The following is a 55,807-nucleotide window of genomic DNA, read 5'->3' as shown; positions in this document are numbered from 1 at the left end:
GACACTCCTGCTGTGCCTGCCCGGATCGCTCGTCATGGGGATGGGCGTGGTCGCGGCCGTCACCGGGAAGGGCACTGGCGGAGGCACGGCGCTGAGCATCGCGCTGATCATCATCGGCGCCATCGTGCTGGGCCTGGGCGCGTTGGCGGCGGTGCTCTGGTACTTCCTGCGCTTCATGCTCCTGCCCCCCGTGCTGGCCATGGAGGACGTGGGCGCGTGGGCGGCCTTCAAGCGCTCCGGGGCCCTGCTGAAGGGCCGCGTCGAGCCGGGCTTCATGGGCCGGGGCACGGTGCGGGCCATGGTGCTGTCCACGGTGGTGGGCGGCATCCTCATCGCGGTGAGCCTGGTGTCGGGGCTGCCCGCGTGGATCGTCCGGCTCGCCTACGGTGGCAACCTGTTGGATCCGGCGTCCCAGGCGGCCATTCCGCAGGCGCTGCTCGTCCCCGCGGAGCTGCTGCAGGTGGTGGGGCAGTCCTTCTTCACGCCGCTGAGCTTCGTGGTGTCCGCGTTCTTCTACGTGGACATGCGCGTGCGCCGCGAGGGCCTGGACCTGGAGCGGCGCATCGCGACCGCGGAGCCGGCGACGCCGTCCCCCTGACAACCCGTGCCCGCCCTCCCTCTGCTCCTCCTGCTGGCTGCCCTGCCCCCGTGCGCTGACCGGGAGGCCGTGTCGCGCCGGCTCGAGGACACGGCGCGTTCGCGGCCCGCTGCGTTCAACGCGGAGGTGAACCGGCTGATGGAGGCGCTGGACGGCGTGCCCCTGCCGCCCGGGACCTCCGGCCAGACGGAGCCCGACCGTGCCCGGCAGCTCACCGTGTACCTGGAGGCCGTGTGCGGCCTGGACGTGGAGCCGGCCGTGTCGCCCGGAGTGACGAGCGAACCGGAGCGGCTGCGCGCCATCCTCGACCGGCCGGAGTTCGCGAGAGCCCGGCAGCGCAACAGCGACCTGCTGACGCGACTCCTGCGCGAGCTGCAGACCTGGCTGGAGGGCCTCTTCGAATCCAAGGGCGCGCAGGGCTTCGCGGTCGCCACGCGCGCGGTGATGCTGGGCCTGGCGCTGGCGGTGGTGTTGTTCGGCGTGCTTCGGGTGCGCTGGCGCCGAAGCAGGAAGACCGTCACCGCGCAGGGAGTGGAAGGTGAAGCCGCGCCCCTGGAGCTGGATACGCCTGGAGAACACCTGGGCCGGGCGCGCACCGCGCTGGAGACGGAGGACGCGAGAGAGGCCATCCGCGAAGGATTGCTGGGCCTGCTGTCCACGCTGGAGCAGCGCAAGCTGGCGCGGCCGGACCGCGTGAAGACGAACCGCGAGCTCGCCGCGGAGCTGCCCACGCGAGGCGCCCCCGCGCGCGTGACGGGTGAAGTGGAGCGGCTGGTCGGCTGGTACGACCGGGCCTTCTATTCGCTGGAGCCGGTGTCGCGCGAAGAGGCCACCCGCTTCGTGGAGTCCGTGGAGCAGCTGCACGGCTCGCTCGTGGAGGTCCGGCCGTGAGGAACGCGCGCGTCGCGGTCGTCCTGGGCTTGATGATCGCCGTGGCATTGGCGGTGGGCCTTGCCTCGCATGAGGCCCCGCCGGACTCCCCCGTGCCATCCATCACGAACCCGGGCCCGCTGGGGCTCAAGGCCCTCTTCGTCTACCTGGAGGAGCGCGGACGGGACGTCAGCGCGCAGACGACATCCCTGGACTCGATTCCCGCCGGCACGCGCACGCTGGTCATCGCCGCGCCGCAGGCCCAGCCCGTGACGAAGGAAGAAGTCGCCGCGTTGGAGCGCTTCGTCCGGGGCGGCGGCACGCTGGTGTATCTGTCTCCGCATGCGCTGGCGGAACACCAGCCAGGCATGGAGGACTGGCTGCACATCACCTCGGGCGCACTGCCCGGCACGAACCACCAGGGCCTTGCCTCCGAATGGGTGGATCCCGCCGGCGTCACCGTGGACGTGTGGCTGCCCGCGGGCGCGCTGCGCGACCTGTCGCTCCTGCGCGTGGCCCGGGACCGGAGCCTGAGGGTGGAACACGGGGACGCGGTGCCGCTGGCGGGCCTGGGCGGCGCGAGCGTGCTGTGGCGCTGGGGCCTGGGCCAGGGCGAGGTCTATGTCGCCGCGGGCCCGGACCTCGCGGAGAACCGGCGCCTGGAGCTGCTCGACAACGTGCGTTTCTGGGATGCGCTCGCCGCGCGCGGTCCCCTGCGCTTCGACGAGTTCCACCACGCCGTCATCACCCGCCCGCCCCTGTCCCAGGGCCTCTGGGTCTTCATCGCGCAGAGCCTCGCCGTGGGGCTCGTCTACGTCGTCTCCCGAGGCACCCGCTTCGGCGCGCCCCGCCCCGTGCGCGTGGAGCGGCACCGCTCGTCGCGCGAGTACGTGCGCTCCCTGGGCTGGCTCATGCGCCGCGCGAAGGTGGAGGCAGAGCTGCTGCCGGAGCTCGACACCGGCCTGCGACGCCTGATGCAGGAGCGCCTGGGCATCGCCACCTCCCTGCCGGACGCGGAGGCCGCGCGCCTCCTCGCGGAGACCTGCGGCATCCCCGCGCGCGACTACCTGGACGCGAAGGAGGACCTCGTGCGCACGCGAGAGCGCACGCCCATCCGCCCCGCCGACTACACCCGCCTCGCCCGCCGCTACGCCCTGCTGGAGCGCCGCGTGACGGGTCGCGCGGGCGACCTCCAGGAATGACGAAGGCGCGGTGTCCGGCGCGCTCACACGCTCCGGACCCGCGCCCTCCTGCCGCCCGACCGGACCTACAGCTTCTTGCCCGCCGCGAGCATCGCCTCACCCACGTGCTGGCGGATCTCCGTGACGCGCGCCTCCCAGCTCTCGTGGAAGATCTTCTCCGCGCGCTCCCGGTTCGGACCCGGGTTGTCCGCCAGCGCCGCGTTGACCTGCTTCACGTAGTCCTCCGGCGTGGTGGCGATGCGGCACAGGCCCACCTTGCGGACCTCCGGCAAATCCGACGACACCACCGGCAGGCCGGACGCCAGGTACTCGCGCACCTTCAGCGGGTTGGAGTTCAGCGTCAGCTCGTTGATGACGAACGGGTTGAGCGCCACGTCGAACGCCTTGTTGTAGCCCGGCAGGTCCGCGTACGGCTTGCGCCCCAGCATGTGGATGTTGGGCACCGCGCGCAGGCGGCTGTCGTCGCAGTCCGGCGTCGTCTTGCCCACGATGACCACCGAGCCCTCCGGGTGCGCCTTCGCGCACGCGATGATGGCGTCCTGATCAATCCAGTCCGCCACCAGCCCGAAGAAGCCGATGATGGGCTTGGGCAGCTTCGCGATGTCCTCCGGAATCTTCGTCGCCGGGTCGCACGCCTTCACGAAGTGCGAGAAGTCCGTGCCGTGGCGCACCAGCACCGTGCGCGGGTTCATGCGCTTCTTGTTCTCATACAGGCGCTCCGCGGACGTGATGCACATGTCCGCGCGGCGCAGCAGGCGCTCCTCCAGCTCCGCGATGTGCTTGCCGTTGGTGTCGCTGAACGCGGAGAACTCGTCCACGCAGTGGTACACGACGAAGTCCTCGCCCAGCGTGCCGGACACCGGCGCGGACGCGGGCAGGAAGCTCCAGGAGATGGGGCGCTCGAACTTCAGCTGCTTCATCGCGCGCAACACCTGAAGCCGCAGCAGGTGGCGGTTCGCCTGGCGCACCGTCTCCGAGCCGTAGAACGGAATCGCCAGCGGCGCGAGCACGTGCAGGTTGGGCTCCACCTCGCGGATGCCCTGGGTGAACGTCTTCAGCTTCTTGATGATCCGCTGCGCGTCGTGCGCGTTCGCCTTGGGCGCGCGGTTGCCAATGCTGTTCACCCACAGCACGCGGTTGTCCCGCGAGAGGATCCGCATGATGTGGACCTTCGACAGCGGATCCCCGTCCCAGTCGTTGGAGAACACCACCAGGTCCCGCCCACGAAGGGCCCGCTTCGACAGGTCCATCTCTTCACTGCGCCGCATCGTCTTCTCCTGAAGTCAAAAGTTCCGTGCTGAAAGCCCTGAAGCGCGCCCTCTCACTCGAAGGCGCCCCAACCCGTCCCCACTCCGTCACGCCGCGTTCACGGTTCCTGCACCTGCCATGCCGGACGGCAGCAACCCCGCGTACATGTCCAGCATCACCGGCCCCGCATCCGGAGCCGTCACCTTCGCCGGGCCCGCCGCCAGCGCGTCGCGCACCGCCTGCGCCAGCGCCCGCTCGTCCCCGGCCTTGAACAACCGCGTGCCCTCCGGCCGAGCGCACACGTCGCTGGCCACGCACGGCACGCCCAACGCCAGCGCCTCGCGCACGGAGATGGAGTCCCCGTCGTGCGTCGTGGGCCGGATGAAGGCGTCGCTCTGGGACAAGAGCCCCAGCGCCTTCGCGTGCTCCAGCTCGCCCAGGTCCTCCAGCAGCCCCGCCACGCCCAGCTCGCGCGCGTCGCGGATGAACTCTTCCGAGCGCGTGCCCGGACCGAACAGCGCCAGGCCCACGCCCGGATGCGTCTCCGCCACGAGCTTCAGCGCGCGGAACATCTGCTTGCGCCCGTACACAGGCGACGGGTGGTGCGCCATCGCGAGCAGCGGACCGCGCCGGGCCCGCGCTGACTCCACCTCTGGCGTCACCGGACCGGGCCGCACCTGCGAACCGCAGAAGGCCGGATGCACCACGACCTTCTCCTCCGGCACACCGCACGCGACCACCGCGTCGCGCACCGCCGGGGACACCGCCACCACCCGCGCGTAGCCCGCCAGCGCCGTGCGCGCGAACACGCGCCGGGCCTGCGACTCCGCCAGGTAGTCAGGAATCAGCCCCGAGTGCAGCGTGATGACGCGCGGCGAGCGAGGCCCGGGCATGGTGCCCACCAGCGCCGCCAGCACCCACGCCTTCGGGTTGTTGCCGCTGGTGTGCAGGTGGACCGTCCAGCCCGCGGAGGTGAATCCCGCGAGCCGCAGGCCGAAGGCGGCGGCGCCGTGTACGGGGAGGACGTCCGGAGCCGGCCGGCCACCCTTCCCGATATCGAGCACCTTCGCTTCGACCTCGCGGTCGCGCAGAAATTGATGGAGTTGACGGACGTGGATGGCCACGCCCCCGTACGGCGGCGGGTAGTCCCCGACGAGCAGCACGCGCATGAAGGAAGCCCCTTGCCCAACGAAGCGAAGTGCCTAGCGCGCGGAAGCCTGCGCGGAGGGACGTGGGACCTGGGTGAGCTTCGGCGGCGCACGCGTGGGCAACAGGCCCATCTCGCGCTGGTACGTGGTGAGCGGATCCGCGTCCTGCCGGATGACCTTCGCGGGCACGCCCGCGACCACCGCGCCCGAGGGCACGTCCTTCACCACCACCGCGTTGGCGCCAATCACCGCGAAGTCGCCCACGTGGATGTTGCCCAGCACCTTGGCGCCCGCGCCGATGCGCACGTAGTCGCCAATCACCGGCGCGCCCTCCAGCCCGGAGCGTCCGCCAATCGTGACCTGCTGCGAGATGAGGACGTGACGGCCCACCTTCGCCGCCTTGTGGATGACCACGCCGATGCCGCCGTAGCCCAGCTGCGTCCCCTCGCCGAGCTCCGCGTCTTCAGGGATGTAGGAGCTGTGCAGGTAGTAGATGGCCTTGCGCAGAACAGCGGGCAGCAACGGCACCCCTCGCTTCTTCAGCCCATGCGCCATCCGGTACAGCGTCATCGCGTCGAATCCCATCACGCCTCTCCTCGCCCACATCCGAACTCCGTGACGCCTGGAAGGTAGGTACCCACGCGTGGGGAGGGAAGTGCCCCCCACGCGTGCGATACCCGACGGTGAATCAGGCCGCCCGGCGGGGACGGAGGGACTGCAATGCGCTCCACGGGCGAACGCCTTGCGCATACAGACCCACCACGTACCCCACCACGAAGAGCAGCCCCGCCACTGCCAGTGGCAGCACCCGCCACAGGAAGCCCGTGGGCAGGTTCATCCACGTGTCGTGCACCCCGGAGCGCAGCAGGAAGATGCTCCCACCCGCCGCGAACGCCGCCAGCGACGCCTGCCCCAGCTCCCGCCACGGGATGACGTCCTTGAGCCCCAGCTTGCGCTCGGGCGTGGACAGCGCGCGGGGCACGCGGATGAGCAGCATGCCCTTGCCCACCACCTCCGCCAGCGCCCAGGACGCGATGCCGCCCATCATCCCGAAGTGCTTCACGCCGAACCACAGGAGCGGCACCGTCACGACTGCCTTCACCAGGTACGACGCGAAGATGGCCCGCGTCTGTCCCCGGGCCCGGAGCGTCCCATCCATGGGCAGGATGGACAGCACCACGCCCAGCACGCTCACCCGGAAGATGGGGACCGCGGACAGGAACTTCTGGCCGAACATGGCCCCCACGAACTCCGGCGCCGCCGCGAAGAGGAACGCCGCGAACGGCAGGAACACGTACGCCAGCTTGCCGGCCGCTTCCCGGAAGGCCTCCACGCCCTCCTCCAGCCGGCCCTCGCGCTCCAGTTCGCCCAGGCGCACCATCAGCACCTCGCTGGTGGGCGTGTAGAGCAGATCCACCACCGGCAGCTGGAAGCAGCCCACCCGGTAGAGCGCGTACACCGCCGGGGCCACCACGCCCGCCACCGCGTACATGTGCGCGTTCTGCTGGGGGATGGCCAGGCACATCGCCGCGCCAAAGGGTGCCGCGTACACCAGCTGCTCCTTGAACAGCTTCCAGTCCACCAGCGGCCCGGTGGAGCCACGCAGCGACACCACCCACGTGGCCACGTAGCGCAGGCCCGCGAAGCAGGCCACGGCGATCATCATCCCGTGCAGGGAGAAGCCCAAAAGCGGCGGCAGCACCATCACGCCGGAGCGCACCGCGTCCGACGCCAGGTACACCACCGCGGACGCCTTCGTCTTCCCCTGGCTGGTGAGCGAAATCTCCAGCGGGTAGCTGCCCAGGAAGAACGCCGTGTAGAGCGCCAGCGCCGCGCGGTGCTCCATCAGCGCCGGGTTGTTGAAGTAGGCCGCCACGTGGCCCAGGAAGAACCACACCAGGCCCGCCGCCACGACGCCCGCGCCCGTCACGAAGAGCAGCGCGTGGCCCAGGTACGGCCGCTTCGCCTCCGCGCGGGGCAGGAAGTAGTAGAGGCTCTGCGCCACGCCGAACGGCAGCACGTACGACAGCGTCGTGGCGATGAGGAACAGCTGGTAGTAGGTGCCGTACTCGTCCAGGTGAAGCACCCGGGCGAGCACGAGCGGAATGGACAGCGTCAGCCCGGCGGTGAACAACCGGGCCAACACCAACGGGCCGGCCCGCCCCAGGAACGACGGGGACGGGGCCGGCTTGGGTGACACACTCACTGGAGCTCCTCCGGCTGCGCCGCCTCCGGGGCAATGGCCACGTTCGGCGCCACCACGACCTGCGCACCCGTCACCGCGGCCGCAACCCGCGGATCCGTCACGATCACCGGCGCTGTCACGTCCACGACTTCCACCGGCGTCGCCTTCGCGAGCGCGACCTCCGCGGCGGCCGCCTCCTGGACCAGGATGTTGGGGGCGCCACTGACAGCCGCGGAGAGGATGTGCGGACGGTGGCCCAGCACCGGGTGGCTCATGCCCAGCACGCCGAAGCAGTCATCGAACTGGCACACCGTGAGCGCCGACGAGTAGTCCCCCATCATCCCCAGGCTGAAGTTCTCCCACATCACCTTGCGCTTGAGGGCGAACGGGTCGCCGCCCACGCGGTTGGGCAGGTCCTCCGTGGTGACGCCCGAGCGGAAGCCGTTCTGCTTGAGCACGCGGATCATCTCGTCCGAGTACCAGCCGTTGCAGTACGCGAAGTCCTTCACCTGGACGCCGACCTCGCGCTCGATGGTCTGCTTGGACTCGACGATCTCCTTCTCCACCACCGCCGTGGGCTCCAGCGTCAGCACCGTGTGGCCCAGCGTGTGCGCGCCGAACTCGAAGCCGTCGCGCGCCATCTGGCGCACCTCGTCCCAGTTCATCACGTCACCCTGCTCGGGCATCAGGTCCGAGCCGCCGCCCAGCTGCTGCTCCAGCGCGTCGATGATGCCCGTGAGCACGCGCGTGGGGTGCTCGCCGATGAAGTCGTCCAGCGCCGCGGACGTCGTCTTCTGCCCGGAGAGGATGGGCCCCAACAGCTGCACGGACGGGCCGGGCATGGTGGAGTAGTCCGGGCGGAACCGGCGCTCCTGCACGCAGCGCAGCAGGTGGAACAGCCGGTCATGGTTGAAGCGCTTGTCCGTGTCGATGAACGCGGTGGGCAGGTAGGTGATGGCCGGCACGCCCATCTGCTTCAGCACCGGGTACGCATACCGGTACACGTCGCGGTAGCCGTCATCGAACGTCACCACGAACAGGTCCTTCTTCGCGGCGCGGCGGCCCTCCATCACGTCCACCGCGTCGCCAATGCTCGCCAGCTCGAAGCCCGCCGCGTGCGCCTGCTCCAGGTGACGACGGAACGTCTCCTGGGAGATGAGCAGCCCCGGGATGGAGCGCTGCAGCTCCCCCGTGAAGTCGCTCACCACGCGGTGGTAGCTCACGATGAGGATGCGCCGGCCACCCGACTGCGAACGGCGGTACGCCGCCATCGCCTTGCGCGCCCCGCTGTAGTGGAGGAACCCCGCCGCCGCCGCCTTCGCCGCCCGCCGCAACACCCTGCCTGCCATCACGCCTCCCTCGCGGCTTTCGCCGTCTGCCCGCTCCCCCCAATGGAACAGGCCCCGCGCCGCCTGTGTGCATGCTGGATGCCAGGGCAGGTAGGTGGTGAAAACCCCCCGTAACCCCAGGAAACCCGGTGCCCCCGAGGGCAGGAACGTCCTTTTGGAGGTCGTACCTGGGTGTACCAGGGCAGTCGGGCGCCCACCCGTGGCGAAAACCTTTCAGTCCCCCGGCGAAAGCGGCGGAAGAAGCAGGCGTAAAAACTTCTTGTCCTCCGGCGGGCGACCCCAGGGGTTTCACTGGTGAACACGGGCTTTTAAGGCTACGAAACGGCCCGCCGATGCCCCCTCTCCCCTCTGGATCAGCACCCGCGCTCGCCCTCCATGACGTGAGCAAGCGCTATGGGCGACGGTGGGCGCTGGCGCGGCTCACCTACGCGCTGCCCGCTGGCCGTTCGCTGCTGCTCACCGGCCACAACGGCTCCGGGAAGACGACGCTGTTGCGCCTCGTCGCCACCGCGCTCGGGCCCACCGCGGGCCGCGTGGAGGTGCTGGGCCGGGACGCCGTGCAGGACCGTGAGGCCGTGCGCCGCGACGTGGCGCTCCTCTCCCACGCCAGCTTCCTCTACGAGGACCTGACCGCGCAGCAGAACCTGATGGTGCTGGGGCGCCTGTTGGGCGTGGACGCGCCGCAGGACGTCGCGGACGCGCTGCTCAACCGCGTGGGCCTCAACCGCCGCACGGACAGCCCGGTGCGAGGCTTCAGCGCGGGCATGCGCAAGCGCCTGGCCATCGCGCGGCTCCTGATGAAGGCCCCTGCCCTGGCGCTCCTGGACGAGCCCTTCGGTGAGTTGGACCCGGCGGGCATCCAGGACATGGAGGGCGTCATCGCGGAGCTGAAGGCGGGCGGAACCACGGTGGTGCTGGCCACGCACCTCATCGAGCAGGGCCTGAGCCTGTGCGAGGAACGGCTGCACCTCCAGGACGGCCGGGCGGTGGCGGCATGAGCCCCCCGAACGCGAAGCGCCGCCCCGGCCTGCTGACGACGACGCTCGTCCTGATGCGCAAGGACCTGCTCATCGAATGGCGCACCCGCGCGCGGCTCAACGCGCTGGTGTTCTTCGCCATGGCCACGCTGCTGCTCTTCTCCTTCGCGCTGGGCCCGGACACGAAGCTGCTGGAGCGCAACGCGGGCGGCTACCTGTGGCTGGCCATCCTCTTCGCCAGCGTGCTGTCCCTGGGCGAGTCCTTCCGCGTGGAGACGGAGAACGCCTGCCTGGACGGCGTGCGGCTGGCCCCGGCGGACGCGCGCGCCATCTTCCTGTCCAAGGCGCTGGGCAACGCCCTGCTGCTCCTGGCCCTGTCGGTGGTGCTGGTGCCGGTGATGGTGGCCCTCTACGGCGTGCGCATCGTCACCGGGGTCGGTGACCTGGCGGGCATCCTGGTGCTGGGCAGCATGGCGCTCAGCGCTCCGGGGACCGTGTACGCGGCCATCTCCAGCAATGCCCGGGCCCGGGATGTGCTGCTGCCTCTGCTATTGTTCCCGCTCGTCATCCCAGCCCTCCTCTCCGCCGCCAAGGGCACCACGCTCGTACTCCAGGGTGACCCGATGCAGCAGCTGGGCTCATGGCAGGGGCTTCTGCTGGGGTTCAATCTGATTTACTGGGGCGTGGGCTTCTTGCTGTTTCCCCGGGTCATCGAGGACTGAAGGATGAACAAGTTCGTCAAGTTTGGCCTGCCGGCGGTGACGCTGGCGCTGCTGGGCGCGGGCTGGTGGCTGGGCCTTGCGTGGGCACCGCCGGACCGGGAGATGGGCGAAGTACAGCGCATCATGTACGTCCACGTGCCGCTCCAGTGGATGGCCATGATGGCCATGTTCATCAACTTCGTGGCCGCGGTGACGTACCTGCTGCGTCAGTCGTGGAAGACGGACGCGATGGCGGAGGCCTCGGCGGAGATCGGCCTGCTCTTCGGCACGCTGGGCATGATCACCGGCTCCATCTGGGGCCGCCCCACCTGGGGCGTGTACTGGTCCTGGGACCCCCGCCTGACGTCCGAGGCCATCCTGCTGGTGTCCTACACGGGCTACCTGGTGCTGCGGCGCTTCGTCGAAGACCCGGAGAAGCGCGCGGTGTGGAGCGCGGTGGTGGCCATCATCGGTGCCATCAACCTGCCCATCGTGTGGTTCTCCGTGCGCTGGTGGCGCAGCCTCCATCAGGTGCAGTCCAGCCCCAAGACGGTGGACCCGCAGATGGTGCTGCCGCTGCGCGTGTCGGCGTTCGGCATGCTGGCGCTGCTCATCGTCTTCATGGTGCACCGCTACCGCATCGCGCTCGCGGAGCGGCAGGCGGAGGTGGCGCTGCCGGACGCGCTGCCCTCGGATGACCCCGCGCAGCGCGCGACCCATTCCTCGAAGGTGGCCTGAACATGACCTCGCTGACGTCGCTGATGCTGCTGGCCCAGGTGGGCAGTGGCCGTGTCCAGGGTGGTTGGGGATACGTGGGGGCCTGCTACGGCATCTCCGTGGCCGCCTTCGTGCTCTACTCAGTGTCCCTCTGGGCGCGCCGTCCCCGCGCCGCTGCCGATTCGAAGGAGTGAGCCCATGACGCCCGTCAACCGCAACCGCCTCATCGCGCTGGGAGCCCTGCTCTTCGCCGGCGCTGGCCTTGGCTTCATCGCCTTCGGCAACATCGGGGACAACCTCGTCTACTACTGGAGCCCGTCGGAGCTGATCTCCAACGGCGACAAGGCCTACACGGCCACCATCCGCCTGGGCGGCGTGGTGCAGCCGGGCAGCATCCAGTGGAATGAAGGCCACACCACGCTGGACTTCCGCGTGGCGGACGGCCCGGACGCGAACGCGAAGAGCGTGCACGTGCGCTCACTGGAGACGCCCCCGCAGATGTTCCGCGAGAAGATCGGCGTCGTGGTGGAGGGCACCTACGACAAGTCCGGCGTCTTCACGTCCAACCGGCTGATGGTGAACCACTCCAACGAGTACCGCGCGCCCAAGGAAGGCGAGGAGCCGCGCAAGTGGCAGGACACGCTGGCTGAAGGCGCCACCACCGCGACCGCGACGCCGCCGGGGGCGCCGTGAACGGAATGTTGGGCTATGGGCTGGTCCTCGCGGGCCTGGCCTTCGCAGCGTTCGGCGCCATCCTGGGCCTGGTGGGCGGCATGCGCCGCAACGACGCCAGCTACCCCTGGGTGCTGCGCGCGGTGTGGGGCTTCGCCGCGTGCATGATCGGCAGCAACCTGGTGATGGTGGAAGCGCTCATCAACCACGACTTCAGCGTGAAGTACGTGGCCCAGGTGGGCAGCCGCGCGACGCCGCTCATCTACACCATCGTGTCGCTGTGGAGCGCGCTGGAAGGCTCCATCCTCTTCTGGGGCCTCATCATGGGCGTGTACCTGGCGGCGTTCGCCTGGGTGCACCGCAAGGAGCACGCGCGCTACATGCAGCTGGCGCTGGGCACCATGCTGGCCGTGGGCGTCTTCTTCGCCTTCCTCATCGCGGGCCCCGCCAATCCCTGGGGCGCCGTGTCGCCGGTGCCGGCGGACGGTCCAGGCCCCAACCCGCTGCTGCAGAACCACTTCCTGATGATCATCCACCCGCCCATGCTCTACGCGGGCTACGTGGGCATGACGGTGCCGTTCGGCGTCGCCGTGGCGGGCCTGCTGCGCGGGGAGATTGGTGAAGCGTGGATGGCGCCCCTGCGGCGCTGGACGCTCATCGCGTGGATGTTCCTCACGCTGGGCATCGTGCTGGGCTCGTGGTGGGCGTACGCCGTGCTGGGCTGGGGCGGCTACTGGGCGTGGGATCCGGTGGAGAACGCGTCGTTCCTGCCGTGGCTGACCGCGACGGCGTTCATGCACTCCACCATGGTGCAGGAGCGCAAGCGGATGCTGAAGCTGTGGACGCTGAGCCTCGCGCTCGCGTCGTTCGTGCTCACCATCCTGGGCACGTTCATGACCCGCTCCGGCATCTTCAACTCGGTGCACTCGTTCACCCAGTCGGACATCGGGCCCACGTTCCTGGTCTTCATCGCCATCCTGCTGGTGGTGTGCATTGGCCTGCTGGCCACGCGCGGCCACCTGCTGGCGCCGGAGGGCCGGCTCTCGTCGCTGCTGTCGCGCGAGGCGAGCATCCTGGTGAACAACCTGGTGTTCGTGGCCATCACCTTCACGGTGCTCCTGGGCACGCTCTACCCGCTGGTGTCGGAGGCCGTGCGCGGCATCCGCGTGAGCGTGGGTGAGCCGTACTTCAACAAGATGGCGGTGCCGGGCGGCATCGCGGTGCTCTTCCTGATGGGCGTGGGCCCGGTGCTGCCGTGGGGCACGCCGGACAAGGCCACGCTGCGCCGGCAGTTCCTCATCCCCGCGGCGGTGGGCGTGGTCATCACCATCGCCTGCTACGCGGCGGGGCTGCGCGGCGTGTACCCGCTGCTCACGTTCGGCCTGGCGGGCTTCGTCACCCTCATCACCCTGCGCGAGCTGGTGGTGCCGGTGCGCGTGCGCATGACCGAGCGCAAGGAGGGCTTCGTCACGGCGCTGACCACCGCGACGAGCAAGTCGCGCCGGCGCTTCGGCGGCTACGTGGTGCACCTGGGCATCGTGCTCATCATCGTCGCCGTGGCGGCCTCCAGCGCGTACGTGAAGCACACGTCCGGCACGCTGAAGAAGGACGGCACGATGATGCTGGACGGCTACCAGCTGAAGTACCTGGGCCTGTCCAGCGGTGAGGAGCCGCACCGCACCTTCGTCGCCGCGCGCCTGGAGGTGACGGCGCCCAACGGCGACGTGACGGAGGCGCGCCCGCGCATGAACTACTACGAGCGGAGCACGGACCCCGTGGGCACGCCCGCGGTGCGTGAGTCGCCGAAGGAGGACCTGTACATCTCGCTGATGGCCTTCAGCGAGACGACGGGCACGGCGAGCTTCAACGTCTGGGTGTTCCCGCTGGTGGGATGGATCTGGTACAGCCTGCCGCTGCTGATGTTGGGCACGCTCATTGCCGTATGGCCTTCGCGCCGGGCGGCGGTGCTGCGCGCGGACGCGCCGACGGTGGGAGCGTCGCCTCCCCTGCCGGGCACGGACGCCGAGCGGGGTGCGGCATGAAGCGCTGGCGGCTTCCGCTGGTGTTCGCCGCGGTGGGGGCGGCGCTGCTCTTCGTCCTCTTCCAGGGCTTCGGGCGGAACCCTCACGAGGTGCCCTTCATGCTGAAGGGCGCGGCCGCGCCAGACTTCACGCTCAAGCCGCTGGACGGTGGTGACGCCGTGAAGCTGGCGGACCTGAAGGGCCGCCCGGTGGTCATCAACTTCTGGGCGTCGTGGTGCGGGCCCTGCAAGTACGAGCACCCGGTGCTCGAGTGGGGCGCGCGCGAGCTGGGCTCCCAGGCCGTGTTCATGGGCGTCGTCTTCGAGGACACGGAGCCCAACGCGCGCGACTTCCTGCGCCGCATGGGCGCGAGCTTCCCGCAGCTGATGGATGAGCGCTCGCGCATGGCGGTGGACTACGGCGTCGCGGGCGTGCCGGAGACGTACTTCATCGACGCGCAGGGCATCATCCGCGGCAAGCACGTGGGTCCCATCGACCCGAAGACGCTGGCCACCCGGGTGCAGGAGCTGACCCAGCCGGCGGCCCGTCCCACCGCGGAAGCCGCGCGTCAGAACTGAGTCAACTTCCGCCCGCTTGGAAGGCAGGCGCCCGGGAGCCGGAAGAGGGCGGCCCGGGGCCGCCTCGCGGGAGGCCTGGAATCCGTAGTAAGTCCCATCTGTCGGCGTCGTTCGCGAGGGCTTCCCCCGGCCCCTGCTCCAGCGAGGTGGGCTTCCCATGCAGTGCCCCGAGTGCGGTGAAAGCGCGGCGGACGTCCGCTTGATGTACTGCGAGAACTGCGGCGCGAAGATGCCCGCACGTCCCGCGCCCCCGCCCCGAGCCAGCAGCGCCAGGAGCAACCGCCCCAGCCGTCCCATGACCGAGCCGGCCTATGCGGCGGAGATCCTGGACGAAGAGGAGGAAGACCGGCGCCAGGCCAGCGGCGCTCAGCCCCCGCGCGGCTCCAAGGCACAGCCTCCGCCAGAGGAGTTCGAGGACGAGGATCCGTACACGGGCCCCCGCTGGCTGAAGGACGTGCCGGGCCACTCGCAGAGCGTGTTGGGCGTGGGGCTGGTGGCGTTCTCGCTGGTGCTGTCCATCCTGCCGTTCTTCCCCAGCGTGGGAGTGCTGGGGACCTTGCTGTCGCTGGTGGGCTGCGTGGCGCTCGTCGCGCGGGAGCTGCGCCGCGACGGCAACGCGCCCGGCTGGGTGGACTCCGTGCCGCTGGTGCTGATGAGGCCGGAGATCCCCGCCGCGTTCACGCTGCTGCTGCTGGCGCTGTCCGTGCGGCTGCTGTCCGGCTTCAACCTGCTCTTCCCCATCTGGGCGGCGGGGACGGCGCTCATCGCCGTGGAGCAGTACAAGCTGGTCATCGCGGAGCCGGACGGCGTGGCGCGCGACTTCGACCTGCGCTCGCTCCTGGGCTTCCCCCGGGTGGTGGCGCTGGCGGGCGTGGCGGTGTGCGTGGTGGCGCTCTTCCTGTCGTGGGGCAAGGTGATGGCGGACGGCTCGGCGCTGCCGGACAACGCGCCGGTGCCGGGCGGCGTGCGCAGCGTGCCGGCCGAGCTGCGCGTGATTCCCACCACCCGGCCCTCGGACGACTCTCTCTACAGCGCGGGGGGCGGCGTCGCGTCGCGCTCGGGCTGGGACCTGCCGTTGTCGGAGCTGCCGCTGCTGGCGCTCCTGTCGCTGCTCGTGCTCGCGGCGCTGCGGACGGACGTGGAGCGCCCGGCCTTCCTGCGGTGGGTGCCGGTGGGCGCGGTGAGCGTGAGCCTGCTCTGGGCGCTCGCGGGGGTGAAGCTCGCGGTGGGCCCCATCGCGTTCCTCCTGGGCCTGGGGGCGGTGGGCTTCCATGCCGTGCGCCACGCGCTGGGCCGCGACGAGCCGGCGGAGTACCTGCCGCCGGAGGACGACCCGTACGACCCGGACCAGGACCTGGAGACCGAGCCCGACTCGGGCTACCGGGGCTAGGCCGCTGGCTTCAATCGGAAGGGCTGCCCGGGCGGCGGGCGTGCGGCCCAGGATTCCGTGTGCAATACCCGTCAGGGGGCGGTAGTTAGGGACGGCCCCCGCTGGAGCCCCCGATGAATGCCGTCCTCGTCTCGTTGACCCTCGCCCTGAGCCTTGCCACGGGGCAGTTCGCGCCGCAGCAGGCCGCGAGTGAGCCTCTCGCGCCGGCCCAGGAGGCGCGAGTGCAGCAGCTGGCGAAGAAGCTGCGCTGCGCGGTGTGCCAGGGCCTGTCGGTGGCGGACAGCCCGTCGTCCATGGCGCGCGCGCAGCTGGACAAGGTGCGTGAGCTGGTCTCCGACGGAAAGACGGACACCGAAATCGTCGACTACTTCGTGGCGCGCTACGGCGAGTGGGTGTTGCTGGAGCCGCGCGCGGAGGGCTTCAACTGGTTCGTGTGGCTGGGGCCGGTCGCGCTGGTGCTGGGCGGCCTCTTCGTCATCCTGAAGCAGCGTCAGCCATTGCCAGAGGGCGCCGCGCCCGCGGAAGCCGCGCCGGTCCCCTCCCCTTCCACCCCCGCGCCGTCCACGGACGAAGCGGACCCCTACCTCCAGGCCGTGCGCCGGGAGCTGGAGCGCTAAGCCATGCAGCCCGAGCCCACCAACTGGTTGCCCGGAATCATCGTCCTCTCGGTCGCCTTCGTGCTGGCGGCCGCGTGGCTCCTCTACATGAAGATGAAGACGGGGAGCGCGCTGCCGTCGGACACCACGGCGAAGGCGGACGGAACGGCGGACGACCTGGCGCAGCGGGCGCAGTCGCTCATCGAGCAGCTGCGCACGCTGGAGGCGGAGAAGCACCACTTCACCGCGGAGCACTACACGGCGGAGAAGGCGCGGCTGGAGAAGGAAGCGGCCGCGGCGCTGCGCGCGAAGGACGAGCACCAGAAGCGGCAGGCGGCGGGAGTGAAGGCGCCCGCGCGCAACGTGCCGGCGCCCTCGGGCTGGGCGTCGCGCAACCCGCAGATGGTGGGCGCGATGTGGGGCGCGGGCGTGGTGGTCTTCTTCGGAGGGCTGGGCTACCTGCTCGTCTCCGAGCAGAAGCCGCGCGAAGAAGGCCAGATGGGCACGGGCGCGACGCCGCCGGGCATGGCCCAGCAGCAGCAGATGCCGCAGATGCCCGAGATGAACGACGAGCTGGAGCAGGCGCGTCAGCGGCTGGCGTCGAACCCGGGCGACGTGGAGGCCGCGTCGATGCTGAGCCACGAGCTCATCCGTCAGCAGCAGTTCGACGAAGCGCTGAAGGTGACGCTGAAGGGCCTGGCGGTGGATCCGTTCAACGTGGAGCTGCGGGTGCACCGGGGCGTGCTGCGCGCGGCGTCGCAGGGCGACTTGCAGGGCGCGGAGCAGGAGCTGATGGAGCTGGTGGACACGTGGCCGGACGCGCAGGAGGCGCTCATCTTCCTGGGCAGCCTGTCGCTGCGCCGGGGCGACAAGGCCGGAGCGCTGGAGCATTTCGAACGCTTCACGGTGGAAGTGCCCAAGAACATGCAGCCCCCGCAGCTGGCCCCCGCCATCGCCCAGCTGCGCGAGCAGGTCGCGCAGCAGTAGCCAGTCAGCCCAGCCCGCGGATGGGCGCACCGTCGAGGAACGCGCGGATGTCCTCCACGGCCTCACGGAAGTACGTCGCGTAGTTCCCCTGGGACACGTATCCCAGGTGCGGCGTCGCCAGCAGATTCGGCAGCGTCCGCAACACGTCGTCCACGGGCACCGGCTCTGTTTCAAAGACATCCACCGCCGCGCCCGCGATGACACCCTGCTGGAGTGCCTCAACCAGCGCCGCCTGATCCACGATGGCCGCGCGCGACGTGTTGATGAGGTACGCCGTGGGCCGCATCCTCGCGAGCTCCGCACGCCCCACCAGCCCCCGCGAACGCTCGCCCAGCACCAGGTGGATGGACACGAAGTCGCTCGTCTCCAGGAGCACCTCCTTCGACGCGGCCCGCGTCACGCCCACCTCCCCTGCCCTCGCATCCGTGAGGTTCGGGCTCCACGCGACGACGTCCATCCCGAACGCCGCACCCACGCGGGCCACCCGGCTCCCGATCTTCCCCAGGCCCAGGAGCCCCAGCCGCTTCCCGTGCAGGTCCACGCCCACCGAGTGCTGCCACGGGCCCCCCTGCCGGAACGCCGTGCTCTCCCCCACCACGTTCCTCGCGAGCGCCAATATCAACGCCCACGTCAGCTCCACCGGAGGCTCGGTCGCGCTCGCCGTCCCGCACACCGTCACGCCGCGCGCGGTGGCCGCGGCCACATCGATGGACGCATTCCGCATCCCCGTCGTCACCAGCAACCGCAGCCGTGGCAGCCGCTCGATCAGTGACTTCGGAAACGGCGTGCGCTCCCGCATGACGACGAGCAGGTCGAACGGCGACAGCGCCGCGACCAACTCCTCCTCACCGGAGAAGTGCTCGCGGAGCACCGTCACCTCGACCTGTCCGCTCACGGAAGACCAATCCGCGAGCCGCGTTGAAACACCCTGATAGTCATCCAGGACAGCGCAGCGCAGCTTCTCCATGGCACCCGCCAGGATCCGCCACGCCGCCACCGAGCGTCAATGCACCGCGGCCTTCCGCCGACGGAACCGGCGCACCTTCTCCACCAGTTCATCCGACAGCACACCCTTCACCGCGTTGCGCGTCTGTCGGGCCCACTCCTCGGAGCGCGTGAACCACGTGCCCGCGAAGCCCGCGCCGTGCGCGCGCAGGGACACCGTCTGGCGCTGCTTCGTCACCCAGTCGGACTTGTACGTCTCCGTGCCTCGCAGGAAGTCGTACTCCGTCAGGCCCATGTCGATGGCGTCCTTGAACGTCTCGCCCACCAGCACCAGGCCCACGCTGCGGTTGCGCCACGCCGGGTCATAGCCGGACTGGAAGTACACGAACGTCTGGCCATGCAGGATGCCGTACACGGACGCCACCGCCTGGCCGCCCACCTTCATCGTGTACATCCGCAGCCGGCCCCGCTCCGCCAACCACTGCGTCGCGTCCCGGTGGAACGCCTCCACCCCGGCGCCCTTGATGCCCTGCGACCCTCCATCCGAGGACCAGCGCAGCGCATGCAGCCGGAAGAAGTCCGTCATCGGCCCGGCAAGCGCACCCGGCGCGTCCGTGCGCTCGATGCGGTAGCCGTCCTGCTTCTCCAGCCATTTGCGGCGGCGCAGGTAGTTGTCCCGGCGGCCCGTGCGCTTGAGGAACGCATCGAACGGCTCGCCCGGCACCAGCGTCTCGTACGGGCACACGTAGCGCTCCGTCACGCGCACGTCGCCAAACACCTCGCGCGCCACGCCGAGCGTCGTCGAACCCTCGCGCAGGTCCGTCAAATCCAGCACGTCCCACTCGTCGCGCAGCCCCTGGAGCACGTTGAAGAACGTCCGGGCCACCTCCGCCTCACGGCCCTTGCGCGCCACCACGTCCAGGTAGTCGCTGCCCACGTGCGTCTCACCCAGGAAGCCCAGGCGCCGCACGCGCATGCCATTCACCCAGCGGTGCTCCAATCCCAGCGGCAACAGGCCCACCAGCGTGCCCAGCCTGTCACGCGCCGTCAGCACCAGCGGCCGCACGTCAGGCGAGATGCGCCGGCACCACGGATACAGCCATTCCCACGCGTTGAACGGACCGGCCGTGCTCGCATCCAGCAGCGAGTTCCACTCCGCCCGCATCCCCGCCAGCTGCGAGGCACTGCCCACCGCCGCCACGTCCAGCCGCGGCGCCAACCTCGGCCCCGACGTCAACTCGTCTTCGCGGATCACCGCGTCACCCTGATGCCTTTCCCGAAGCAATGCCCCGGCCCCCGGGGGCGATTGCAACCCGGGAGCCAGCCCCTGTTCCCTCACGACGCGCGCTTGCTCGGCCGGCGCTCGGACTTCAGCGCCTCCCGGACCACGTCCGCCACCTGCCCCATGACTTCCGGCGACAGATCCTGGTGGCACGGAATCTCCAAAATCGTGCGCCGCAGCTGCGCGACCTCCGGGAACTCCGACGGGTCGCACGCGGGATGGAAGCGCTTCCAGAAGTCGATGGCGTCGATGCCCTTCTCACGCAGCTTCGCCAGCAGCAGCTCCTTGTCCTGCACCACCATCGGGTAGAACAGCGGGCTGACGCCCGGAGGCAGCTGGTTGAAGAGCGGCGGCGACACGTCGCGCAGCCGGCCCAGCAGCAGGAAGTAGTTGCGGCGGCGCGCCTCGACGATGGACTCCAGGTCCTGCGCCAGGGCAATCCGCTTCGTCAGCGGGCTCATGCCCAGGTCCACGTGCCGCCGGTCGAAGTGCTGCGTGCCCGTGGCCACCCGCTCGATGCTCGCGGCCTTCACCGTGCCGTGCCCCACCGAGCGAACCAGGCCGCGCAGTCCCCGGCCCACCGCCCCGCCGCGCAGCTCCATGTTCTGCAGCAGCGCGGACACGGTGTGGCTGAAGGTGGATGCCAAGGGCGGCGACGGCGGCTCCGGCAGGCTGTACGAGCGCTTGCCGTTGACGACCAGCGCACCTCCATTGGGAACCGGAAGGGTCTTGTAGAGGCAGAAGATGCCCACGTCGCCCGTGGTGCCCAGCGGCGTCGCGCCGTCCGAAGACAGGAGCGACAGCGCGCAGTCCTCAATCAGCGGGATGCCGTGCTCGTCCGCCAGCTTGCGCATGGCGTCCACCGGCCCCGGGAAGCCCGCGTAATGGATGAGATAGAGCGCGCGCGTCTTCGGCGTAATCCGCTTCGCCACGTCCGCCACGTCCACGTCCCAGCGGCTGCCCACGCGGTAGAAGCGCGGAATGGCGCCCGCGTCCACCACCGCCTCCACCTCCACGCCGTGGTGGTAGGCGGGCATCAGCACCTCGCCGCCATCCAGGCGCAGCATCTTGATGGTCAGCCAGACGGCGTTGCGCGCGAAGTAGAAGTACCGCGCGTTGGGAGACGAGAACGGCGGCAGCGCCCCCGGACGCGGCGGGGCCATCAGCATGCCCGGCCACAGCGTGGGCAGGGACGGCACGAACATCTTGTCGGTCGTCTTCACTTCTTCCATCGCGCCACCACCTCTTTCGCCGCCGGTACCCACCGGAACTTCGCCGCGCACAGGGCCCGGCCGAAGGCGGTGTCGTTGAACACGTAGAGCCAGGTGTGCCGGCGGACCTGATCCGTCCAGTCGCGCTTCCACACCATGTCCGGCCCCAGGAAATCGAACTCGGTGAGCCCCCGGTCCAGGCAGTCCGCCAGCACCTCCTCCATCAGGAGCTGCCCCGGGCTGCATTCCTTCAGGGACTCGTCGTAGCCGGGCTTCAGCAGGAAGTAGCGCCCGCCGAACTCCAGGCCGTACTGGAACGCCACCGCGCGCCCGTCCACGCGCAGGAAGTACAGCGCCAGCCGCTTGCGGTAGGCCGAGTCCCGCGCCAGCTCCGTGTAGAAGCCGCGCGTCTTCGCGTCCTGCGCCATGGCCGTGCCATTCGCGCCCTTCCAGCCGCTCTGCTCCAGCAGCAGCCCTTCCTCCAGCGTGCCCTCCAGGTCCAGCCCGCCGGAGATGCGCTCGAAGGTGACCTTCCCCTTCTCCTCCAGCTTGCGGCGCCGGCGGCGGCAGTTGGCCTTGAACTTGGACGGCAGCTTCGCGAAGTACGCGTCCTTCTTCGCGGGCAGCGGCACATAGGGCGACTGCAGCGACTCCCACTCGCCCACCGGCAAGCGGGCCTGCTTCGCGGCCTCCATCAGGCGGAAGCCCACGCCGCCGTCCGGCACGTCCGTCAGCCGCAGCACGTCCCAGCCGCCCGTCGCGCGCAGGTGCGCGAGGAAGGCCTGGGCCGCGGCATCCGGCTCCCGCGCCAGCATGTCGAAGCGGCAGGAGTGCGCGTTGGCCGCGGAGGTGAGCTGGCGGACAGGAACGCCGTACATCGACGTGCGCTCCTCCACCAGCGGCAGCGCGGCGGTGAGCGTTCCATCCTCGCCGCGCATCAGCAGCACGCGCATGCGTGCCCCGGCGGCGAAGTTGTCCAGCCACAGCCGCAGGAACTCATGCCGGTAGAACAGCTCGTGGGAGGTCGTCTCCACCAGCTGGTTCCACTCGGCTTCCAGGGACATGAAGTCCGCCCGGTCGTTGACTTCCACGACCTGGGAGGCAGTCGATAGTTGAATGGCTTCCATGTTCGCGGGCCCCAAGGTGGTGATGGCCAATGCGGCCTACAACCCGCTGCGCGCCATCTTCAGCAGGCAGGCAGCGACCTTGCGGCTGTCGTGTCGGATCTTGGAACCTTCCTTGAGGAGGTCCGCCTGCACCGGAATCACGCCGGAGGACAAGAGCTCCCGCGTCTCCGCCGTGACCATGAAGGAGCCCTTGCGCGCATAGCGCTGGATGGCATCCTCATTGGGCGCCCGGCCGTTGACGAGCACCGCGTCCAGCACCGGCCCCACGTGGTCGATGACGGCCTGCACGTGGTCCAGGCAGTTCATGCCGTCCGTCTCACCCGGCTGGGTCATCAGGTTGGCCACCATGACCTTCAGCGCGCGCGTCTCCTTCAGCGCCTGGGCCACGCCATCCACCAGCAGGTTGGGCAGCACGCTCGAGTACAGCGACCCCGGCCCGATGGCGATGAGGTCCGCCGAGTAGATGGCCTCCAGCAGGCCGTCCACCGGCGGCGGAGAACGGGGGCTGAGCGACACGCGGCGCACGCGGCCCTGGGCGCGGCAGATGTTGCGCTCGCCCACGACCTCCGTGTCGTCATGCATCTGGGCGACGAGTTGCACCGACGCGAGCGTGCTCGGCAGCACCTGTCCCTGCGCGCCCAACAGCTCCCCGGACAGCCGCACCGCCTCCAGGAAGTCGCCCTTCAGCTCCGCGAGCGCGGCGATGAGCAGGTTGCCCACCGCGTGGCCCGCGAGGCCCTTCGCGCCGCCGAAGCGGTACTGGAACACGTCCTTCAGCGCACTCTTGCCCCCCGCGAGCGCCACCAGGCAGTTGCGGATGTCACCCGGGGGCAGCACGCCGTGCTGGCGGCGCAGGCGGCCGGAGCTGCCGCCGTCGTCGCTCATCGCCACGACCGCGGTGATGTCCACGCCTGGCTGGCCGCCCTTGGGGGCCGCGCGCCGGGCCAGCCCCTTGAGCACCATGGGCAGGCCCGTACCGCCGCCCATCGCGACGATGCGCGTGGGACGGTTCTTTGGCGCCTGCAGCAGCTCGTTGCGCTCCACGGCCTGCTGCTTGCTGCGCGCGTCGTCCTGGTTCCACTGCTCTGAGAACGGTGCGTCCACGTCCATGCCCACCATGTTCCGACCCCCTCGCCCATCCCAATCCATGGCTCTCCACCCTTGGCATCCCGGCCTCCCCCGACAACCGGAGGCCGCGGACGGTCATCAACGCCTACTACTGAACCGAGCTACCGAGCACCCCGCCCCAACAGCACGTGCCGGACGGTGTGGAAGATGATGCCGACATCGAGGAACAGCGACCCGTTCTTCACGTAGTACAGGTCGAACTCCAGCTTGTTGCGCGCGTCCTCCACCGAAGCGCCGTAGGGGTAGCGGATCTGCGCCCAACCCGTGATGCCCGGCTTCACCGCCTCGCGCACGCCGTAGAACGGAATCTGCTGCTTGAGCTGCTCGGTGAACACCGGGCGCTCCGGACGAGGGCCCACGAAGCTCATGTGGCCCAGCAGCACGTTGAACACCTGCGGAATCTCGTCGATGCGCGTCTTGCGGATGAACTTGCCCACCCGCGTGACGCGGTCGTCGTTGGAGCGCGCCCACACCGCGCCGTTCTTCTCCGCGTCGGTGCGCATGCTGCGGAACTTCCAGAGCGGATACGCGTGGCCACCCAGGCCTACGCGGTCCTGCCGGTAGAAGACGGGGCCCCTGGAGTCCAGCTTGATGGCCAGCGCCACCAGGATCAGGAAGGGCGAAGCCATCAGGAGGAGCAGCGACGCCACCGCCACGTCGAACACGCGCTTGAAGGCCCGGCGCAGGGGCGACACCGTCATCTCATCCGCGAAGGCGAAGTCGCTCGCTCGCAGGAACTGCACCGGGATGCGGCGCAGCACGCGCTCGCAGAAGCCCGCCGCGTCGTACACCCGCCGCCCGTCCAGCCGGCAGCGCAGCAGCGAGTCCACCCAGTTGGCGCCGCGCATGTCATCCGCGGCCTGCACCACGTAGGAGGCGTTGAGCCGAGCCGCCATCGCGTCCAGCGGCTCCTCCACCTTGCGCGGGTCCACCAGGGCCACCACGCGGAAGGAACCCTCGCCGCCGTCTTCGATGGCGCTCGCCACCGCGCGGGCCTTGAGGCCATCACCGACGACGAGCACCGCGTCGGGTTCACCCACCAGCGCCCGGATGGAGACGCGCACCACCAGGGTGCCGGCCAGGGCGCCCATCGCGCCACCCAGCAGCGTGCCCGGAGGCAGCACCACCGGCAGGGCCAGCGGCAGGAGCAGCATCACGCCACCCGCCACCATCGCGGTGACGCCCGCGGCCTTGAGGAAGCGGTAGCCGCGCGTCCGGTCCTCGGCCGCGATGCGCAGGTCATACAGGTCCAACAGGTACAGCGTGAACTGGAAGGTGACGACGAAGGCCAGGCCCAGTCCCACCAGCGTCGGCCACAGCGTGGCGAACGGCGGCTGGGAACCCAGGGGCGCGAAGAGGGCCGCGCAGGCCGCGGCACCCGCGACACAGGCCAGCGCGATCGCCGAGGACTCGGCGAGGAAGAACGTCAGTTTCTTGGCTGAAAAATAGTGGTGGAAAACGCGAAGCACGTGACTCCTCCAACCCCAACCCGCCGCCGCTCCAGGCCCTCCGCCCATCGCACCTCATCGGTGCGAGGAGCGGGTCGGGCCACGAATCACTTCAACTCGACAACCGACTGCTACTTCTTCACGTAGTTCTTCAGGTACGGGGTCGCGTTCACTTCCGCCCCGTTGAGCACGCAGCCCACCAGCGCCGCGCCCGCCAGCTGCTCCACCGCCTGGTTCACCACCTTGGAGGGGGTGACGTTGGCGCGGATGACCATCAGCACGCCGTCCATCTGGTGGCCCAGGATGGCCGCGTCCGCGAACGGCAGCGTGGGCGGCAGGTCCACGTACACCTCGTCGAAGCCCTCACGCACCGCCTTGAGGAACTGCTTCATGCGGGCGCTGGCCAGCACCTGGGTGCTCTCCTCCGGCGTGGAGCCGGCGGGGATGACCGCCAGCCGCGTGGAGTTGAAGCGGCGCACCACGTCGCGCACGTCGCACTCACCGGCCAGCAGCTCCGCCAGGCCCACCTTGTTGCGCATGCCCAGCGTGGGGGCCACCTGCCCCCGGCGCAGGTCCGCGTCCACCAGCAGGATGCGGCGCTCCGGGTTCGCCCGGGCCGCGGCCAGGGCCAGGTTCACGCTCGTCACCGTCTTGCCCTCGCCGGGCATCGCGGAGGTGAGCGCCACCACCTTCATCGGACGCTGCTCGCGCATCCGCTCCAGGCGGTAATACAGGGTGCGGTACTGCTCGGCGGCCGCGGAAGCAGGGGCCGTGAGCGTCACCACCCGGCGGTCCACTGCGTTCGAGGAAGCCGCGCTCTCATCCACGCGGGGGAGGAAGTTACCGGCCCGCTCCATCGTCGAATCCATCTGAGTTCTCCAATCCTTTCCGTAGGGGGTCGGCAATTAGTTCAGGGAAGTAGGCGAGGAGACGCTGTTCTTGCTCCCAGCCATCGGCATCAAGATCCGCTTCTCCGTCTTGCCTTGCATGTTCGGGACCACCGCCAGGACAGGGAGCGTGATGCGCTCGCGGACCTCGGTGCCATCGCGCAGGCTGTCGTCGCGCATCTCCAGGACGGTGCCAGTCAGGACACCCAGAGACAGGGCCACCAGGGCGGCGATGAGCAGGCCCGTCATGCGGTCAGGGCGAGCAGGCGAGGAAGGCACACCGGCGGGCGAGATGACATTGAACAGGCTCTTGGCGCTCTTGGCCTCCAGCTCCTGGGCGATCTCCGCCTCCACCTTGCGGCTCACCACGCTCTGGTACTTGGTGCGGGCGATTTCGTAGTCCCGGTTCATGACCGCCAGCTCCTGGGCCCAGCGCGGGGTGTTGTTCAGCCGCGCCTGGTACGCCTCGGCCTGCTTCTGGAGGTCCACGATGTCCTTCTGCACGTTGCTGATGAGCGTGGACACGCGGGTGCGCTCGTTGCGCTCGGCGAACATGCGGCCTTCGGCGTCCTTGCGCTGGGCGCTGATGTCACCCAGCTCACGCTCCATCCGCTTCACTTCCGGGTGATCCGGCGTCCACTGCGTCTTGGCCTGCGTGAGGGTGCGGGACAGCCCGCTCTCCGTGGCCTCCAGGCGGCCGGCCTCGCTGTCCGCGGCGTTGCGAGCGCGGGCCAGGTCGGAGCGGCGCGCTTCGGCGGTGCGCAGCTCCTCGGACTTCATCTGCAGCTGGGCGCCAATGCGCTCCAGGCCGCGCATGTTCATCTCCATCTGCTCGGGCAGCTCGCCCAGGTGGTCCACCTTGAACTTGGAGATCTTCGTCTCCCAGGAGGACACGGCCTTGCCCATGGCGACCATCTCCTCGGTGAAGAGGTCGGTGGCGCGGGCCGCCTGCGTCTGGCGGATCTTCAGCGTCTCCTCGGAGAAGATGGCCGGCAGGCGGTTGGCCACCTGCGCCACCACCTGCGGGTCTCGGCCCGCGTAGGTGAGCTCGAAGGCCGTCTCACCCTCGACGCGCACGGTGAGGTCCTTGCGCATCTGCTCCACCGCCGCCTCGATGCCCTTATCGGACACGAGCTCCGGGTAGAGGTTCATCTCCTCGATGGCCTTCTGCAGCACCGGCCGCGCCAGCAACTCCTGGCGGACGGTGACGAGCCGCTGCTCGATGAGCTCGCTCACCGTGCGCTGGACCATCTCCTCGCCAGGGCGCTGCGGCTCCACACGCACCACCACGGACGCTTCATAAATGCTCGGCCGGGTCATCACGATGGCCGCACCCAACACGAAGATTGCTGCAGCGATCGCCCCCACCAGGGCCTTGCGGCGCCACAGCGCCGAAAGCAACTGGTCCGCCGTCATCCCACGCTCCATGATCCGCTCCTCCATCCTCGTAGCTCTCAAAGGTTGCCTACCAAGCTGTCATGACCAGACGGAGGGCGAACACGTTGCGTGTCAGGTCCCCCGCCCCAGCGACATCCGCCGCACCCACCTGCGCGATGCGGTCGAACGCGCCCTGCAGCGCCAGCTTCCGGCTCAGCCGGTACTCGACGCCTCCACCCACCGCATAGCCCTGCGACACGTTCGTGGTGTTTCGCCACTGCGTGTAGTTCTCACCGGGCGCCGTGCCGTTCCGGAAGAAGCTGGCCGCCCCGAAGGCCGACAGCTTCTGCGTGAAACGATGCGCCCCCATCACCGACGCGTAATCCGCCCACACCGCGCCGGAAAAACCGCTCGCGCCCACCAGGTCGTGGCCCACGGCGAAGCCGAAGTCAGTGCGCTCGCCCTCGCGCACCAGCTCCACCGCCACGCGGGGCATCCACCCGCCGCGCGTCGCGTCCGAAGGCAGGTAGCGCACCGGCCCGCCCCGGAGGGTGAGCGTGGTGGGCCGCGTCAGCCGGTAGCGCAGGGCCGCGGAAGCGCCGTGCGCCTGGCTGTAGTCCTGGTCGTACAGGAAGCCCTGGTAACGGTACTCGGCGCCCAAGGACAGCCGGCGCGTGGTGCGGTACCACAGCTCCACGGACGGGGTGTGCGCATAACCCGCCACCCGTCCCGGCTCGATGATGCGCGTCGCCTCGAACATGTAGTTGCCGCGCACGTCCAGCCGCTCCGACACGCGCCCCGTGAGCCCCACCTTCGTCTGTGCATAGAAGGTGGGCGCCGTGGAGCGCGCCAGGCCGTCACGCGGCAGCGACGTGGGGTCGGTGACGCGGAACACCCGCGCGCTGGCGTCCAGCCGCAGCCGCCGGGACAACACGTCCCGGAAGCCCACGCCCGCGCGGTGGTCCACCGTCGTCGTCCCGGAGCCGTGCCGGGCCAGGAGGTCCGTGGCGTAGAAGGACTCGAGCGTCAGCTGCTCGTTCTTCACGTCCAGGCCCAGCCGAGGGGACAGCTTCGTCATGAACTGCCCGTTGGTGCCAGTCCCGCCCAGACGGATGTCGTTGTCGAAGCGCTCCTCCGCCGTGAGGCGGAGCCGAGGCTCCAGGATGGTGGCCGCCTGCGCGGCCGGCGCGGCGATGAGACAGCCTGCAATCACTGCCCGCTTCCAGTTGCCCCTCACCGCCGCCCTCCCGTCCTGACCCACGCCCACGCCCATGTTCGCTGCTTCCCGGTGTCTGTCTTTGATGGCTTCGCGTCCGTCCTGATTCACGGGACGACGACGGTGTCACCCGGCCGCAGGATGACGCTCTCGCCGTCGGGGGAGACCAGGTCGCTGTAGCGCACCGGGATCTGCCCGCCCTTGCCGTCCGTGCGGATGACCACGATGCCGTCGGAGTTGGCGAAGTCCGTGAAGCCGCCGGCCAGCGCGATGGCCTGCAGCAGGGAAACGCGGCCGCGCAGCGGGTAGGCGCCCGGGTGGGCCACTTCGCCCGTGACGAAGACGCGGCTGCTGTTGACCTCGCGGACGATGACCGTCACGCGCGGCTCCTGCACGTACGGCTGCAGGCCCGAACTGAGCGCCTCCGCCAGCTCCGTGGGCGTCTTGCCCGCGGCCTGGATCTCCCCCACCATCGGGATGGAGATGAAGCCGTCGGGACGCACCGGCACCGTGCGCGACAGCTCCTGATCGCGCCACACGCTCACGTCGAGCACGTCCTCGCGGCCGATGCGGTAGGGCTGCTCCGCGTTGTCGACCTTCAGCGTCTGCTGGTGAGCACAACCCGACAGGAGGAGCATCCCCATCACCGTCCAGAACCCCGTGCGCCGCATTCCCATCTTCCGCTCTCCTTCGTTCACTGATGTTCCGTGCGATCCACCGTTCACACGCCCTGAAGGGCCGGGTGGTTCGCTTCTGGCGGAGGCTCTTAGCAGCGCGTGTGCCAGCGGCTGGGGGGAGGGAAAACCCTTGGAATGCAGTGGGTTACGGCGTGCCACATCAGGCGCACATGGGCGCATCCGGGAAAAATTCCGGTCCTACCCCGGTGTTCGCCCCTGTGCTTTCTGCCGTTCGCTTCCACAGGGTGGAAGAGGATTGCCCAACGCGAGCCCCGTACCTTCCACGCCCTTTCGGGCTCCCCCCGGGCCCCCCAAGCCAGGGCCCTGGCACGGGACTTGATAAGGGATTGGGCGTCGGACAGCGGTAGTGGTTCAGGGGTCCAATTCAGTCCAGAGGGGGACAGCGGATGGGCAAGGTGGCAGGGGCGGTGGGGGTGGTGTTCATGCTCGGAACCAGCATCGTGGGCCTGATGGGGGCCTCGCTGGGCAACGGCGTCGAAGCGGGAGTGCTGGGCATGGTCGGCCTGGCCCTGTACGGCGGCAGCTCGCTCTTGAGCGGCAGGGCGGCGGAGCCCGCGGGCGTCGCGAAGCAGGCGTAGCGCCTCAAGTCAGCGCTGACTGAAACGCTGTAGGAAGCACAGGGCCTTCGGGCCGGATCAGCGAAGTGGGGAGCCAGGCTTCCCCCGCTGCCGGCCCGTGGGCCCGTGTCGTATCCGGGCCCTGGCCTCCCCTTCACTTCAAGGCTGACGAGGCTCGGCTTCCGGAGCGTGGGAGGCCTGCGCGTCCGGCAGCGCGCGCGGCTCCTGGACGGAGGCTCGAGGCGGCACCTCCTGCTCCGGCAGCGGCTGCTGTTCAGTGCCCTGCGCTTCCTGACGGCGCAGGCGCATGGCCCGGCTCCACAGGGCGATGCCAGCCCACGCGCCCACGACCGCCGCGGGCACGGCCACGACGTGGGGCCAGTAGAGCGCCACGCCGGCCAGTGCCAGCGGCACCACGCCCGCGCCGAAGACGACCTTGGATTCGGTGCGGCCCAGCTCGCGGTGATTGGTGACGGCGGCGCCCACGGTGTTGCCCAGGCGCACCGCGCCCGCGGCCGCGCGGCTCATGCTGCCCCGCCGGCCGCGAGTCCCCCGCTGCCCGCGAGGAAGAGGAGGCGCGGCGGTCATGCGACGCGCCCTTCCACTGAGCACCACCTCCGTCGCGTGCTCCAGGTCCTGGAGGTACATGTCCTCCATGCACCGGGCGAAGGGAGCGTCCTCCACGGCGACGTCGATCTCGGAGTTGCCCAGCCAGCTGGCGGGGTTGAGGTTGGACGAACCGACGCGCGCCCAGGTGCCATCCGCCACCGCCGTCTTGGCGTGGAGCATGGTGCCATTCCATTCATAGACGCGGATGCCGGCCTCCAACAGGGGGCGGTAGCCGGCCTGGGTGAGCGGGCGCAGCGCGGGGATGTCGCTACTGCCGGGCACGAGCAGCCGCACATCCACTCCGTCGCGCGACGCGGCCCGGAGCGCCTGCACATAGGTGGCGGTGCCCACGAAGTAAGCGTCGGTGAGCCACAGCCGCTTGCGCGCGAGCGAAGCGATGAGCTGGTCCACGCGGAAGAGGCCCGCGCTCCAGGGCACGCCGGCCACCACGCGAAGGGACACGTCCCCCATGGTCAGGGAGGCGCGAGCGGACAGGCAGCCCTCTTCATCCAGAGGAGGGCCCACGGTGCTCCACCCCTGGGCGAAGGCGCGCACCAGGTCCGCCACGGCGGGGCCGCGAATCTCCAGGCCGGTGTCGCGCCAGGGGGCCACGCCCTTCTGCTCGTCGCCCACCCACTTGTGGCTCACACACAGGCCGGAGACGAAGCCCACCTCGCCGTCCACGGTGAGGGTCTTGCGGTGGTTGCGGCCCAGCCACGCCAGGGGCCGGTCGAACTGGAAGGGATTGAAGCAGCGCACCTCCACGCCCGCGTCGCGCAGGGTGCGCCAGTAGTGGCGGGACGCGGTGCCCTGGCAGCCCAGCCAGTCATAGAGGACGCGGACCTGCACGCCGTCGCGAGCACGGGCGGCCAGCGCGTCCGCGAAGGCGCGGCCCACGTCGTCGTCTTCGATGATGTAGTTCTCGAAGAGGATGGAGCGCTGGGCCTGCTGGATGGCTCGGAGCCACGCGGGGTAGTTCTCGCGAGCGTCGCGCAGGAGGTGCACGTCGTTGCCCGGTACGAGCGGTGCGCCCGCGGCGCGGGAGAAGACCTGTTCGGCGAGGTTGTGCTGCCGGCCGCTGATGCCCGATGACTTCACGATGCCCACGGCGTGTCTCCTCGGGAAATCGGGGCGCGCCCGAAGGCTCTGGGTGAGGTGCGGTCCCCTTGGGACGGTCGCAAGGGCTTCGCGTGAACGGATTCCAGCGCGCTCAATGAAGCGTCGAGGGCCTGGCTGCCCGGCTGTCCTCCCCTCGAGTCCGGGGACCGGGGGATGCGCTGTGTGGCGCGGGGGTGCATGAGCAACCTCTCTTCCTACCCTTTCCCGCGCGTCTCCGCCCAGGGGGACGGGCGAGGAGGAGACGAAGGCGTGAACGAACCAGCCCCTGCCCTGCCCCGCCTGTCGTTCGATTTCCCGGAAGGCGCCGACTTCAGCAACGGCGTGAACCACGAGTGGCTCCTGACCAACGGCCGAGGGGGCTACGCCTCCGGCACGGTGGTGGGCTGCAACACGCGCCGATACCACGGCCTGTTCATCCCCACGTTGGAGAAGCTGGGCCGCACGGTGCTGATGGCGAGGTTGGAGGAGACGGCGCTGGTGGACGGGGAGCGCTACCGGCTCACGTCCGAGGAGCACGACGACGGCACCACAGTGGAGGACGGCGCGAGGCACCTGCGGCACTTCCATCTGGAGGGACTGATTCCGGTCTGGGAGTACGCGGTGGGGCGTGCGCGGCTGAGGCGCCGCTGCGTGATGGTGCACGGAGAGGACACGGTGTTCCTTGCCTGGGAGCACCTGTCCGGTCCGGAGGTGACGCTGCACCTGCGGCCGTTCCCGGTCATGCGCCCGCATGACGGGCCACTGTTGAAGGACGTGGGAGAGCCCATCGTCACGCTGCGAGGCCCGCTGCTGGAGCTGCGCAACGGAGAGGACGGTCCGATCCAGCGGATGCGGCTGTATGCGGACGGGCCCACGCCGTACGTGAGCCTGGCGGAGACCTCCAGGCCCCAGCACCTGCGGACGGAGAAGGCGCGCGGATATGACTTCACGGAGGTGCAGCACTCACCGGGCTACTTCACGGCGACGCTGAAGCCCGGGGGCACGCTCTACTTCGGGCTCACGACTCAGGCGCCGGGACACCTGCTGGAGCGGAATCCCAAGGAGGTGTTCGAGCGGGAGCTGGGGAGGCAGGAGCGCCTGTTGGAGCGCGCCCCCGAGCATGGGCGCACGGGCGTGCCGGCGCGACTGGTGTTGGCGGCGGACCAGTTCATCATCGATCCGCCAAGGCCCGCGGACGCCGCGTGGGCACGGTCGATGGGATTGGACGCGAGGAGCGTCATCGCGGGCTACCCGTGGTTCACGGACTGGGGCCGGGACACGATGATCAGCCTGGACGGGCTGACGCTGGCCACGGGGCGCTACCGCGAGGCGGCGGCCATCCTGCGCACGTTCGAGCACTACGTGCGGGACGGCCTGATTCCGAACTACTTCCCGGACGGAGAGAACGAGGGCGTCTACCACACGGCGGACGCGACGCTCTGGTTCTTCCACGCGGTGGACCGATACCTGGAGGAGACGGGAGACGAAGCGCTCCTGCGCGACCTGTTCCCGACGTTGCAGGACATCGTGGCGCACCACCAGAAGGGCACGCGCTTCCACATCGGCGTGGACCCGGCGGACGGGCTCCTGCGGCAGGGGCAGGACGGCTACCAGCTCACCTGGATGGACGCGAAGGTGGAGGGCTGGGTGGTGACGCCGCGCCGGGGCAAGGCGGTGGAGATCAACGCGCTGTGGTTCAACGCCCTGCGCCTGATGGCGGGCTGGGCGGAGCGGCTGGGACTGGAATCAGGGCCGTACCGGGCCGCGGCGGAGAAGGCGCAGGGCAGCTTCAACCAACGCTTCTGGAACGAAGCGGGCGGGTGTCTCTACGACGTGGTGGACGGAGAGGATGGCCGCGAGGACGCGAGCGTGCGGCCGAATCAGGTCTTCGCCATCTCGCTCAAGCATCCGGTGCTCAAGCGAGACAAGTGGGCGCGGGTGCTGGAGGTGGTGCGCCGCGAGTTGGTGACGCCGGTGGGGCTGCGCAGCCTGGCGCCGGGGAGCAGGGACTACAAACCGAAGTACGACGGAGACCTGCGGGCCCGCGACGCGGCCTACCACCAGGGCACGGTGTGGGGCTGGCTGATGGGCCACTACGTGGACGCGACGTTGAAGGTGTCCCCGGACATCAAGGCCGCGAGGGCCCTGCTGTCTGGAATGGAGGACCACCTGTCACGCGCGGGGATTGGACAGATTTCGGAGATCTTCGACGCGACGGAGCCCTACCGTCCGCGAGGCTGCTTCGCTCAGGCCTGGAGTGTCGCTGAGGCACTGCGGGTGTTCAGCAAGACGAACCTGGGGTGATCAGTCTTCCGACACGAAGACGGCCTCCTGCTCGGCTGCGCCCCTGGGAGTCGAGACACAGCGGAGCAGGAGGTCTTTCATTCGCGGCCCCTCCATGAAGAGGAATCCCATTCACGGTCGAGCCACACGCGTGTCAGGGCCAGCATTCGTAGACGTTGAACGAAAGCCAGTCCCCGAGGATAGAGCACCGTTCACCCAACGAGCACGTCTGCCCCTCCGGCTGTGAGGATAGGCACCGGTCCCCGAGGGCGGGGCAGCTGCCGTAATTGCACCCGCCCGGGCAGTAGTCGTAGCACGACTCCACACTCGACAGGTGCAATGTGCCAGTCTGGGCGATGCAAGCTCCGTTACTGCACGTCCAACCTGAGGAACAGGTCTGGACCAGGGTGTCGGTGGAGCCGCAGGTGCCTCCACCGCAGCCGGTACCGGTCACCCTCCGGACGTCATTGCCGCTGCAGTAGGTGCTGCTCCCGGTGGAGCACGTCTGGACCAATGAGTCCGAGGAACCACAAGCCCCCCCACTGCAGCCGGTGCCCGTGCTCCTGCGGACATCATTGCCGCTGCAATAGGTGCTGCTCCCGGTGGAGCACGTCTGGACAAGTTGCTGGCTGGATGCGCAGGAGCCACCGCTGCAGCCGCTATTGACCGTTCTATAGACGGTATTGCCGCTGCAGTAGGAACTGCCGACGCCCGTCTGACACGTCTGGACGAAGTTGTCGGTGGAGTCACACGAGCCACCGCTACAGCCGGTGCCCGTGGTCTGACGGACGTCGTTGCCACTGCAGTAGGTGCTGCTCGACGTTGAGCACGTCTGGACCAGGGTGTCGCTGTAGCCACAAGAGCCACCGCTGCAACCCGTTCCCCTGCTCCGGCGGACGGAGTTGCCGCTGCAGTAGGTTTCGCTTGAGGTGGAGCACGACTCGATGAGTTGCTGCGTGGACGCGCAGGCATTGTTGACGCAGCCACCGTAGACGGTCTGGTAGGCGCCATTGCCGCTGCAGTAGGGCCCGCTGGTCCCCGTCTGACAGGTCTGGACCAGGGTGTCGGTGGAGGTGCAGGCACCGCCACTGCACGTGCCGGTGCCGGTAGTCCTCCGCAGGTTGTTACCGCTGCAATAGTCGGTGCTCGCGGTGGAGCAACTCAGGGCCGTTCCTCCGCAGGTGCCCGAGCCGTTGCACACGTCGCCCGTCGTGCAGGCGTTGCCGTCGTCGCACAGGGTTCCCGCGGCCTTCGACGGATAGGTGCACACGCCATTGCTATACGTCCCCGGCGAGCCATGGCAGGCGTCCGGCGGCGTCGTGCAGGCCGGCGCGCCCGCGCAGACTCCCGCCCCGTTGCACACGTCATTGAGCGTCCCACCATTGCCATCATCACAAGCAGTGCCCGCGGCCTTCGGCGCATAGGTGCACGCACCATCGCTGCACGTACCCGCCGCCGCGTAGCACTGCCCGGGCGGGCTGTTGCAGCTCACCGGCGTCCCCGCGCACCCACCAGCCCCGTTGCACGTCTCCTCCACCGTGCACGCGTCTCCGTCATCACAAGCGGCGCCCGAAGCCTTGTACGCGTAGGAGCACGCGCCATCGCTGCCGCACGTGCCCGCCGCCGCGTAGCACTGCCCGGGCGGACTGCTGCAACTGGTGGCACTTCCCGCGCACACGCCCGCACCGTTGCACGCGTCCTCCCCGGTGCACGCATCCCCGTCATCACAACTGGTGCCCGAGGCCTTCGGCGCGTAGCTGCAAACCCCGTTGCCGCACGTCCCGGCCGCCTGGTAGCACTGGTTGGGAGGGCTGTTGCAGCTCACCCCTGCGCACGCGTCATACACATACGTCTCCGCCGTCTTCAGGCTCGCGCCGCTGGCGCCGATTCCACCTATCACCAGCACCTTCCCCCGCCCCTCCAGCGGCACCGCCACGTGCACGTACCGCGCGCTCCCCATCGCGGTCGTCGCACTCCACAGCCGGGTGTCCGGGGCATACACCTCCGCACTGCCCAGCGCGTTCGTCGCCGCGCTGCCGTACATGCCTCCGGCCACCAGCACCTGTCCCGAGCTCAGCGGCGCCGCCGTGTGCAACTCGCGCGCGGTGCCCAGCGCACCCGCCGCGCTCCACTGTCCCGTGCTCGGGTCGTATTCCTCCGCCGTCGCCACCAGCCCGGTGCTGCTATTGCGCCCGCCCACCACCAGCACCTTGCCGGAAGGCAGCAGCGTCGCCGTGTGGTTGTGGCGCGCGGTCGACAGGCTTCCCGTCGCCATCCACGTATTGCTCGAGGGCGTGTACAGCTCCGCGCTCGTCAGGCTGGTGCTCGCTCTTCCTCCCACCACCAGCACCTGGCCCGAGGGCAGCAGCGTCGCCGTATGGTTGCGTCGCGGCATTGCCAGACTCGCCCCCGCGCTCCACGTGCCGGAGGCCGGGTCATACACATCCACCTTGCCTTGCGGTCCCGAACCGTTCCCGCCGCCCGCAACCAACACCTTGCCCGAGGGCAGCAACGTCGCCGTCAGGGAGTCCCGTGCCACTCCGGTGGCGAAGCTGCCAGCGGAAGTCCAGGCATTGGAGGCCGGGTCATAGAGGGCCGTGGAAGCCAGACGGCCCGTCGCGTTCTCCCCGCCCGCCACCAGCACCTGGCCCGAAGGCAGCAGCGTCGCGGTGAGGACCTGCCGGGGCTCCGGCATGGGGGCCGCGGCCGTCCAGGTGCCCGTACCCGAGTCGTAGAGCGTCGTGGAGGACAGATACCCGCTGGTGTTGTACCCGCCCGCCACCAGCACCTTGCCTGAGTCCAGAGCCACCGCCGCGTGGTACTTGCGAGACTCCGCCATGTCCGCCGTCGCTTCCCATGCCTCCACCAGGGCGGAATCGCCGCGAGCAAGCGACGGCTCTTCGGGCAGCTTGCTACAGCTGACAACCCCACAGACAAAAGCCAACAGCAGAGCCCGGCCGGCTCGCATTGTGTGCATGACATCTCCGTGAATGGAGGCGGCCTCACGCCTCCCTTTGACTTGCTTTGGAGACTCAGCCTGCCTCACCCTCCGTGAAAAACACAATCGGCCGATATCAAAACCCCAACCTGGGAGGTCTGACTCCGGAGCACGCACAATGACTCCGGATGAGTCATCACAGCCCCAGCAGCGCAAGGTCTCGGAGTTCAGCAAGACAAGCAGCAGGTGCTCAGGTGTTCTTGAGCTTCCGCAACCATCGAGCGGACTTCGCATGTCCCAGGCTCGCGGCATCACGAAAGTGACGCATGGCGCGCGCCTTGGACCTGGGCACGCCCTCGCCGTTCGCGAACATCAACCCCAGGTTGAACGACGCGCTGGGATGCCCCTGCCCCGCCGCCAGCCGAAACCAGGCAAAGGCACGCAAGGCGTCCGTCGGAAGGCCCACGCCATTGGAATAGTTGTAGCCCAGGGCCAACTGCGCTTCCGCGTAACCGCCCTTCGCGGACATTTCGTAATACGCATTGGCTCGCTTCAGGCTCTTGCGGACGCCCTTTCCCAGTTCATACGCAAGACCGACGTTGTAGGCCGGAATCGCGTGTCCCTGCCGTGCATGCTTCCGGTAGATCCGGACCGCTTCCTGCTGCTGATGGGCCTCGGTGCTCTCGAACAGGAGATACGCCAGGTTTCCCTCGGCGACGGCGAATCCCAGGGCGGCAGCCCGGCGATACCAGGCTTCCGCGAGGGCCTTGTCCTTTCGGGCCCCCCTGCCATTGTCATAGGCGAGGCCCAGGTTGAAGGCCGCGACATCGTCTCCCAATGCGGCTGCTTTCTCCGTCCACATCCGGGAGCGCTTTGGATCACGCCGGACGCCATCTCCGTAGAGGAAATGGAGCCCCACGTTCGTCATGGCCTCCATCTTCCCGAGCCGCGCCGCCGTGAGGTACGCCTTCGAAGAGGGCCTTGCGGTCGTCAGGCCGCATCTCCTCGATCGTCCACGCCCTGCCCATGGCCGCATCCGCCAGGGACCGGACGGCAGGAGCCTTCCTTCTCACGCGCGTTTCCATTCCGGCCTACACGACATGAGCCAGACAGACCTGACCCGTGCGGTCATCACCCCTGCGAATGCGCGCGGCCTGAAACGTGTGCGGCAGTTGGGTTCCCAGCTCGACTCCGTTCGCTGGGAAAAGCTTTGCTTTGACCCGTCAGGCGCCCGGCTGCTCGCGAAAGCCGCCTCCCTCCTGCGGTGGTGGAACCTGGACACGGCAACGGACGTCGCCAGCGGCTCGGTAGAGTTGAAGATGGAGCCCATCGAGGCCCTCTTCCACGGTTCGAATCACATCGTGACCGCGGGTCCGCCGGTCGCGGAGGCCGCTGTCGCCTGGCGGCCTCGGCTCATGGCCTTCTCCACGACGGACGGCTCGCTCTGGCGTGAGGAAACCCTCTCCGCGCCCGCCACCGGGCTGGCCATGTCCCGAGATGGCATGCTGCTGGCCATCCTGGAACGTGGCGAGGCCCTCCTCTGGGACGTGGCAGGCTGGAAACGAATTCGTGACCTGCCAGGCGTTGAGTGGCACGTCGAGGTCAAGGCGTGCGCATTCTCCCGTGACTCACGCTTCGCGGCGGTGATCGTAACGGATTACGATCATGACCAGGCGGCGCTCTACCTCTGGGACCTGAAGGCGAGCTCTCATCCCTGGGTTCATCCCCTGGGGTTTCAGTTCGCGGCGAGCGTTGCATTCCATCCCACGCGGCCCCTGCTTGTCGCGAGAGGGGTCCGCGAGGTCGTGGTGATGGATGTGCATGAGCGTCGCGTCCTGGGGACGTTCAACGACTACAATCATTACGTGAGCAACCTCGACTTCAGTCCGGACGGAGACTTGATGGTCTCGTCCACTGATACCTATGGCTTCATGCTCCACGACTTCGATACCGGCGAGGAGCTGTTCCGCCACTCGGACGAGAGTGAGTTCCCTACGGGAGATGCGGTCTTCTCACCCGATGGCCGATTCATTGCCTTGGCCCAGGGAGATGGAACCGTGGGCCTTTGGGGTGTGAGCCCCGTGGCTTGACGCTCCAAAACCAGACGTGCCATGAACCCCTCTGAGGTGGCGGGAAGGCCACTTCAGGGGGGGGAACATGATCAGGCTCATCCGGCCCATCATCGACGGCAACGCATTGGAGGCCCTGGCCATCTTTGTCGTGGTCCTCGTGGTGTGGTGGGTATTCTCCCTCATCACCGCGCCCACGACGGGCCACGCACCACCGGAGCCAGACGACCGTTCTGGCTCGCCGGGCTACGCGAAGGTGGCGCTGGGGCTTCTCGCGGCGACGCTGGTGCTGTGGGGGCTGTTCGCGCTCAGCGACAGCGATGGCCCTCCCGCTCCCGAGGGTGGGCTCCTCCACGTCGTGGCCACGGGCCCACGACCTGACCGCGACATCGTCCTGCGCGTGGATGACCAGCCCGTGGCGCCGGTGCTCCACGCCGACCATCACCTCGCGTTTCCGGTCCCCAGCGGTCGACATGCCGTCTTCCTGAAGGACTCGAGCGTCGACAGCTCCCGCGACTTCGAGGTCGATATCCGCGAGGGCGAGGCCCTCGTGCTGTCCGTCCATCCGGACCTTTGCCCCGTGCAGATCGACATGTCGGCCCTGACCTACGGCCAGCCCGCACGCTCCACTCGGACACCGCTGGACGGCGTCTACATCCGGACCCTGCCCGTGGTGGACGTATTCACCCAGACAGAGAGCCCCATGTGGCTTCCTCGGGGAGCGGTCCTCTCCTTCAACGAACTGCCGGATTCACTTTCCCCGGGTTCGAGCGCCAGCATCCTGATTCCCCTTCCCTGCTCCATGGCTCAAGACGACAGGGCCCTCTGGGCCGAGGCGCGGAAACGCTTCCCGGGACTCGACGACGCGGCCCGGCGTGTGGGCTACACGGAAGCGGATCCCACACGGCGTGAAGTCGCGGCGATGGACGAGGAGCGGGTCTTCGAGCTCTTCAAGCAACAGGGCGCGGCGCTGGCGCGCGAAACGCCCCCCTGAGCTAGGGTGCGCCGCCATGGCGACTCCGCGGTACTGGTTGATCAAGAGCGAGCCCTCCGTCTACGCGTACGCGAAGCTGGAGGAGGACGGCAGGACGGAGTGGACGGGCGTGCGCAGCTTCGAGGCGCGCAACAACATCCGGGCCATGACGCCCGGGGACCTGTGCCTCTACTACCACTCCAATGAGGACAAGGCCGTCGTCGGCGTGGCGTGCGTCCTCTCCAAGCCGGGCCCGGACCCCACCGCCCCCGGCGAGGACTGGGCCTCCGTGGACGTGGGCCCCGTGGTCGCCTTCACCACGCCGGTGACACTGGCCACCATCAAGGCCACGCCCGCGCTCAAGGACTTCCCGCTCATCACCCGCAGCCGCCTCAGCGTGACGCCCACCCCCGTGGAGCACTTCGAGCTCGTCCTCAAGATGGGCAAGACGCAGCTCCCGACGGCCGCCGCCGCCAAAGCCAGGCCGAAGCCGAAAGCCAAACCCAGAGCCCGCCCATGAGCGCAGCCCGCGAAGTCCGCGCCGACTTCGACCGAGCCTCCATCGTCGTGTATCAGGCCTACGCGGACGCCATCGCGGACGTGGCCGTGAAGCAGCAGAAGTTCGGCCCGCCGTTCTCCGTGGGCCGGATGACGTGGATCAAACCCAGCTTCCTGTGGCTCATGCACCGCTCCAACTGGGGCCGGAAGAGCGGCCAGGAGCGCACGCTCGCGGTGCGGATCAAACGCTCCGGCTGGGAGGAGGCGCTGTCCTCCGGCGTCCTCACCGGCTTCGAGCCGAAGGCGCACGGCTCACCGGACGCGTGGCGCAAGGCCTTCGACACCGCGCCCGTCCACATCCAGTGGGACCCGGAGCGCACGCTTCGAGGCGCGGGCCTGCCCCACGACAGCATCCAGGTGGGCTTGAGCCGCGCCGTCATCCAGCGCTTCGTGGACGACTGGACCGTGTCCATCACCGACCTCACGCCCCTGGTGCAGAAGCTGCGCAAGCACCTGGACGACGGCCGCGCGGATCAGGCCACGCGCCACCTGCCGAAGGAGTCCGTCTACCCGGTCCCTTCGGACCTCGCCCGGCGCCTGGGAATGTGACAGCGCGTCAGAGGAGTCCGCTCCTTCGACGCGAGTTGTTATGTTCCGAGCATGGCGGACATCCCCTCCCTGGAGACCCTGCGGACCCAAATCGAGCGCATCGACGAGGACGTCCTCGATGCGCTCCAGCGGCGCATGGCCCTGGCCGACGACGTGGCGCGCGCCAAGCTGGTGACGGCCTGGCCCTTCCGGGACCCGCAGCGCGAGGACCTGCTCCTGCGCAAGCTGCGCGGCCGGGCGGCGGAGCGAGGCCTGGATCCGCACGAAGTCGAGCGCCTCTACCGCGTCATCCTGGACATGTCCGTGGCCCGGCAGCAGGCCCTGGTCACCCGCCTGGACACCACGCCCCTGCGAGTGGGGTATCTGGGCGTCGAGGGCTCCTACAGCCACCTGGCCGCCCGCCAGCGCTACGGCCACCGGCCGGGCGGCGTGCTCCTCGCCGGCTTCGACACCGCCCGCCAGGCAGTGGAGGCCCTCAAGCAGAGTGAGCAGGACGTGCTGCTGCTGCCCATCGAGAACACCACCGCCGGCAGCATGAATGAGACGTACGACGTGCTCGCCGCGGGCGATGGCGTCATCACCGGAGAGGTGGTGAGCCAGGTGGACCACCGGCTCCTGGGCGTGAAGGGCACGAAGCTGGAGGACCTGCGCGAGGTGCTGTCCCATCCGCAGGCCCTGGCGCAGTGCGAGGACTTCCTGCGCACGCACGTGCCCTGGGCCCGCACCGTGCTTGGGCCAGACACCGCCGTCGCCGCGCAGATGGTCGCGGATCGCAACGACAGGACCGTGGCCGCCATCGCCAGCGAGTCCGCGGCGGGCCGCTTCGGGCTCGAGGTGCTCGCCAGCGACCTGCAGCCCGGCTCGGACTTCACGCGCTTCGTGGAGGTCTCGCGCCAGCCCACGCCGCTCGCGCCGGACGTGCCGTGCAAGACGTCGCTGCTGGTGGTGTTGGAGCATCGCCCGGGCACGCTGGGCCAGGTGCTGCAGCGGCTCACGCAGCGCGGGGTGAACCTCTCCAAGCTGGAGTCGCGCCCCATCCCCGGTGCGCCGTGGAAGTACCGCTTCTACCTGGACGTGGAGGGCCATGCCGCGTCCGCCTCGGTAACGGCCGCGCTGGAGGACCTGCGCCCGCTCACGTCGTCCCTGCGCGTGCTGGGCACGTACCCGCGCGCGGAGCCCATCGATGGCTGACGCCGCCCCCCGCCGCATCGCCTTTCAAGGTGAGCGCGGCGCGTACGGCGACGAGGCCACGGGCGCCCTCTTCGGCGCCTCCGTGACACGCATCCCCTGCCCCACCTTCCGCGCTGTCTTCGAGGCCGTCGCCGAAGGCACGGTGGACGGTGGCGTGGTGCCCATGGAGAGCGCGCTCGCCGGGCCTGTGGCGGAGGTGGTGGACCTGCTCCTGGAGTTCACCCCGGCCCTCTCCGGCGAGCTGCGCCTGCCCGTGCGTCACTGCCTGCTCGCGCCGCCGGGCCGCACGCTGGAGGGCCTCACGCGCGCGCTGTCCCATCCGCAGGCGCTGGCGCAGTGCGGAGGCTGGCTGAGAAAGCACCACCTGCACCCCATGCCCGAAGCGAACACCGCCGTGGCGGCACGCCGCGTGGCGCAAGAGTCGCTGGAGCGCACGGCGGCCATCGCCAGCCGGACCGCGGCGGAGCTCTACGGCCTCACCGTGCTGGCGGAGGGCATCGCGGACTCGCCGGACAACGCCACCCGCTTCCTCGCGGTGGGCCCGGCCGTGCCGCCCAACCTGGGCTCGCGGTGGAAGACGTCGCTGGTGCTCACGCTCGACGACGGCCCTGGCGCGCTCGCGGGCGTGCTCACGGCCTTCGCCGCGCACGGGGTGAACGTCGCGCGGCTGGAGTCGAGGCCCGGCGGCGTCCGCGCCTGGGACTACCGCTGGTGCCTGGACGTGGACGGCGCGGTGGAATCCGCGCCCGTGAAGGCGGCCCTGAGCGAAGCCCGGAGCATGTGCACGTCGCTCCGGGTGCTTGGCAGCTACGCGCTCAGCGACTGACGGCCTTGGCCGGAGCGGCGGCCTGCGTCCCGTCGCCGTTGCTCACGGCCTCCGTGTACGCGGCGCGCACGATGTTCGTGTAGCGCTGAAGGGCGCCCAGCTGCTCCAGGCGCAGCGCCTGCGGCCCGTCGCACAGCGCCTTCTCCGGCGTCGGGTGGAAGTCCACCAGCACCATGGACGCGCCCGCGATGAGGCCCTGGCCAATGGCGTGGAAGATGTCCGGCAGCCCGTCCGGCGGGGCCTCCGCGCGGCCAATCGCATGCGAGGGATCCACGCACACCGGCATGCGCGTGAGGCGGCGCACCACCGGCACGTGCGCGAAGTCCACCATGTTGCGGTGCGGATCGCCCAGGTGCGTCTTCACGCCGCGCAGGCAGAAGACGATCTTGGGGTTGCCCTCGCTCGCCACGTACTCGCACGCGTTGAGGGACTCCTCCAGCGTGATGCCCATGCCGCGCTTGAAGAGCACCGGGAAGGCGTGCTGCTGACCAATCTGCTTGAGCAGCTCGAAGTTCTGCGCGTTGCGCGTGCCCACCTGGAGCATCACGCCCGTGGGCGCCCCGGACTTCTTCAGCGCGTCGTTGATCTCATCGATGTGGCGCGGGTGCGTCACCTCCATCGCGACGACCTTGATGCCGTGCTTGCCCGCGGAGTCGAACACCCAGGGCAGGCACTTCGCGCCCAGGCCCTGGAACTCGTACGGGTTGGTGCGCGGCTTGTACGCGCCCATGCGCGTGGTGTTGATGCCGCAGCGGGCGAGCGCCGCCATCATCGCGTCCACGCTCTCCAGCGAATCCACCGCGCACAGGCCGGCGAACAGATTCACCGAGTTGTCGCCGAAGCTGACGCCGTTGTACTCGAAGCCCGCCGTGGTGCGCTGGCCACCGTGCCGGCCGATGATGCGGTACTTCTGCGAGACGCGGACCACCTGACGCACGCCGGGCAGCTGCTGGAACGGCTCCAGCGGCACCTGCGACGTGGAGCCCAGCAGATACAGCTCCGTGATGGTGGACTCGGCGCCCTGGACGACGTGGGCACGCGGGGTGACGCCCTCGTACTGCGAAGCGAGTTGGAGGACGGCGTTCACGACGGATTCCGGGGAATCCGGCTCGAGCATCACGATCATGCGGGGGGTTCTCCTGGTGGGGGGCCGCTTCGGCATTCAACACCGGCATCCCGCCCTTTCCCTCCGCATTTGTATGGAATTTGACGCGAGGCGCCTCAGGAGGAGGCGGGGCGCAGCCGGGTCGCCAGCAGGGTGTAGTGCTCCTGCTGGGTAGGGTCACCCAGGTGCTCCCACACGTCGGCCAGGGCCTTGGCCGCCTCCACGTAGGCAGGGGACAGCTCCAGCGCCAGTTCGAAGACCTGGCGGGCCAGACGGTAGCGGGCCTTGTCCGGCCGCCGGCCCTGGGTCAGCAGCGCGTTACCCAGGTGGTAGACCTCGATGGCGGCGGCCTCGCGGTAGCCGGGGGTGGGGTTGAGTTGCACCGCCCGGTGCATCAGGAGGGAGGCGGCTTCGGGCTCCCCCAGTTCCAACTGGCAGAGGGCCGCCTCGCGGTGGGGGTCCGCCGCGGAGGGATCCAACTCGATGGCGCGCTGGAAGCCCTTCAAGGCCTCGTCGGTACGCCCCAGCTGCTTGAGGGCGAAGGCCTTCGAGGTGAGCGCGGGGAAGTGGCGCGGATCCACGGCGAGGACCTGCTCGAACGACTGGAGCGCGGCCTCGTGGTTGCCGGACATGGAACGGTGGACGCCCTCGTTGAACGACGCCAACAGCAACGACCTGGACATCTTCGGTTCCCCCATCGGACAGGGTTCGCAAGGCCGCGCGCTTCACGCGGCCCGAAAGCGCAAGCCTGTCACCGGGGGCCCACGCCTCGCAAAGGTGCGCCCCTTCCCCGGCTGATGGCACCCATCGCGTTCGGCTGATGACGCGGGCGGCCTCCCGCATGACGCAGGTTTCCGTCGTCCGGAATTCGCCACTGTCCCCAGCCGGCCCTCCTGCGCTACGTCGCCGGAAGTCCAGGGTGGACTCCTCCCCGAGGCCCTCATGCTGGTGTTCGAGATCGTCATCGCGCTTTTGCTGGGAGGCGCGGGACTGGCGGCGCTGTCCCGGCGGCTTGGCACGCCCTACCCCGCGCTGGTGGCGCTCGCCGGGGCGGTCCTGGCGCTCGTGCCGGGCAGTCCGGAGCTGGTGTTGGATCCGGAGCTGGCGCTCACCCTGTTCGTCGCGCCGGTGCTGCTGGACGCGGCGTTCGACGCGTCGCCTCGCGACCTGCGCGCGAACTGGCGGCCGGTGGCGAGCCTGGCCCTGGGGGCGGTGGTGCTCACGGTCATCGCCGTCGCGGTGGCGGTGAAGTGGATGGTGCCGGCGATGCCCTGGGCCGCGGCCATCGCGCTGGGCGCCATCGTCGCGCCTCCGGACGCGGCGGCGGCCACGGCGGTGCTGAAGCAGCTCAAGCCCCCGCACCGGCTGATGGTCATCCTGGAGGGCGAAAGCCTCTTCAACGACGCGAGCGCCCTGCTCATCTACCGGCTCGCGCTGGGGGCCGTGGCCGCGGGCGGTGTGCTGGGTTGGAGCGCGGTGCCCACGCTGCTCGTCGTCACGGTGGCCAGCGTGCTCCTGGGCGTCGTGCTGTCGCGGGTGAGCCTGCGCATCAACGCCAGCGTCGAGGACGTGTCCACGGCTGTCATCACCCAGTTCGGCAGCACGTTCGCGGTGTGGATCCTCGCGGAGCGGCTGCACCTGTCCGGCATCCTGACGACGGTGGTCTACGCGATGACCATCTCCCGCACGGCCTCCGTGGTGACGCCCGCGCGGATCCGCATCCCGTCCTACGCGGTGTGGGAGGTGGCGACGTTCGTGTTGAACGTGCTGGCCTTCGTGCTCGTGGGCTTCCAGTTGAAGGGCATCGTCGCGCGCTTCGACCGGGAGACGTGGCTGGAGTACGGCGCCATCGCGGCGGTGGTGACGGGCGCGGCCATCCTCGCGCGCATCGCCTGGGTGATGGGGGCGGCGGCGTTCAACCGCTGGAGGCAGCGCAAGTCGAAGTCCAGCCCCGTCACGCTCTCGCCGAGCGCGGCCGTGCTGGTGGGCTGGTGCGGGATGCGAGGCATCGTGACGCTCGCGGCGGCGCTGGCGCTGCCCACGGGAGGCGAAGGCGGCCCGCCCTTCCCCTACCGGGACCTCATCCTCTTCACGTCCTTCTCCGTGGTGCTGGGAACGCTCGTGGTGCAGGGGATGACGCTCAAGCCCCTGATGACGCGGCTGAAGCTGGACGACGACGGCGAGGTGGACCACGAGGTGCGGCTCGCCCGGGTGGAGACGCTGCGCGCCGGGTTGGAAGCCACGAACGAGTCCTCGGGCACGGAGATGGCGACCCTGGTCCGGCGCCGGTACGAGCTGCAACTGCGGCGCGCGCGGCAGCTCCTGGATGAACACGCCCACATGGGCTCCGCGAGCCCCAGCTCTCCCTGGGGACCGCCCACCGCGGACGCGGAGACGGTGCGCACGGCGATGGCCGCGGGCCGGCGGAAGCTGGCGGATCTCCGGGCGAACGGCACCATCGGAGACGCGGCGTTCCAGCAGGTGGAGCAGGAGCTGGACTGGAGGGAGCTCGACCTGCAACAGCTCCTCCGGGCGGAGTCACCCGAGTAGTTCTCAGCCGCGCGCTTCCTCCTCCATCGCCGCGAGGAAGCCCGTGGTGAAGTCCGGGTAGCGCGGCGTCCAGCCCAGCGCCTCCAGCTTCGCGGCGCTGATGGCGCGGTCGCCGCGCAGGGATTCATGGAGGGACTCGAAGGGCACGCGCGGCGGCATGGGGAGGTCCAGCTGCTGACAGAGCCACGAAGCCGTCTCCTCCTGCGTCGCGGGCCGTCGGTCGGCCACGCAGTACACCTCGCCAGGAGCGCCGCGTTCGAGCACCACGCGCACCGCGTCCACCAGGTCGTCCACATGGATGCGCGACAGGCGTCCCCCACCCGAATCCGGGATGCGCAGCGTGCCCGCCTTCAAGCGTCCGGACGTGCCGCGCCCCGGGCCGTAGATGCCCGAGATGCGCATGACGCTCGCGCCCAGGGGGAGGAAGCGGTCCTCGGCCTCCAGGCGTGCGCGGGAGACCGCGGAGGTTTTGTCGACCGGCGTGGACTCATCCACGTGTCCGCGAGCGGAGCCATAGACGCCCGTGGACGACAGGTAGACGAGCCGGGCGGGGCGCGAGCGTGACAGTTCATCCGCGAAGCGGGCATCCAACCCGGCCTCCGGAGGAACGGAGGTCACGACGTGCGCGCCCTCTACCCGTGACAGCGCGTCGTCAATCGACACCACGCGGACACCCGCGCCCTCCAGCACCGAACGGCGAGCGGCGTCCCGGGTCGTGGCCAGGACCTCCCGGCCCGAGCGGGCCTCCGCCACCGCGAACCGCGTGAGCGTGTAACCACAGCCAAGCAGGAGGAGCGGAGCGGTCATGGCCTCCGCGATACCGGGCAACGCCAGCCCCACGCAAGGCCCACGCCCAAAGTGAACGGCCCTCCTCCCGTCATCCGGAAGAAGGGCCGTCATTTCACGTCTTCAGTCGCGGCCTAGAACTCCGCGCTCGCGCGAGGGTCGATGATGCCGCACTCCTTGATTTTGTAGAGCAGCGCCTTGTAGCTGATGCGCAGCTTGCCCGCCGCGCGGCGCTTGTTCCACGCGGTGCGCTGGAGCATCGCGAGGATGGCCTCGCGCTCCGCGAGCATCGCCGCGCGCTTGCCGATGTCCTTGAGCGACAGCTCCCCGGCCGGAGGCGGCGGAGGCGGCGGCTGCGGAGCATCGAACGGGTTCGCGTAGCGCTGCGGCGCCACGGCGTTGAACGGCGTTGCATCCGTCATCACCGGCGGAGGCGTCATCACCACGCCGCGCGCGGGCATCTCCAGCACCTGCACCCCCGCGCCCGAAGCCGTCGCGAGCGAGGACGGAGGAGCCGCGAAGACGCGAGCGGACTCGTCCACGTAGCGCGACGGAGGCGGGCTGAACTCGTCCCCACCGCCGAACGACGTGGGCAGCGACGGGGCGCTCGCCGGAGCACGGCCACCGGCGCGGATTTCATCCAGCACCAGGGTCGGGTCCTTCAGCACGCACAGCCGGCGCACCATGTTCTCCAGCTCGCGCACGTTGCCCGGCCACTCGTAGTCGCTGAACGCGTGGAGCACCTCCGAGGGCAGCTCGGACACGTTCGTCATGAAGCCCTTGCCGTACTTCTTGAGGAAGTGGTCGGTGAGCGGCACCACGTCCTCGCGGCGCTCGCGAAGGGGCGGCAGGCGGATGGCCACCACGTTGAGGCGGTAGTACAGGTCCTCGCGGAAGTTGCCGAGCGAGATCTCCTTCTCCAGATCGCGGTTCGTCGCCACCACCACGCGGCTGTCCACGCGGACGCTCTTCTTGCCGCCGACGCGGAAGAACTCCTCGTCCTGCAGCACCTGGAGCAGCTTCGCCTGGAGGCGGATGGCCATCTCGCCAATCTCATCCAGGAAGATGGTGCCCTGATCCGCCAGCTCGAACTTGCCCGGCTTCTCCGCCGTGGCGCCCGTGAAGGCGCCGCGCTCGTGGCCGAACAGCTCGCTCTCCAGCAACTCACCCGGCAGCGCCGCGCAGTTCACCTTGATGAACGGCCGGCCATGGCGCTGGCTGCGCGCATGGATTTCACGGGCAATCACTTCCTTGCCCGTGCCGGACTCACCCAGGAGCAGCACCGGCACGTCCGTGTCCGCGATGCGCTCCACCAACGCACGCGCGCGGCGCATGGCCGGCGACGTGGAGATGAGCACGCGGGCCTCCGCCGCGGCCTCCGCGGGCGTCAACACCACGCGAGGCGCGGGCGCGGTCGCCTGCCGCTCCGGAACGCGGGTCCCCAGGGCACGCGCGAGCACGTCCTGCAGCTCGTCGTTGCCAAAGGGCTTCGCCAGATAGTCGGAGGCGCCCATCTTCATCGCGCGCACCGCGTCGTCAGCGCCCGACAGCGCGCTCAACACGATGACCGGAGCCGCGCCACCCGTGCTCCGGTAGCGGCGCAGCACCTCCAGACCACTCATCTCCGGCATCACCACGTCCAGCAGCACCGCGTCGAACGAGCCGCCAGAGAGCATCTCCAGCGCCTGCGAACCGCTCGACGCACAGCGCACCTGGTACCCCGAGCTCCCCAGCAGCTCGGAAAGGAACGTGCGCACCGACTCCTCGTCATCCACCACCAGCACCGCGATCCGATCCATCCCCACGCCTCCGCTCGCCCTGTGCATCAAACCCTCGTGAACTGAATCAAACCGACATCAGACGGGCTGGACCGGCTGCCCGCCGAAGCTCGCGTGTACGCCTCAAGGTCTGCAGTGCCGCGCCCAACAGCTGGGTGGGAGCCCCCACCGTGTCCGGGAAGCTCACCGCTCCCAGCTCCAGCGCCGTACGCACCACGCGACCCTCCATCTGGAACCGGGCGGCCTCGAACCGGGCCTCCACCCGAGCCAGCACCTCCGGCACCGACTCCGCGGGCGTGCCCGGCAGCAGCATGGCGAACTGACTGTCGCCCACCCGCGCCACCGCGTCCGCCTCGCGCACCGTCTGCCCCAGCACCACCGCGCTGTAGACGAGCAGCCGCTCCGCCATGCTCTTGCCGTGCTCCTTGCGAAGCGCACTCCAACCCGTCACCTCCGCCGCCACCACCGAGAATGTCCCGCCGTAGCGCTCCGTCCGCCGTGCCTCCAACCCGATGAGGGCCAGCAGGAAGGGCCGGTTGTAGAGCCCCGTCACCGGGTCGTGCAGCGCCAGCGCCGTGCCGGCCTCTTCACCCGCGGCCGCGCGCTCCACCGACTGCTTGAGCCGCATCTGCGCGTGCAGCTTCATGGACAGCTCCGCGCCATCCACCGTGCGAGGCACCACGTCCACGCACTGCCCCTTCTCCACGCAGAAGCGCCACGCGTCCCGGTCGTGCGAATCCACCAGGTACATCATCGGCACCGTGCCCTTGCCCACCTGACGCAGGCGCCGCGCCGTCTGGATCGCCGCGTAGTCCGGCGGCTGCGCGGCCAGCAGTACGGCATCCGGACGGATCACCTCGAACAACGGCACCGCCGCGTCGAAGCGCGTCAGGGGCACCACTCGGAAACCGGCCTCCCCCAGGAGCGCCCGGGTGCGCTCCAGGTCCTCCGCGCGAGGCTCCACCAGCAGCACCGTAGGCGGCTGGCCCGACTTTCCCGCTCCCTTGCGCTTCACACCCACCGCCGTGCCCTCCCTTCCAGCATTTTCTGCCCCGCCACCCTGCCCGCCTGCCCAGATTTACAGCCCCGCTACTTTCGCGCCCTACGTATCCCCTTGGATTTCTTAGGGAAGGGCACTTCGTTACCCACCCTGGCCCACGGTTTTAGCAATGGGTATGCCATTCATCACCTCGCGGATCCGGACTTCCAGGGTTTCCGCGTCGACGCGGTGCTTGAAGGCGGGCACCCCATCAATGAGGACCACGGGGATGTCGTAACGCCAGGCCTCGAAGAGGTCCGGGCTCTGGAGGATGTCGGTGACGTAGAGCTCGAACGGCAGCCGGGTCCGCACCTCTTCGACCACGGCGAGGGCCTTCTCACAGAGGGAACACCGGGGTTTCGAGTAGATATCGACTCGCATGCGTTGCAGGATGGGCGCTCGATGCGCGGCGTGTGTGGTGATTTTTCGACGATGCCCCTCAAGGACCTGGTCGTCCACCTCGGGAATCGCCGGGCCACCGGCACCCTGAACGTGGAGCGGGGAGACGTGCGCAAGCAGCTCTTGCTGCGCGACGGCAACGTCATCACCGCCAGCTCCAACCAGCCCCGCGAGTACTTCGGCCAGTTCCTGATCAACCAGGGTCACCTGACGGAGGATCAGCTGGAGCGCGCCTTCTCCACGCAGGCGGAGACGCACATCCTGCTGGGGAAGATCCTGATCATGACGGGCACGGTGTCGGAAGCCACCGTGCGCACGGTGCTCTCCCACAAGTTCCGGGAGATGCTGCTGGACGCCTTCACCTGGGAGGAAGGCGGCTTCGACTTCCGCCCCACGGACGATGCGCAGGAACTGGAGGGCCTGGACGTCAGGGTGGACCTGCTGGACGTCAGCCGCGAGGGTGAGTTCCGCGAAACGGCGTGGCAGGCCATCCGCGCGGTGTTCCCTTCCGGCCGCGTGCGCCTGGAGGTGGACGAGCGCAAGCTGACGGACCGCAAGGCCGGCAGCATGGACGAGCGCATCGTGCAGCTCGCGAAGGAAGGCCTCAGCATCGACGGCATGGCGCTGGCGCTGCACGCCACCGACTTCTTCCTCTATCAGCGGCTGTACGCGCTCTACCGCCAGGACGCGCTGCGGGTGTCCGACGAAGCCCCCCTGCCCGCCCCGGACCCCGGCGCGCACACCGTCGTCGTGGTGGAGGATGACGACGAGGACGACCTGAACGCAGGCGGCGTCATCGGCTCCGAGTCCTCCTCCGACGAGGTGCTCCAGGCCGCCCAGCTCTTCCTGGACGCGGGCAACCTGCGTGACGGCGAGGCGCTGGCCCGCCGTGCGCATGAAATCGCGCCCAGCGAGCACACCACGAAGCTGCTGCGCGAAGCGGAAGGCAGGCTGCTCACGGAGCTGCGCAAGGCGCTGATGGAGCCGTCGCGGGTGCCGGCACTGATGGTGACGCCCGCGCACCTGAAGACGCTGCCCCTCACGTCACCGGAGCGCTACCTGCTGTCGCGCATCGACGGGCGGCGGGACGTGGCCGCCATCGTGCACGTGTCGCCCCTCCAGGAGCTGGAGGCCCTGAAGTTCTTCCAGGGCTTCGTGGACACGGGGCTGGTGAAGCTCACCGCGCGTCCGCTGTCCTGACGTCCCGCTTCAGTGCTTGCCGGCGGCGCCCGCGGGGGCCGTCAGCTCCACCGGCGCGGGGATGCGCTCCAACGCCAGACGCAGGGCCTCGCGGCCGAGGTAGGAGCCGCGGATGCGCCACTTCGGGTCATTCACGATGAGGGCGGCCACGGCCACGCGCGGGTTGTCCTTGGGCGCGAAGCCCACGAACCACGAGTAGTCGCGGAAGGGCTCGCGGTCCGCGAGCGTGCCCGTCTTGCCCACCGCGTCCTTCACCTGGAAGCCGCGCTCACGGAAGACGCCGCGCGCGGTGCCGTGGGTGACGGTCTCCTCCAGCATCCGCGTGAGCTCATGCGCGGCGGTGGGGGTGAGCACGGGCTCCGGCTCCGGCAGGGGCATGAAGGGCTCCGGCTCCACCAGCACGGGGTCCACCCAGCGGCCCTCGTTGGCGGCCACCGACGCCAGCAGCGCGCCGTGCAGCGGGGACAGGTACACGTCGCCAAAGCCCGCGCCGGTGTTGGCGAGCGCGAAGCCGTCCTCCGGGATGTACGCGAGTGACACGTCCAGCGGCTGGGCGAAGGGAATCTCGCGGTTGAAGCGCAGGCGCGCCGCCATGCGCTTGAGGGAGTCCGCGGTCAGGTGCTTGCTGGTCATCTTGGCGAAGATGACGTTGGCGCTCTTGCCCATGGCCAGCGCCAGCGAATAGCAGGCGCCGTCGCGCTCGGTGTCCTCCAGCTGCCGCTCGTTCAGCCGGCGCTTGCCGCCGTGGAAGCAGGCCTCGGTGTCGGCCGACACGCCGGCCTCCAGGAGCGCGCTGCCGGTGACGATCTTGAAGATGCTCGCGGCCGGGTACACCGCGCGGATGGGCAGCCCGCGAAGCTCCGGCTTCGCCTCCGAGTGCTCCGCCATCGCGAGCACGCGGCCGGTGGAGGGCTCCAGCACCACCGCGGCGCCGTAGGGCACCTGGTAGTTCTGCATGATCTTCGTGAGCGACGCCTGGAGGCCAGGGTCGATGGTGAGCACCTGATCCGGCGCGTTCTTGCCGCCCTTCACCACCAGCTTGTTGCCCTCCAGCTTCGCGCGGGCCACCAGGTCCTGCGCGCGCGGCAGCCCCTGGAGCTTGCCGAACGGCGGCGCCTTCTCCCGCGAGGGCACCGGCATCGGAGGCACCATCCCGGGCTCAAACGCGGCGGCGTCCTTCGAAGCCAGCGCCTCCGCCAGCGCGCGGGCATCCACCGGGCGCGAGTCCTCGGGCGGAGTGGCCGCCACGGCTTCACCGGCGGTCCCGGAGTCTGGAGCCTGCGCGACGCTCGCGGAGCCTCCCGCGTCCGGCGAAGCTGACTGAGCGCGCTGCTCGGCCTCCACCTTCTCCACCAGCGCACGGGCGCCCACGGGCCCCGCGTCCGTTCCCAGGGCGCTCACCGACTGCGCCAGCACCTGGGCATCCGACGGGGCGGCGGGTGACGGCGCGGTGTTCGCGTCCGGCCCGGGCGCGGAGGCGCCCAGGAGCAGCGTGAGGGGGAACAGCGGCAGGGCGGCGAAGAGGCGGCGAATCGTCATGCGTCGGGGCTCTCCTTCGGGGGGCAGGGAGCAAGCCGCCGGATCCTAGTCGCTGAGAGCGCGCTGTCCACGGCTTGCCTCCTCGACTGCTGCCTTCGTCCGCGAGAAACCTGGGAAGGTGCCCGGAGGTCCAGTAGGGTCCTGTGCACCTTGGACGGACTCAAAGAGACATTGGTGATCTGGGCAGCCGAGCTGCGTCGGGCCATGAAGAGCGGCCGGGCCATCGTGCTGCTCGGCCTCTACAGCATGTTCTCCGCGCTGGTGCTGCTCGTGGTGGGCTTCGTCACCCGGGAGCTGCAGGCCCAGGTGAACGCGAAGCTCGCCGAGTCCGGCGGGGACTCGGAGATGGCCGCGCAGGCCGCGGAGCAGATGCACCAGGGGGTGCTGGGCTTCCTCGCCAGCAACGACGCCGCGATGATGGAGGCGCTGGCGAAGGTGCCCATCGTGGTGCTCATCGTCTTCAAGATCACCCTCTTCTTCCTGCCCGCCTACGTCGCGCTGATGGGCTTCGACCAGGTGAGCGGCGAAGTGGGGCCGCGCTCCATGCGCTACCTCACGGTGCGCGCGCGCCGCTCGTCGGTGCTCCTGGGCAAGTTCCTCTCCCAGGCCACGCTGCTGGTGGGGTTGGTGCTGATCATCGACCTGGCCATCTTCATCTACGCGCGCATCATCAACGACGACTTCGCCTTCGGCGTGCTGGTGCTCAACCTCCTGAAGTTCTGGAGCGCCACCGTCGTCTTCTCGCTCGCGTACGTGTCGCTCACCACCTTGTGCTCCAGCCTCTTCCGCAGCCCCGCGGTGAGCCTGGTCTTCAACTTCATCCTGCTCTTCGTCTTCTGGCTGATGGACTCCGTGGGACGCGCCGTGAGCGAGGAGAACGTGCTGCGCTTCCTGCGCTACCTGTCCCCGTCGTACTACTCGGGCAACCTGCTGCACCCGAAGCTCGCCGAGTTCGCCATGAGCGGCGCGGCCTACGCGGCCTTCGCGGCCATCTTCCTCTTCGGCGCCTACGGCGTCCTGCGCGCGAGGGACCTGTGAGCGACCTGGCCATCCAGCTGAACAACGTCTCCAAGCACTTCGGTGCCAAGGTCGCCGTCAACGCGGTGAGTCTCCAGGTGCGGCAGGGCGAGGTCTTCGGTCTCATCGGCCCCAACGGCGCCGGCAAGACGACCACCTTCTCCATGATGTGCGGCTACCTCTACCCGTCCGAGGGCTCGCTCCAGGTGATGGGCGTGTCCCCCACCGCGCCCGGCGCCCTCAAGGGCCGCGTGGGCGCGCTGCCCCAGGACGCGGTGCTGCCCCCCGGCTGGGAGGTGGGCGCGCTGCTCATGTACTGGGCCCGCCTGTCGGACCTGCCCCAGCCCGAGCACGAGGCCCGCGGCGCCCTGGAGAAGGTCGGCCTGATGGAGGCCTGGAAGGTCCAGACCCAGGCGCTCAGCCACGGCATGGCCAAGCGCGCCGCCATGGCCCAGGCCCTGATGGGCCGCCCGCCGCTCGTCCTGTTGGACGAGCCCACCGCCGGCCTGGATCCGCGCATCGCCGCGCAGGTGCGTCAGATCATCAAGGACATGAAGGGCACGCAGACGGTGGTCGTCTCCAGCCACAACCTCCAGGAGCTGGAGGAGCTGTGCGACGCGGCCGCCATCCTCGACAAGGGCTCGCTCGCGCAGGCCGGCACCATGTCGGAGCTCACCGGCCAGGGCGCCGAGTTCCGCGTCCAGATCGCCCGGGGCGACGTCATCATCCCCGAAATCACCTCCCTGCCCGGCGTCACCGACGCGCGCATGGAGGGCACGGACGTGCTGCGCGTGCGCTTCGACGGCCAGGCCCACAAGGCCGAGGAGGTCATCAGCCGCACCGTCGGCCACCTCATCCAGCACCAGGTGCTCATCCTCGGCGTCAGCCGCGGCCGCCGCCTGGAGGACCGCGTCCTTCAGCTGCTGTAGGCCCGCGCCCCACGGACGCTCACCCCGCCTTGCGCACCCAGCCCACATAGTGGGTTCCCCTGCGCTCCATGCGGACGAGCTCGTTGCCCGTCGCGTCGCACCACGCGGGCAGGTCCGCCTCCAGCCCGCGGTCGGTGGAGACGAGCTCCACCAGCGTCCCGGGCGGCAGGCGGCGCATCGCCTTGGCAATCTCCAGGATGGGCACCGGGCAGAGGGCCCCCGACGTATCCACGCGCACACCGGCTTCCATTCGCGTGCATCCTGTCATGGGGCCTGGAACCCCGCCTGCCAAAGCGACACGACACGCGCGCTGAGAGGGAATTTTGGTGTCCCCAACGTCGTTGTCCGCCCCTTCGAGGCCTCTGGATAACGGGCGGACGCAGGCGGTCATCGCGGCTTGCGTGTCTGGAATTCCCTCTGTTAAGTACCCCGCCCTTTCCCTACCCAGACACCCGCTTGGGGCCCGGAGTCGGACCTATGGCGCAGGAGCATTCCCAACCCATGAAGCCCAATGTCATCGTGGCCCTGCTGGTCGGCCTGGTGCTCGGGTTCGTTGGCGGCCGTGCCGCCACCGGATCGAAGCCCTCCACCGGCAATACGCCCTCCATCGCGCAGGCGGCGAACAAGCCCGCGGCGCGCGCCGTGGACCCCACCGTCTTCAAGGTGCCCGTCGACGGCGCCCCGACGAAGGGCAGCGTCAACGCGCTCGTCACCATCGTGGAGTTCTCCGACTACGAGTGCCCGTTCTGCAGCCGCGCGCACAACACCGTCGAGCAGCTCCTGAAGGACTACGGCAACAAGCTGCGCGTCGTGATGCGCCAGAACCCGCTGTCCTTCCACCCGCACGCCAAGCCCGCGGCCCTCGCGGCGCTCGCGGCCGGTGAGCAGGGCAAGTACTGGGACATGCACAACCTGCTCTTCGCCAACAACAAGAAGCTGGATGGGGAGAGCCTGGAGGGCTACGCCAAGCAGATCGGCCTGGACGTGGCGAAGTGGAAGGTGGACATGGCGGACGAGCGCCTGGGCGCCACCATCGACAAGGATCAGGCCCTGGCCCAGCAGATGGGCGCCAGCGGCACGCCGGCCTTCTTCATCAACGGCCGCTTCCTCTCTGGCGCGCAGCCCATCGACAACTTCAAGGCCCTCATCGACGAGGAGCTCGCCAAGGCCGAGGGCCTGGTGAAGAGCGGCGTCGCGCCGTCGCAGGTGTACGCGCGCACCATCGAGAAGGGCGTCGATCGCGCCCCGTCCCGCCC

At 69.6% G+C, this 55,807-nt stretch carries 52 protein-coding genes (1 of these 52 cut by a window edge); 26 read left to right on the top strand and 26 right to left on the bottom strand.

Annotated elements, in window-relative coordinates; all coding sequences use genetic code 11:
- The 3 genes in view from D7Y11_RS06800 to D7Y11_RS06790 are tightly spaced (at most 6 nt apart) and all read left to right on the top strand, a layout consistent with a single transcriptional unit that may run on beyond the window.
- Positions 1 to 598, top strand: partial view of a hypothetical protein gene (locus D7Y11_RS06800; RefSeq protein ID WP_121779077.1) — the 3' portion only. Its footprint begins 446 nt before the window's first position; the window shows 598 of its 1,044 coding nt (coding positions 447–1,044); the start codon falls outside the window, past its left edge; it ends in the stop codon at positions 596 to 598.
- Positions 599 to 604: 6 nt separating this feature from the next.
- The gene (locus D7Y11_RS06795; protein WP_121779076.1) at positions 605 to 1,489 is read left to right on the top strand and encodes a DUF4129 domain-containing protein; all 885 of its coding nucleotides are present in this window, start codon (positions 605 to 607) and stop codon (positions 1,487 to 1,489) included.
- Positions 1,486 to 2,670, top strand: coding sequence for a DUF4350 domain-containing protein (locus D7Y11_RS06790; RefSeq protein ID WP_121779075.1), 1,185 nt, complete (start codon positions 1,486 to 1,488; stop codon positions 2,668 to 2,670). Before D7Y11_RS06795 ends, D7Y11_RS06790 begins: the two co-directional genes overlap by 4 nt.
- 65 nt (positions 2,671 to 2,735) lie before the next feature.
- On the opposite strand, the gene exoP is transcribed toward D7Y11_RS06790, so the two are convergent.
- From exoP to exoL, 5 genes are all read right to left on the bottom strand, one after another.
- The gene (gene exoP / locus D7Y11_RS06785) at positions 2,736 to 3,938 is read right to left on the bottom strand and encodes a spore coat polysaccharide biosynthesis glycosyltransferase ExoP (protein ID WP_126933279.1); all 1,203 of its coding nucleotides are present in this window, start codon (positions 3,936 to 3,938) and stop codon (positions 2,736 to 2,738) included.
- Positions 3,939 to 4,025: 87 nt separating this feature from the next.
- Entirely contained in the window at positions 4,026 to 5,087 is a 1,062-nt protein-coding gene (locus D7Y11_RS06780) for a glycosyltransferase family 4 protein (protein ID WP_126933278.1), read from the bottom strand.
- Between the two features lie 33 nt (positions 5,088 to 5,120).
- On the bottom strand, positions 5,121 to 5,651 hold the full coding sequence (locus D7Y11_RS06775) for a serine O-acetyltransferase (protein ID WP_120578268.1): 531 nt from the start codon (positions 5,649 to 5,651) through the stop codon (positions 5,121 to 5,123).
- A 103-nt stretch (positions 5,652 to 5,754) separates the two neighbouring features.
- On the bottom strand, positions 5,755 to 7,272 hold the full coding sequence (locus D7Y11_RS06770) for an oligosaccharide flippase family protein (RefSeq protein ID WP_120578269.1): 1,518 nt from the start codon (positions 7,270 to 7,272) through the stop codon (positions 5,755 to 5,757).
- Entirely contained in the window at positions 7,269 to 8,522 is a 1,254-nt protein-coding gene (gene exoL, locus D7Y11_RS06765) for a spore coat polysaccharide deacetylase ExoL (protein WP_306770419.1), read from the bottom strand. Before exoL ends, D7Y11_RS06770 begins: the two co-directional genes overlap by 4 nt.
- Positions 8,523 to 8,932: 410 nt before the next feature.
- Here exoL and ccmA point away from each other — a divergent pair, with 410 nt between their 5' ends.
- The 10 genes from ccmA to D7Y11_RS06720 all read left to right on the top strand — a co-directional run bounded on the left by ccmA (position 8,933) and on the right by D7Y11_RS06720 (position 17,239).
- Positions 8,933 to 9,598 carry a heme ABC exporter ATP-binding protein CcmA gene (gene ccmA / locus D7Y11_RS06760; protein ID WP_120578271.1) on the top strand — a complete coding sequence of 222 codons (666 nt, stop codon included), beginning with the start codon at positions 8,933 to 8,935 and terminating at the stop codon, positions 9,596 to 9,598.
- The gene (locus D7Y11_RS06755; RefSeq protein ID WP_120578272.1) at positions 9,595 to 10,299 is read left to right on the top strand and encodes a heme exporter protein CcmB; all 705 of its coding nucleotides are present in this window, start codon (positions 9,595 to 9,597) and stop codon (positions 10,297 to 10,299) included. Before ccmA ends, D7Y11_RS06755 begins: the two co-directional genes overlap by 4 nt.
- 3 nt (positions 10,300 to 10,302) lie before the next feature.
- Positions 10,303 to 11,016, top strand: a complete 714-nt coding sequence (ccsA, locus tag D7Y11_RS06750) for a cytochrome c biogenesis protein CcsA (RefSeq protein ID WP_120578273.1) — start codon at positions 10,303 to 10,305, stop codon at positions 11,014 to 11,016.
- Positions 11,017 to 11,018: 2 nt separating this feature from the next.
- Entirely contained in the window at positions 11,019 to 11,189 is a 171-nt protein-coding gene (locus D7Y11_RS43750; RefSeq protein WP_167548723.1) for a hypothetical protein, read from the top strand.
- A gap of 4 nt (positions 11,190 to 11,193) precedes the next feature.
- Positions 11,194 to 11,688, top strand: coding sequence for a cytochrome c maturation protein CcmE (locus D7Y11_RS06745; RefSeq protein ID WP_120578274.1), 495 nt, complete (start codon positions 11,194 to 11,196; stop codon positions 11,686 to 11,688).
- Complete coding sequence (locus tag D7Y11_RS06740; protein ID WP_120578275.1) at positions 11,685 to 13,709, top strand: heme lyase CcmF/NrfE family subunit; 2,025 nt, start codon at positions 11,685 to 11,687, stop codon at positions 13,707 to 13,709. Before D7Y11_RS06745 ends, D7Y11_RS06740 begins: the two co-directional genes overlap by 4 nt.
- Complete coding sequence (locus tag D7Y11_RS06735; protein ID WP_120578276.1) at positions 13,706 to 14,266, top strand: redoxin domain-containing protein; 561 nt, start codon at positions 13,706 to 13,708, stop codon at positions 14,264 to 14,266. Before D7Y11_RS06740 ends, D7Y11_RS06735 begins: the two co-directional genes overlap by 4 nt.
- A gap of 157 nt (positions 14,267 to 14,423) precedes the next feature.
- Entirely contained in the window at positions 14,424 to 15,656 is a 1,233-nt protein-coding gene (locus D7Y11_RS45140) for a zinc ribbon domain-containing protein (protein WP_126933277.1), read from the top strand.
- Between the two features lie 113 nt (positions 15,657 to 15,769).
- Positions 15,770 to 16,273 (top strand): cytochrome c-type biogenesis protein, encoded by a 504-nt coding sequence (locus tag D7Y11_RS06725; protein ID WP_120578278.1) that lies wholly within the window; start codon positions 15,770 to 15,772, stop codon positions 16,271 to 16,273.
- 3 nt (positions 16,274 to 16,276) lie between these two features.
- Positions 16,277 to 17,239 (top strand): tetratricopeptide repeat protein, encoded by a 963-nt coding sequence (locus D7Y11_RS06720; RefSeq protein WP_126933276.1) that lies wholly within the window; start codon positions 16,277 to 16,279, stop codon positions 17,237 to 17,239.
- A gap of 4 nt (positions 17,240 to 17,243) precedes the next feature.
- On the opposite strand, the gene D7Y11_RS06715 is transcribed toward D7Y11_RS06720, so the two are convergent.
- The 10 genes from D7Y11_RS06715 to D7Y11_RS06670 form a co-directional block, all read right to left on the bottom strand.
- A complete protein-coding gene (locus tag D7Y11_RS06715; protein WP_126933275.1) occupies positions 17,244 to 18,206 on the bottom strand; it encodes a D-2-hydroxyacid dehydrogenase family protein in 963 nt (320 codons plus the stop codon).
- A gap of 36 nt (positions 18,207 to 18,242) precedes the next feature.
- A complete protein-coding gene (locus D7Y11_RS06710) occupies positions 18,243 to 19,439 on the bottom strand; it encodes a GNAT family N-acetyltransferase (RefSeq protein ID WP_120578280.1) in 1,197 nt (398 codons plus the stop codon).
- Positions 19,440 to 19,519: 80 nt separating this feature from the next.
- Positions 19,520 to 20,698 (bottom strand): DegT/DnrJ/EryC1/StrS family aminotransferase, encoded by a 1,179-nt coding sequence (locus D7Y11_RS06705; protein WP_167548721.1) that lies wholly within the window; start codon positions 20,696 to 20,698, stop codon positions 19,520 to 19,522.
- Positions 20,686 to 21,804 (bottom strand): GNAT family N-acetyltransferase, encoded by a 1,119-nt coding sequence (locus D7Y11_RS06700; RefSeq protein ID WP_121752230.1) that lies wholly within the window; start codon positions 21,802 to 21,804, stop codon positions 20,686 to 20,688. Before D7Y11_RS06700 ends, D7Y11_RS06705 begins: the two co-directional genes overlap by 13 nt.
- A gap of 36 nt (positions 21,805 to 21,840) precedes the next feature.
- On the bottom strand, positions 21,841 to 22,923 hold the full coding sequence (gene yvcK / locus D7Y11_RS06695) for a gluconeogenesis factor YvcK family protein (RefSeq protein WP_121752216.1): 1,083 nt from the start codon (positions 22,921 to 22,923) through the stop codon (positions 21,841 to 21,843).
- A 110-nt stretch (positions 22,924 to 23,033) separates the two neighbouring features.
- The gene (gene exoE / locus D7Y11_RS06690; RefSeq protein WP_120578283.1) at positions 23,034 to 24,401 is read right to left on the bottom strand and encodes a polyisoprenyl-phosphate hexose-1-phosphate transferase ExoE; all 1,368 of its coding nucleotides are present in this window, start codon (positions 24,399 to 24,401) and stop codon (positions 23,034 to 23,036) included.
- Between the two features lie 110 nt (positions 24,402 to 24,511).
- A complete protein-coding gene (locus tag D7Y11_RS06685; RefSeq protein WP_120564433.1) occupies positions 24,512 to 25,249 on the bottom strand; it encodes a CpsD/CapB family tyrosine-protein kinase in 738 nt (245 codons plus the stop codon).
- 36 nt (positions 25,250 to 25,285) lie between these two features.
- On the bottom strand, positions 25,286 to 26,695 hold the full coding sequence (locus tag D7Y11_RS06680; protein ID WP_121752229.1) for a Wzz/FepE/Etk N-terminal domain-containing protein: 1,410 nt from the start codon (positions 26,693 to 26,695) through the stop codon (positions 25,286 to 25,288).
- A gap of 37 nt (positions 26,696 to 26,732) precedes the next feature.
- Entirely contained in the window at positions 26,733 to 27,917 is a 1,185-nt protein-coding gene (locus D7Y11_RS06675; RefSeq protein WP_120578284.1) for a hypothetical protein, read from the bottom strand.
- A 50-nt stretch (positions 27,918 to 27,967) separates the two neighbouring features.
- Entirely contained in the window at positions 27,968 to 28,537 is a 570-nt protein-coding gene (locus D7Y11_RS06670; RefSeq protein ID WP_120578285.1) for a polysaccharide biosynthesis/export family protein, read from the bottom strand.
- Positions 28,538 to 28,944: 407 nt separating this feature from the next.
- Here D7Y11_RS06670 and D7Y11_RS06665 point away from each other — a divergent pair, with 407 nt between their 5' ends.
- Entirely contained in the window at positions 28,945 to 29,136 is a 192-nt protein-coding gene (locus D7Y11_RS06665) for a hypothetical protein (protein ID WP_120578558.1), read from the top strand.
- Positions 29,137 to 29,274: 138 nt separating this feature from the next.
- Here D7Y11_RS06665 and D7Y11_RS06660 read toward each other — a convergent pair whose 3' ends face one another.
- Positions 29,275 to 30,831, bottom strand: a complete 1,557-nt coding sequence (locus D7Y11_RS06660; RefSeq protein ID WP_126933274.1) for a phosphatidylserine/phosphatidylglycerophosphate/cardiolipin synthase family protein — start codon at positions 30,829 to 30,831, stop codon at positions 29,275 to 29,277.
- Between the two features lie 261 nt (positions 30,832 to 31,092).
- On the opposite strand from D7Y11_RS06660, the gene D7Y11_RS06655 reads away from it, so the two are divergent.
- On the top strand, positions 31,093 to 33,126 hold the full coding sequence (locus D7Y11_RS06655) for an amylo-alpha-1,6-glucosidase (RefSeq protein ID WP_126933273.1): 2,034 nt from the start codon (positions 31,093 to 31,095) through the stop codon (positions 33,124 to 33,126).
- A gap of 133 nt (positions 33,127 to 33,259) precedes the next feature.
- Here the strand turns inward: D7Y11_RS06655 and D7Y11_RS06650 are convergent, their stop codons facing one another.
- Together D7Y11_RS06650 and D7Y11_RS06645 are read right to left on the bottom strand one after the other, a co-directional pair.
- The gene (locus D7Y11_RS06650) at positions 33,260 to 35,944 is read right to left on the bottom strand and encodes a kelch repeat-containing protein (protein ID WP_158624480.1); all 2,685 of its coding nucleotides are present in this window, start codon (positions 35,942 to 35,944) and stop codon (positions 33,260 to 33,262) included.
- A gap of 349 nt (positions 35,945 to 36,293) precedes the next feature.
- A complete protein-coding gene (locus D7Y11_RS06645; protein ID WP_158624479.1) occupies positions 36,294 to 36,971 on the bottom strand; it encodes a tetratricopeptide repeat protein in 678 nt (225 codons plus the stop codon).
- On the opposite strand from D7Y11_RS06645, the gene D7Y11_RS06640 reads away from it, so the two are divergent.
- The 6 genes from D7Y11_RS06640 (at position 36,970) to D7Y11_RS06615 (ending at position 42,209) form a co-directional block, all read left to right on the top strand.
- Positions 36,970 to 38,133 (top strand): WD40 repeat domain-containing protein, encoded by a 1,164-nt coding sequence (locus D7Y11_RS06640; protein WP_158624478.1) that lies wholly within the window; start codon positions 36,970 to 36,972, stop codon positions 38,131 to 38,133. The genes D7Y11_RS06645 and D7Y11_RS06640 overlap by 2 nt on opposite strands.
- 67 nt (positions 38,134 to 38,200) lie before the next feature.
- Positions 38,201 to 39,106: a hypothetical protein gene (locus D7Y11_RS06635; RefSeq protein ID WP_126933270.1), complete on the top strand. Its 906-nt coding sequence runs from the start codon at positions 38,201 to 38,203 to the stop codon at positions 39,104 to 39,106.
- A 16-nt stretch (positions 39,107 to 39,122) separates the two neighbouring features.
- Positions 39,123 to 39,605, top strand: coding sequence for an EVE domain-containing protein (locus tag D7Y11_RS06630; RefSeq protein WP_120578551.1), 483 nt, complete (start codon positions 39,123 to 39,125; stop codon positions 39,603 to 39,605).
- Entirely contained in the window at positions 39,602 to 40,192 is a 591-nt protein-coding gene (locus D7Y11_RS06625) for a DUF4291 domain-containing protein (RefSeq protein ID WP_126933269.1), read from the top strand. Before D7Y11_RS06630 ends, D7Y11_RS06625 begins: the two co-directional genes overlap by 4 nt.
- Before the next feature lie 51 nt (positions 40,193 to 40,243).
- On the top strand, positions 40,244 to 41,383 hold the full coding sequence (pheA, locus tag D7Y11_RS06620; RefSeq protein WP_126933268.1) for a prephenate dehydratase: 1,140 nt from the start codon (positions 40,244 to 40,246) through the stop codon (positions 41,381 to 41,383).
- The gene (locus D7Y11_RS06615; protein ID WP_126933267.1) at positions 41,376 to 42,209 is read left to right on the top strand and encodes a prephenate dehydratase; all 834 of its coding nucleotides are present in this window, start codon (positions 41,376 to 41,378) and stop codon (positions 42,207 to 42,209) included. Before pheA ends, D7Y11_RS06615 begins: the two co-directional genes overlap by 8 nt.
- Here D7Y11_RS06615 and D7Y11_RS06610 read toward each other — a convergent pair.
- Together D7Y11_RS06610 and D7Y11_RS06605 are read right to left on the bottom strand one after the other, a co-directional pair.
- A complete protein-coding gene (locus D7Y11_RS06610; protein WP_120578547.1) occupies positions 42,199 to 43,335 on the bottom strand; it encodes a 3-deoxy-7-phosphoheptulonate synthase in 1,137 nt (378 codons plus the stop codon). The two genes, D7Y11_RS06615 and D7Y11_RS06610, sit on opposite strands and share 11 nt — an antisense overlap.
- A 95-nt stretch (positions 43,336 to 43,430) precedes the next feature.
- Entirely contained in the window at positions 43,431 to 43,997 is a 567-nt protein-coding gene (locus tag D7Y11_RS06605) for a tetratricopeptide repeat protein (protein WP_120578559.1), read from the bottom strand.
- Positions 43,998 to 44,256: 259 nt separating this feature from the next.
- Here D7Y11_RS06605 and D7Y11_RS06600 point away from each other — a divergent pair, with 259 nt between their 5' ends.
- Positions 44,257 to 45,864, top strand: coding sequence for a Na+/H+ antiporter (locus D7Y11_RS06600; RefSeq protein WP_121752208.1), 1,608 nt, complete (start codon positions 44,257 to 44,259; stop codon positions 45,862 to 45,864).
- Positions 45,865 to 45,867: 3 nt separating this feature from the next.
- Here the strand turns inward: D7Y11_RS06600 and D7Y11_RS06595 are convergent, their stop codons facing one another.
- From D7Y11_RS06595 to D7Y11_RS06580, 4 genes are all read right to left on the bottom strand, one after another.
- Positions 45,868 to 46,671 (bottom strand): NAD-dependent epimerase/dehydratase family protein, encoded by an 804-nt coding sequence (locus D7Y11_RS06595; protein WP_126933266.1) that lies wholly within the window; start codon positions 46,669 to 46,671, stop codon positions 45,868 to 45,870.
- A 113-nt stretch (positions 46,672 to 46,784) separates the two neighbouring features.
- Positions 46,785 to 48,449: a sigma-54 dependent transcriptional regulator gene (locus tag D7Y11_RS06590; protein ID WP_126933265.1), complete on the bottom strand. Its 1,665-nt coding sequence runs from the start codon at positions 48,447 to 48,449 to the stop codon at positions 46,785 to 46,787.
- A gap of 46 nt (positions 48,450 to 48,495) precedes the next feature.
- Positions 48,496 to 49,449: a diguanylate cyclase gene (locus D7Y11_RS06585; RefSeq protein ID WP_169826274.1), complete on the bottom strand. Its 954-nt coding sequence runs from the start codon at positions 49,447 to 49,449 to the stop codon at positions 48,496 to 48,498.
- Between the two features lie 120 nt (positions 49,450 to 49,569).
- Complete coding sequence (locus D7Y11_RS06580) at positions 49,570 to 49,848, bottom strand: glutaredoxin family protein (protein WP_121779047.1); 279 nt, start codon at positions 49,846 to 49,848, stop codon at positions 49,570 to 49,572.
- 21 nt (positions 49,849 to 49,869) lie between these two features.
- Between D7Y11_RS06580 and D7Y11_RS06575 the strand changes: the two genes are divergently transcribed.
- On the top strand, positions 49,870 to 51,066 hold the full coding sequence (locus D7Y11_RS06575) for a DUF4388 domain-containing protein (RefSeq protein WP_126933264.1): 1,197 nt from the start codon (positions 49,870 to 49,872) through the stop codon (positions 51,064 to 51,066).
- A gap of 9 nt (positions 51,067 to 51,075) precedes the next feature.
- On the opposite strand, the gene D7Y11_RS06570 is transcribed toward D7Y11_RS06575, so the two are convergent.
- Positions 51,076 to 52,605, bottom strand: a complete 1,530-nt coding sequence (locus tag D7Y11_RS06570; RefSeq protein ID WP_121752204.1) for a penicillin-binding transpeptidase domain-containing protein — start codon at positions 52,603 to 52,605, stop codon at positions 51,076 to 51,078.
- Positions 52,606 to 52,776: 171 nt separating this feature from the next.
- Between D7Y11_RS06570 and D7Y11_RS06565 the strand changes: the two genes are divergently transcribed.
- Both D7Y11_RS06565 and D7Y11_RS06560 read left to right on the top strand, forming a co-directional pair.
- Entirely contained in the window at positions 52,777 to 53,643 is an 867-nt protein-coding gene (locus D7Y11_RS06565; RefSeq protein ID WP_255424672.1) for an ABC transporter permease, read from the top strand.
- On the top strand, positions 53,640 to 54,551 hold the full coding sequence (locus tag D7Y11_RS06560; RefSeq protein ID WP_120578538.1) for an ABC transporter ATP-binding protein: 912 nt from the start codon (positions 53,640 to 53,642) through the stop codon (positions 54,549 to 54,551). Before D7Y11_RS06565 ends, D7Y11_RS06560 begins: the two co-directional genes overlap by 4 nt.
- 19 nt (positions 54,552 to 54,570) lie before the next feature.
- Here D7Y11_RS06560 and D7Y11_RS06555 read toward each other — a convergent pair whose 3' ends face one another.
- Positions 54,571 to 54,801: a sulfurtransferase TusA family protein gene (locus tag D7Y11_RS06555; RefSeq protein WP_120578537.1), complete on the bottom strand. Its 231-nt coding sequence runs from the start codon at positions 54,799 to 54,801 to the stop codon at positions 54,571 to 54,573.
- A 251-nt stretch (positions 54,802 to 55,052) separates the two neighbouring features.
- On the opposite strand from D7Y11_RS06555, the gene D7Y11_RS06550 reads away from it, so the two are divergent.
- Positions 55,053 to 55,807, top strand: a 755-nt coding sequence (locus D7Y11_RS06550) for a thioredoxin domain-containing protein (RefSeq protein ID WP_169821089.1), incomplete at its 3' end; no start/stop codon positions are given.

Origin of the sequence: Corallococcus sp. AB018 (assembly GCF_003986945.1) — a bacterium.
In the GTDB taxonomy this organism is placed as follows: domain Bacteria; phylum Myxococcota; class Myxococcia; order Myxococcales; family Myxococcaceae; genus Corallococcus; species Corallococcus exiguus.
Note: the sequence above shows the minus strand (reverse complement) of the source record. Positions and strands in the feature narration are given on the sequence as shown.

What these genes read in the sequence shown, in the direction of transcription:
- D7Y11_RS06555 (WP_120578537.1), bottom strand. Translation starts at nt 54,801, where the DNA reads ATGGAAGCCGGTGTGCGCGTGGATACGTCGGGGGCCCTCTGCCCGGTG.
- exoL (WP_306770419.1), bottom strand. Translation starts at nt 8,522, where the DNA reads ATGGCGGCGTACCGCCGTTCGCAGTCGGGTGGCCGGCGCATCCTCATC.
- D7Y11_RS06665 (WP_120578558.1), top strand. Translation starts at nt 28,945, where the DNA reads ATGGGCAAGGTGGCAGGGGCGGTGGGGGTGGTGTTCATGCTCGGAACC.
- D7Y11_RS06775 (WP_120578268.1), bottom strand. Translation starts at nt 5,651, where the DNA reads ATGGGATTCGACGCGATGACGCTGTACCGGATGGCGCATGGGCTGAAG.
- ccmA (WP_120578271.1), top strand. Translation starts at nt 8,933, where the DNA reads ATGCCCCCTCTCCCCTCTGGATCAGCACCCGCGCTCGCCCTCCATGAC.
- D7Y11_RS06650 (WP_158624480.1), bottom strand. Translation starts at nt 35,944, where the DNA reads ATGGCGGAGTCTCGCAAGTACCACGCGGCGGTGGCTCTGGACTCAGGC.
- D7Y11_RS06635 (WP_126933270.1), top strand. Translation starts at nt 38,201, where the DNA reads ATGATCAGGCTCATCCGGCCCATCATCGACGGCAACGCATTGGAGGCC.
- D7Y11_RS06575 (WP_126933264.1), top strand. Translation starts at nt 49,870, where the DNA reads ATGCGCGGCGTGTGTGGTGATTTTTCGACGATGCCCCTCAAGGACCTG.
- D7Y11_RS06590 (WP_126933265.1), bottom strand. Translation starts at nt 48,449, where the DNA reads ATGGATCGGATCGCGGTGCTGGTGGTGGATGACGAGGAGTCGGTGCGC.
- D7Y11_RS45140 (WP_126933277.1), top strand. Translation starts at nt 14,424, where the DNA reads ATGCAGTGCCCCGAGTGCGGTGAAAGCGCGGCGGACGTCCGCTTGATG.
- D7Y11_RS06675 (WP_120578284.1), bottom strand. Translation starts at nt 27,917, where the DNA reads ATGGGCGTGGGCGTGGGTCAGGACGGGAGGGCGGCGGTGAGGGGCAAC.
- pheA (WP_126933268.1), top strand. Translation starts at nt 40,244, where the DNA reads ATGGCGGACATCCCCTCCCTGGAGACCCTGCGGACCCAAATCGAGCGC.
- yvcK (WP_121752216.1), bottom strand. Translation starts at nt 22,923, where the DNA reads ATGGTGGGCATGGACGTGGACGCACCGTTCTCAGAGCAGTGGAACCAG.
- D7Y11_RS06625 (WP_126933269.1), top strand. Translation starts at nt 39,602, where the DNA reads ATGAGCGCAGCCCGCGAAGTCCGCGCCGACTTCGACCGAGCCTCCATC.
- exoP (WP_126933279.1), bottom strand. Translation starts at nt 3,938, where the DNA reads ATGCGGCGCAGTGAAGAGATGGACCTGTCGAAGCGGGCCCTTCGTGGG.
- D7Y11_RS06605 (WP_120578559.1), bottom strand. Translation starts at nt 43,997, where the DNA reads ATGTCCAGGTCGTTGCTGTTGGCGTCGTTCAACGAGGGCGTCCACCGT.
- D7Y11_RS43750 (WP_167548723.1), top strand. Translation starts at nt 11,019, where the DNA reads ATGACCTCGCTGACGTCGCTGATGCTGCTGGCCCAGGTGGGCAGTGGC.
- D7Y11_RS06670 (WP_120578285.1), bottom strand. Translation starts at nt 28,537, where the DNA reads ATGGGAATGCGGCGCACGGGGTTCTGGACGGTGATGGGGATGCTCCTC.
- D7Y11_RS06725 (WP_120578278.1), top strand. Translation starts at nt 15,770, where the DNA reads ATGAATGCCGTCCTCGTCTCGTTGACCCTCGCCCTGAGCCTTGCCACG.
- D7Y11_RS06600 (WP_121752208.1), top strand. Translation starts at nt 44,257, where the DNA reads ATGCTGGTGTTCGAGATCGTCATCGCGCTTTTGCTGGGAGGCGCGGGA.
- D7Y11_RS06640 (WP_158624478.1), top strand. Translation starts at nt 36,970, where the DNA reads ATGGCCTCCATCTTCCCGAGCCGCGCCGCCGTGAGGTACGCCTTCGAA.
- D7Y11_RS06610 (WP_120578547.1), bottom strand. Translation starts at nt 43,335, where the DNA reads ATGATCGTGATGCTCGAGCCGGATTCCCCGGAATCCGTCGTGAACGCC.
- D7Y11_RS06570 (WP_121752204.1), bottom strand. Translation starts at nt 52,605, where the DNA reads ATGACGATTCGCCGCCTCTTCGCCGCCCTGCCGCTGTTCCCCCTCACG.
- D7Y11_RS06745 (WP_120578274.1), top strand. Translation starts at nt 11,194, where the DNA reads ATGACGCCCGTCAACCGCAACCGCCTCATCGCGCTGGGAGCCCTGCTC.
- D7Y11_RS06755 (WP_120578272.1), top strand. Translation starts at nt 9,595, where the DNA reads ATGAGCCCCCCGAACGCGAAGCGCCGCCCCGGCCTGCTGACGACGACG.
- ccsA (WP_120578273.1), top strand. Translation starts at nt 10,303, where the DNA reads ATGAACAAGTTCGTCAAGTTTGGCCTGCCGGCGGTGACGCTGGCGCTG.
- D7Y11_RS06735 (WP_120578276.1), top strand. Translation starts at nt 13,706, where the DNA reads ATGAAGCGCTGGCGGCTTCCGCTGGTGTTCGCCGCGGTGGGGGCGGCG.
- D7Y11_RS06615 (WP_126933267.1), top strand. Translation starts at nt 41,376, where the DNA reads ATGGCTGACGCCGCCCCCCGCCGCATCGCCTTTCAAGGTGAGCGCGGC.
- D7Y11_RS06720 (WP_126933276.1), top strand. Translation starts at nt 16,277, where the DNA reads ATGCAGCCCGAGCCCACCAACTGGTTGCCCGGAATCATCGTCCTCTCG.
- D7Y11_RS06700 (WP_121752230.1), bottom strand. Translation starts at nt 21,804, where the DNA reads ATGGAAGCCATTCAACTATCGACTGCCTCCCAGGTCGTGGAAGTCAAC.
- D7Y11_RS06705 (WP_167548721.1), bottom strand. Translation starts at nt 20,698, where the DNA reads ATGGAAGAAGTGAAGACGACCGACAAGATGTTCGTGCCGTCCCTGCCC.
- D7Y11_RS06595 (WP_126933266.1), bottom strand. Translation starts at nt 46,671, where the DNA reads ATGACCGCTCCGCTCCTCCTGCTTGGCTGTGGTTACACGCTCACGCGG.
- D7Y11_RS06580 (WP_121779047.1), bottom strand. Translation starts at nt 49,848, where the DNA reads ATGCGAGTCGATATCTACTCGAAACCCCGGTGTTCCCTCTGTGAGAAG.
- D7Y11_RS06715 (WP_126933275.1), bottom strand. Translation starts at nt 18,206, where the DNA reads ATGGAGAAGCTGCGCTGCGCTGTCCTGGATGACTATCAGGGTGTTTCA.
- D7Y11_RS06680 (WP_121752229.1), bottom strand. Translation starts at nt 26,695, where the DNA reads ATGGAGCGTGGGATGACGGCGGACCAGTTGCTTTCGGCGCTGTGGCGC.
- D7Y11_RS06780 (WP_126933278.1), bottom strand. Translation starts at nt 5,087, where the DNA reads ATGCGCGTGCTGCTCGTCGGGGACTACCCGCCGCCGTACGGGGGCGTG.
- D7Y11_RS06645 (WP_158624479.1), bottom strand. Translation starts at nt 36,971, where the DNA reads ATGACGAACGTGGGGCTCCATTTCCTCTACGGAGATGGCGTCCGGCGT.
- D7Y11_RS06685 (WP_120564433.1), bottom strand. Translation starts at nt 25,249, where the DNA reads ATGGATTCGACGATGGAGCGGGCCGGTAACTTCCTCCCCCGCGTGGAT.
- D7Y11_RS06630 (WP_120578551.1), top strand. Translation starts at nt 39,123, where the DNA reads ATGGCGACTCCGCGGTACTGGTTGATCAAGAGCGAGCCCTCCGTCTAC.